This is a genomic window from Ensifer sp. LC163, assembly GCF_001695855.1.
Taxonomy (GTDB): domain Bacteria; phylum Pseudomonadota; class Alphaproteobacteria; order Rhizobiales; family Rhizobiaceae; genus Ensifer.
Map to the genome: position 1 here is coordinate 393,350 of NZ_MBSS01000012.1, position 54,125 is coordinate 447,474.

Annotated in this window: 61 protein-coding genes; 32 read left to right on the forward strand and 29 right to left on the reverse strand. The window is 61.9% G+C overall.

The features are described from left to right. The first annotated feature begins 746 nt into the window (after positions 1-746). Both BC360_RS32370 and BC360_RS11800 read left to right on the forward strand, forming a co-directional pair. Positions 747-887, forward strand: coding sequence for a hypothetical protein (locus tag BC360_RS32370; RefSeq protein ID WP_167590826.1), 141 nt, complete (start codon positions 747-749; stop codon positions 885-887). 331 nt (positions 888-1,218) lie between these two features. Continuing rightward, a complete protein-coding gene (locus BC360_RS11800) occupies positions 1,219-1,554 on the forward strand; it encodes an MmcQ/YjbR family DNA-binding protein (RefSeq protein WP_065782187.1) in 336 nt (111 codons plus the stop codon). 63 nt (positions 1,555-1,617) lie between these two features. Here the strand turns inward: BC360_RS11800 and BC360_RS11805 are convergent, their stop codons facing one another. Together BC360_RS11805 and BC360_RS11810 are read right to left on the reverse strand one after the other, a co-directional pair. Then, complete coding sequence (locus tag BC360_RS11805; protein WP_065795315.1) at positions 1,618-2,127, reverse strand: GNAT family N-acetyltransferase; 510 nt, start codon at positions 2,125-2,127, stop codon at positions 1,618-1,620. Positions 2,128-2,234: 107 nt separating this feature from the next. Next, the gene (locus BC360_RS11810) at positions 2,235-2,702 is read right to left on the reverse strand and encodes a YcgN family cysteine cluster protein (RefSeq protein WP_065782411.1); all 468 of its coding nucleotides are present in this window, start codon (positions 2,700-2,702) and stop codon (positions 2,235-2,237) included. A 265-nt stretch (positions 2,703-2,967) separates the two neighbouring features. Here BC360_RS11810 and BC360_RS11815 point away from each other — a divergent pair, with 265 nt between their 5' ends. The 3 genes from BC360_RS11815 to BC360_RS11825 all read left to right on the forward strand — a co-directional run bounded on the left by BC360_RS11815 (position 2,968) and on the right by BC360_RS11825 (position 6,448). After that, on the forward strand, positions 2,968-5,172 hold the full coding sequence (locus BC360_RS11815) for a transglycosylase domain-containing protein (protein ID WP_083222521.1): 2,205 nt from the start codon (positions 2,968-2,970) through the stop codon (positions 5,170-5,172). Between the two features lie 150 nt (positions 5,173-5,322). Continuing rightward, positions 5,323-5,910, forward strand: coding sequence for a DUF1214 domain-containing protein (locus BC360_RS11820; RefSeq protein ID WP_065782195.1), 588 nt, complete (start codon positions 5,323-5,325; stop codon positions 5,908-5,910). Then, positions 5,903-6,448: a DUF1254 domain-containing protein gene (locus BC360_RS11825; RefSeq protein WP_065795318.1), complete on the forward strand. Its 546-nt coding sequence runs from the start codon at positions 5,903-5,905 to the stop codon at positions 6,446-6,448. The genes BC360_RS11820 and BC360_RS11825 overlap by 8 nt, the downstream gene beginning before the upstream one ends. Before the next feature lie 162 nt (positions 6,449-6,610). On the opposite strand, the gene BC360_RS11830 is transcribed toward BC360_RS11825, so the two are convergent. From BC360_RS11830 to BC360_RS11840, 3 genes are all read right to left on the reverse strand, one after another. Next, the gene (locus tag BC360_RS11830) at positions 6,611-6,784 is read right to left on the reverse strand and encodes a hypothetical protein (protein WP_164474925.1); all 174 of its coding nucleotides are present in this window, start codon (positions 6,782-6,784) and stop codon (positions 6,611-6,613) included. A gap of 313 nt (positions 6,785-7,097) precedes the next feature. Continuing rightward, positions 7,098-7,382 (reverse strand): hypothetical protein, encoded by a 285-nt coding sequence (locus BC360_RS11835; protein ID WP_065795321.1) that lies wholly within the window; start codon positions 7,380-7,382, stop codon positions 7,098-7,100. 157 nt (positions 7,383-7,539) lie between these two features. Further along, positions 7,540-8,226: an SH3 domain-containing protein gene (locus BC360_RS11840; RefSeq protein ID WP_083222522.1), complete on the reverse strand. Its 687-nt coding sequence runs from the start codon at positions 8,224-8,226 to the stop codon at positions 7,540-7,542. A gap of 293 nt (positions 8,227-8,519) precedes the next feature. On the opposite strand from BC360_RS11840, the gene BC360_RS11845 reads away from it, so the two are divergent. Further along, positions 8,520-9,599 carry a DUF2336 domain-containing protein gene (locus BC360_RS11845; protein ID WP_065795577.1) on the forward strand — a complete coding sequence of 360 codons (1,080 nt, stop codon included), beginning with the start codon at positions 8,520-8,522 and terminating at the stop codon, positions 9,597-9,599. Positions 9,600-9,757: 158 nt separating this feature from the next. On the opposite strand, the gene BC360_RS11850 is transcribed toward BC360_RS11845, so the two are convergent. From BC360_RS11850 to BC360_RS11860, 3 genes are all read right to left on the reverse strand, one after another. Then, positions 9,758-10,117: a DUF1491 family protein gene (locus BC360_RS11850; RefSeq protein ID WP_065782200.1), complete on the reverse strand. Its 360-nt coding sequence runs from the start codon at positions 10,115-10,117 to the stop codon at positions 9,758-9,760. A 239-nt stretch (positions 10,118-10,356) separates the two neighbouring features. Continuing rightward, positions 10,357-11,322, reverse strand: coding sequence for a peptidoglycan-binding protein (locus BC360_RS11855; RefSeq protein WP_065795323.1), 966 nt, complete (start codon positions 11,320-11,322; stop codon positions 10,357-10,359). After that, positions 11,294-12,865 carry a sensor histidine kinase gene (locus BC360_RS11860; RefSeq protein WP_065795324.1) on the reverse strand — a complete coding sequence of 524 codons (1,572 nt, stop codon included), beginning with the start codon at positions 12,863-12,865 and terminating at the stop codon, positions 11,294-11,296. The genes BC360_RS11855 and BC360_RS11860 overlap by 29 nt, the downstream gene beginning before the upstream one ends. Positions 12,866-13,501: 636 nt before the next feature. On the opposite strand from BC360_RS11860, the gene BC360_RS11865 reads away from it, so the two are divergent. The 3 genes from BC360_RS11865 (at position 13,502) to BC360_RS11875 (ending at position 15,688) form a co-directional block, all read left to right on the forward strand. Then, on the forward strand, positions 13,502-13,957 hold the full coding sequence (locus BC360_RS11865; protein WP_065782203.1) for a DUF5330 domain-containing protein: 456 nt from the start codon (positions 13,502-13,504) through the stop codon (positions 13,955-13,957). A gap of 207 nt (positions 13,958-14,164) precedes the next feature. Next, the gene (locus BC360_RS11870; protein ID WP_065795325.1) at positions 14,165-14,896 is read left to right on the forward strand and encodes a hypothetical protein; all 732 of its coding nucleotides are present in this window, start codon (positions 14,165-14,167) and stop codon (positions 14,894-14,896) included. Between the two features lie 369 nt (positions 14,897-15,265). Then, positions 15,266-15,688, forward strand: a complete 423-nt coding sequence (locus BC360_RS11875) for a SufE family protein (RefSeq protein WP_065782208.1) — start codon at positions 15,266-15,268, stop codon at positions 15,686-15,688. Between the two features lie 144 nt (positions 15,689-15,832). Here BC360_RS11875 and BC360_RS11880 read toward each other — a convergent pair whose 3' ends face one another. The 8 genes from BC360_RS11880 to BC360_RS11915 all read right to left on the reverse strand — a co-directional run bounded on the left by BC360_RS11880 (position 15,833) and on the right by BC360_RS11915 (position 22,605). Beyond that, positions 15,833-16,264, reverse strand: coding sequence for a MucR family transcriptional regulator (locus BC360_RS11880; RefSeq protein ID WP_065782210.1), 432 nt, complete (start codon positions 16,262-16,264; stop codon positions 15,833-15,835). A 405-nt stretch (positions 16,265-16,669) separates the two neighbouring features. Beyond that, a complete protein-coding gene (gene mnhG / locus BC360_RS11885; RefSeq protein WP_065782415.1) occupies positions 16,670-17,020 on the reverse strand; it encodes a monovalent cation/H(+) antiporter subunit G in 351 nt (116 codons plus the stop codon). Positions 17,021-17,028: 8 nt separating this feature from the next. After that, the gene (locus BC360_RS11890; RefSeq protein WP_065782212.1) at positions 17,029-17,412 is read right to left on the reverse strand and encodes a cation:proton antiporter; all 384 of its coding nucleotides are present in this window, start codon (positions 17,410-17,412) and stop codon (positions 17,029-17,031) included. Next, a complete protein-coding gene (locus BC360_RS11895) occupies positions 17,409-17,882 on the reverse strand; it encodes a Na+/H+ antiporter subunit E (protein ID WP_065782418.1) in 474 nt (157 codons plus the stop codon). Before BC360_RS11895 ends, BC360_RS11890 begins: the two co-directional genes overlap by 4 nt. Next, positions 17,882-19,444 carry a Na+/H+ antiporter subunit D gene (locus tag BC360_RS11900; RefSeq protein ID WP_065795331.1) on the reverse strand — a complete coding sequence of 521 codons (1,563 nt, stop codon included), beginning with the start codon at positions 19,442-19,444 and terminating at the stop codon, positions 17,882-17,884. The genes BC360_RS11895 and BC360_RS11900 overlap by 1 nt, the downstream gene beginning before the upstream one ends. A 7-nt stretch (positions 19,445-19,451) precedes the next feature. Then, entirely contained in the window at positions 19,452-19,829 is a 378-nt protein-coding gene (locus BC360_RS11905) for a Na+/H+ antiporter subunit C (protein ID WP_065782216.1), read from the reverse strand. Further along, on the reverse strand, positions 19,829-20,248 hold the full coding sequence (locus BC360_RS11910; protein ID WP_065795334.1) for a Na(+)/H(+) antiporter subunit B: 420 nt from the start codon (positions 20,246-20,248) through the stop codon (positions 19,829-19,831). The genes BC360_RS11905 and BC360_RS11910 overlap by 1 nt, the downstream gene beginning before the upstream one ends. Continuing rightward, positions 20,245-22,605 carry a putative monovalent cation/H+ antiporter subunit A gene (locus tag BC360_RS11915; RefSeq protein ID WP_065795336.1) on the reverse strand — a complete coding sequence of 787 codons (2,361 nt, stop codon included), beginning with the start codon at positions 22,603-22,605 and terminating at the stop codon, positions 20,245-20,247. Before BC360_RS11915 ends, BC360_RS11910 begins: the two co-directional genes overlap by 4 nt. A 557-nt stretch (positions 22,606-23,162) precedes the next feature. Here BC360_RS11915 and BC360_RS11920 point away from each other — a divergent pair. The 3 genes from BC360_RS11920 (at position 23,163) to BC360_RS11930 (ending at position 25,956) form a co-directional block, all read left to right on the forward strand. Continuing rightward, a complete protein-coding gene (locus tag BC360_RS11920) occupies positions 23,163-24,761 on the forward strand; it encodes an EAL domain-containing protein (protein WP_244512712.1) in 1,599 nt (532 codons plus the stop codon). Positions 24,762-24,909: 148 nt separating this feature from the next. Then, entirely contained in the window at positions 24,910-25,317 is a 408-nt protein-coding gene (msrB, locus tag BC360_RS11925) for a peptide-methionine (R)-S-oxide reductase MsrB (protein ID WP_065782223.1), read from the forward strand. A 114-nt stretch (positions 25,318-25,431) separates the two neighbouring features. Then, a complete protein-coding gene (locus BC360_RS11930) occupies positions 25,432-25,956 on the forward strand; it encodes a hypothetical protein (RefSeq protein ID WP_065795337.1) in 525 nt (174 codons plus the stop codon). A gap of 24 nt (positions 25,957-25,980) precedes the next feature. On the opposite strand, the gene trhA is transcribed toward BC360_RS11930, so the two are convergent. From trhA to BC360_RS11945, 3 genes are all read right to left on the reverse strand, one after another. Beyond that, positions 25,981-26,643, reverse strand: coding sequence for a PAQR family membrane homeostasis protein TrhA (gene trhA / locus BC360_RS11935; protein ID WP_065782226.1), 663 nt, complete (start codon positions 26,641-26,643; stop codon positions 25,981-25,983). 450 nt (positions 26,644-27,093) lie between these two features. Beyond that, the gene (locus tag BC360_RS11940; protein WP_065795338.1) at positions 27,094-27,438 is read right to left on the reverse strand and encodes a TraR/DksA family transcriptional regulator; all 345 of its coding nucleotides are present in this window, start codon (positions 27,436-27,438) and stop codon (positions 27,094-27,096) included. Positions 27,439-27,503: 65 nt separating this feature from the next. Then, positions 27,504-27,926 (reverse strand): universal stress protein, encoded by a 423-nt coding sequence (locus BC360_RS11945; protein WP_053250771.1) that lies wholly within the window; start codon positions 27,924-27,926, stop codon positions 27,504-27,506. 305 nt (positions 27,927-28,231) lie between these two features. On the opposite strand from BC360_RS11945, the gene BC360_RS11950 reads away from it, so the two are divergent. Then, positions 28,232-29,119 carry a VOC family protein gene (locus BC360_RS11950; protein WP_065795339.1) on the forward strand — a complete coding sequence of 296 codons (888 nt, stop codon included), beginning with the start codon at positions 28,232-28,234 and terminating at the stop codon, positions 29,117-29,119. Positions 29,120-29,175: 56 nt separating this feature from the next. On the opposite strand, the gene BC360_RS11955 is transcribed toward BC360_RS11950, so the two are convergent. Beyond that, positions 29,176-29,535, reverse strand: a complete 360-nt coding sequence (locus BC360_RS11955; RefSeq protein ID WP_065795579.1) for a winged helix-turn-helix transcriptional regulator — start codon at positions 29,533-29,535, stop codon at positions 29,176-29,178. 135 nt (positions 29,536-29,670) lie between these two features. On the opposite strand from BC360_RS11955, the gene BC360_RS11960 reads away from it, so the two are divergent. Together BC360_RS11960 and BC360_RS11965 are read left to right on the forward strand one after the other, a co-directional pair. After that, the gene (locus BC360_RS11960; protein ID WP_065782238.1) at positions 29,671-30,510 is read left to right on the forward strand and encodes an SDR family oxidoreductase; all 840 of its coding nucleotides are present in this window, start codon (positions 29,671-29,673) and stop codon (positions 30,508-30,510) included. Between the two features lie 281 nt (positions 30,511-30,791). Continuing rightward, entirely contained in the window at positions 30,792-32,948 is a 2,157-nt protein-coding gene (locus BC360_RS11965) for a right-handed parallel beta-helix repeat-containing protein (RefSeq protein WP_065795340.1), read from the forward strand. On the opposite strand, the gene BC360_RS30730 is transcribed toward BC360_RS11965, so the two are convergent. The 3 genes from BC360_RS30730 to BC360_RS11975 all read right to left on the reverse strand — a co-directional run bounded on the left by BC360_RS30730 (position 32,899) and on the right by BC360_RS11975 (position 34,200). Beyond that, the gene (locus BC360_RS30730) at positions 32,899-33,201 is read right to left on the reverse strand and encodes a hypothetical protein (protein ID WP_208858174.1); all 303 of its coding nucleotides are present in this window, start codon (positions 33,199-33,201) and stop codon (positions 32,899-32,901) included. The two genes, BC360_RS11965 and BC360_RS30730, sit on opposite strands and share 50 nt — an antisense overlap. A 153-nt stretch (positions 33,202-33,354) precedes the next feature. Continuing rightward, positions 33,355-33,732: a hypothetical protein gene (locus BC360_RS11970; RefSeq protein WP_065795341.1), complete on the reverse strand. Its 378-nt coding sequence runs from the start codon at positions 33,730-33,732 to the stop codon at positions 33,355-33,357. Between the two features lie 195 nt (positions 33,733-33,927). After that, positions 33,928-34,200 carry a DUF2798 domain-containing protein gene (locus BC360_RS11975; protein WP_065782422.1) on the reverse strand — a complete coding sequence of 91 codons (273 nt, stop codon included), beginning with the start codon at positions 34,198-34,200 and terminating at the stop codon, positions 33,928-33,930. 138 nt (positions 34,201-34,338) lie between these two features. Here BC360_RS11975 and BC360_RS11980 point away from each other — a divergent pair, with 138 nt between their 5' ends. Further along, positions 34,339-35,271 (forward strand): LysR family transcriptional regulator, encoded by a 933-nt coding sequence (locus BC360_RS11980; RefSeq protein WP_139110004.1) that lies wholly within the window; start codon positions 34,339-34,341, stop codon positions 35,269-35,271. Positions 35,272-35,298: 27 nt separating this feature from the next. On the opposite strand, the gene BC360_RS11985 is transcribed toward BC360_RS11980, so the two are convergent. Then, positions 35,299-35,700, reverse strand: a complete 402-nt coding sequence (locus BC360_RS11985; protein ID WP_065782244.1) for a winged helix-turn-helix transcriptional regulator — start codon at positions 35,698-35,700, stop codon at positions 35,299-35,301. A 136-nt stretch (positions 35,701-35,836) separates the two neighbouring features. Between BC360_RS11985 and gstA the strand changes: the two genes are divergently transcribed. The 5 genes from gstA (at position 35,837) to BC360_RS12010 (ending at position 39,918) form a co-directional block, all read left to right on the forward strand. After that, entirely contained in the window at positions 35,837-36,451 is a 615-nt protein-coding gene (gene gstA, locus BC360_RS11990) for a glutathione transferase GstA (RefSeq protein ID WP_065795342.1), read from the forward strand. Continuing rightward, entirely contained in the window at positions 36,448-36,843 is a 396-nt protein-coding gene (locus tag BC360_RS11995) for a nuclear transport factor 2 family protein (protein WP_065795343.1), read from the forward strand. The genes gstA and BC360_RS11995 overlap by 4 nt, the downstream gene beginning before the upstream one ends. Before the next feature lie 10 nt (positions 36,844-36,853). Beyond that, on the forward strand, positions 36,854-37,066 hold the full coding sequence (locus BC360_RS12000) for a tautomerase family protein (protein WP_065782253.1): 213 nt from the start codon (positions 36,854-36,856) through the stop codon (positions 37,064-37,066). 184 nt (positions 37,067-37,250) lie between these two features. Further along, positions 37,251-39,359, forward strand: coding sequence for a S9 family peptidase (locus BC360_RS12005; protein ID WP_065795344.1), 2,109 nt, complete (start codon positions 37,251-37,253; stop codon positions 39,357-39,359). A gap of 16 nt (positions 39,360-39,375) precedes the next feature. Further along, positions 39,376-39,918, forward strand: coding sequence for a DUF1697 domain-containing protein (locus BC360_RS12010; protein WP_065795345.1), 543 nt, complete (start codon positions 39,376-39,378; stop codon positions 39,916-39,918). Positions 39,919-40,010: 92 nt separating this feature from the next. On the opposite strand, the gene BC360_RS12015 is transcribed toward BC360_RS12010, so the two are convergent. Continuing rightward, positions 40,011-40,628, reverse strand: a complete 618-nt coding sequence (locus BC360_RS12015; RefSeq protein WP_065782263.1) for a TetR/AcrR family transcriptional regulator — start codon at positions 40,626-40,628, stop codon at positions 40,011-40,013. A gap of 239 nt (positions 40,629-40,867) precedes the next feature. Between BC360_RS12015 and BC360_RS12020 the strand changes: the two genes are divergently transcribed. Both BC360_RS12020 and BC360_RS12025 read left to right on the forward strand, forming a co-directional pair. After that, positions 40,868-41,824, forward strand: a complete 957-nt coding sequence (locus BC360_RS12020; RefSeq protein ID WP_065782264.1) for a homocysteine S-methyltransferase family protein — start codon at positions 40,868-40,870, stop codon at positions 41,822-41,824. A 162-nt stretch (positions 41,825-41,986) separates the two neighbouring features. Then, complete coding sequence (locus tag BC360_RS12025; RefSeq protein WP_065795346.1) at positions 41,987-43,492, forward strand: protein adenylyltransferase SelO; 1,506 nt, start codon at positions 41,987-41,989, stop codon at positions 43,490-43,492. Between the two features lie 46 nt (positions 43,493-43,538). Here BC360_RS12025 and BC360_RS12030 read toward each other — a convergent pair whose 3' ends face one another. Beyond that, the gene (locus tag BC360_RS12030) at positions 43,539-44,147 is read right to left on the reverse strand and encodes a TetR/AcrR family transcriptional regulator (protein WP_244512713.1); all 609 of its coding nucleotides are present in this window, start codon (positions 44,145-44,147) and stop codon (positions 43,539-43,541) included. A gap of 142 nt (positions 44,148-44,289) precedes the next feature. Here BC360_RS12030 and BC360_RS12035 point away from each other — a divergent pair, with 142 nt between their 5' ends. From BC360_RS12035 to BC360_RS12070, 8 genes are all read left to right on the forward strand, one after another. Beyond that, on the forward strand, positions 44,290-44,850 hold the full coding sequence (locus tag BC360_RS12035) for a GFA family protein (protein WP_083222545.1): 561 nt from the start codon (positions 44,290-44,292) through the stop codon (positions 44,848-44,850). Further along, a complete protein-coding gene (locus BC360_RS12040; RefSeq protein WP_065782270.1) occupies positions 44,834-45,133 on the forward strand; it encodes a DUF6958 family protein in 300 nt (99 codons plus the stop codon). Before BC360_RS12035 ends, BC360_RS12040 begins: the two co-directional genes overlap by 17 nt. Before the next feature lie 461 nt (positions 45,134-45,594). Continuing rightward, positions 45,595-47,928, forward strand: coding sequence for a glucose/quinate/shikimate family membrane-bound PQQ-dependent dehydrogenase (locus BC360_RS12045; RefSeq protein WP_065795348.1), 2,334 nt, complete (start codon positions 45,595-45,597; stop codon positions 47,926-47,928). Positions 47,929-48,140: 212 nt separating this feature from the next. Then, complete coding sequence (locus BC360_RS12050; protein WP_065795349.1) at positions 48,141-48,605, forward strand: hypothetical protein; 465 nt, start codon at positions 48,141-48,143, stop codon at positions 48,603-48,605. A 56-nt stretch (positions 48,606-48,661) separates the two neighbouring features. Then, a complete protein-coding gene (locus tag BC360_RS12055) occupies positions 48,662-48,844 on the forward strand; it encodes an alpha/beta fold hydrolase (RefSeq protein WP_065795350.1) in 183 nt (60 codons plus the stop codon). 111 nt (positions 48,845-48,955) lie between these two features. After that, positions 48,956-49,369 (forward strand): MerR family transcriptional regulator, encoded by a 414-nt coding sequence (locus BC360_RS12060; RefSeq protein ID WP_065782280.1) that lies wholly within the window; start codon positions 48,956-48,958, stop codon positions 49,367-49,369. 254 nt (positions 49,370-49,623) lie between these two features. Further along, positions 49,624-50,127, forward strand: coding sequence for a GNAT family N-acetyltransferase (locus BC360_RS12065; RefSeq protein WP_065795351.1), 504 nt, complete (start codon positions 49,624-49,626; stop codon positions 50,125-50,127). A 10-nt stretch (positions 50,128-50,137) separates the two neighbouring features. Continuing rightward, the gene (locus tag BC360_RS12070) at positions 50,138-50,719 is read left to right on the forward strand and encodes a DJ-1/PfpI family protein (RefSeq protein WP_065795352.1); all 582 of its coding nucleotides are present in this window, start codon (positions 50,138-50,140) and stop codon (positions 50,717-50,719) included. A 121-nt stretch (positions 50,720-50,840) separates the two neighbouring features. Here BC360_RS12070 and BC360_RS12075 read toward each other — a convergent pair whose 3' ends face one another. The 3 genes from BC360_RS12075 to BC360_RS12085 form a co-directional block, all read right to left on the reverse strand. Next, positions 50,841-51,755 (reverse strand): cytochrome c, encoded by a 915-nt coding sequence (locus BC360_RS12075; protein ID WP_065795353.1) that lies wholly within the window; start codon positions 51,753-51,755, stop codon positions 50,841-50,843. Positions 51,756-51,920: 165 nt separating this feature from the next. Continuing rightward, on the reverse strand, positions 51,921-52,367 hold the full coding sequence (locus BC360_RS12080; protein WP_065782288.1) for a c-type cytochrome: 447 nt from the start codon (positions 52,365-52,367) through the stop codon (positions 51,921-51,923). 207 nt (positions 52,368-52,574) lie between these two features. Beyond that, the gene (locus BC360_RS12085; protein ID WP_065782289.1) at positions 52,575-53,213 is read right to left on the reverse strand and encodes a LysE family translocator; all 639 of its coding nucleotides are present in this window, start codon (positions 53,211-53,213) and stop codon (positions 52,575-52,577) included. 131 nt (positions 53,214-53,344) lie between these two features. Between BC360_RS12085 and BC360_RS12090 the strand changes: the two genes are divergently transcribed. Beyond that, the gene (locus tag BC360_RS12090; protein WP_065795354.1) at positions 53,345-54,040 is read left to right on the forward strand and encodes a helix-turn-helix transcriptional regulator; all 696 of its coding nucleotides are present in this window, start codon (positions 53,345-53,347) and stop codon (positions 54,038-54,040) included. Positions 54,041-54,125 lie beyond the last annotated feature (85 nt).

Genomic DNA, 54,125 nt, shown 5'->3' on the forward strand with positions numbered 1-54,125 from the left:
GCCCGTGCTGAGCGCTGAACCGCGGCAAGCGGAAGCAACGCACATCAAGAAAGCGCGCCGATGTTAGCGGCTATCCATGTCGGTTGTTTTGTCGGTTGTTTTCAACGTCGATCACCAAAAGGCAATCGACCTGGGCTGCGTTGCTTTCGCACGAGCAGCCATTTGTTAAGCCCTTTTTGCTATCGTCCGGTAATCGGTCGAGGCCCTGATTGGCGCAGGCTCCGTCGGCCGTCTTGCGGCAGGACTTGAAGTGGGCTCGAATATCCGAGTCCTTTGAATCCCTTGGCCGCACATCTTCCAAAGTTGAGTCCGGATCTTGCGGGGTTGAGTGGGCACGCTCGGACGAAGAGTCCGATCCGCCATCTAACCACCTGCATTGTTTGGTGCTGCCGCGACCGCTCCAGGAATTCCGGCCGCTTCGAGGGGCCACCTTTGTCTCATCTGACATCCTTACCGCGATCATCGGAACGCCACGCCCGAGAGAACTTGCTCCCTTGCCGGCAGCAATAGCGGTCACTCGCCAGCGCCGCTTGGCCAAAAGAGCGCTTTCCCGACTCACATGGCGTCGAAATTAGCCCGCGGCTCGAAGCCGCTCGAATGCAGCTGTGGATCACCTGAAAATTAATCGATTTAAATATTTTTCAATCGTTTAGATGATTTAAGTCACTGATTTACAAAGCGTTTACGATGTGAAATTGTCCGCCCATCAACTTGTCAGAAATTTGCAACAGGCCCGGGAGGATCGGATGCAGACGCTCGTAAACAACCAGCCAGCATCTCAGCAGTCCAAGGTACCGCAGTCGCTGCTGGACCGTTTCGAAAGCGAATGGCGCGAAATGCGCACTGCCAGTCAGACGACGCCGAAGCCCGTTCAGCCGGCCGAATAGGCCCGCGCTGGCGATAAGCGTAAGCTCGTCGACAATACTATGCCGATCGACCTTGAAGCCGCCCGCGGTCAATGCCGCGAGCGGCTTTCGTTTGTCTCCGCCCCGTGAAGCGCAGCCAGCCCTTACTTTCCGAGGGGCGTTCTCTTTCTCAGTGTGTCATCCGGCCGCATACTGCTGGCGGGCGAGACATTGCCTTCGCTAGCGCCCTCAGTGATTAGAAAGTCGCCGATTTTATCGCCGGGACGCCGTGTCGAACCGACCTTTTCGGCGCCGCCATGTGGCGAATTCGTGCCTTTTGGCCAATCGGAGAAACCGTGCTACTCTTTTTTCCATGCTATCCGACGAGATTGAAAAACTGGCGCTGAGCCTGCCGGGAACGGAAGAAAATGCCCATTTCGGCACGCGGGATTTCCGCGTGGGCAAGCGTATCTTCATGTCCCTGCCCGAGGCAGGACGTGCGGTCTTCAAGTTCACGCCGGACCAGCAGCGCATGCTGCTTGAGATGGAGCCGGGCGTCTGCGCCGCGGTGCCCGGCGGTTGGGGCGACAAGGGCTGGACCTCGCTCTATTTTGTCGAAGCCGACGAAGATCTCATCCGCCAATCGATGGAAACAGCCTGGCGCAACGTCGCCCCTAAGAGCCTGGTGAAGAAGAACGGCCATCACTGACGCGACCTGCGTCGCCGTCTCGAGGGCCGGCTGCAGGTTACCTTCTGCCCGCAGGCAATCGTCTCAGAGAATATAGTCGAAAAGCGTGACGGGCTTGTCGTGGTATTCCGTCTGCGCGAAGGGCCGCATTCCGAGCTTCTCGACGATCCGGATCGACGCCAGATTGGCCGGGCTGACGATAGCGGTCACGCGGCGTCCGGCGTGATGTTCCCGCGCCCAGCCGAATGCCGCTTGCGCCGCCTCGCTGGCATAGCCGCGTCCCTGCACGTCGGGCGCGATCGTCCAGCCGGTTTCCATCGTCCCGGTCAAGGCAGGAGAAATCTCGCGGCGCAGTTCCTGGAAGCCGACCTGCCCGACGAAACGCCCGGACCTTCTCTCTTCGATCACGAAATAGCCGAAACCGAAGAACTGCCAGCCGCCCTCCTGGCGCAAAAACCGCGTCCACATCTGCTCGCCGGAGAAGGGAGCCGGTGCGATATGACGCAGGATGTCGGGATCGGACCACATCTGCTGATAGGGTTCAAAATCCTCAAGCAGCGGTCTGCGGAGAATGAGGCGGTCGGTGCTGATCATCGGAATGCCTGAGAACGTGGAATACCGCCGATCTCTAGCCGCTCTTCGCGACGCCTGCAACGGCGCCGCCTTGCGAAACCGATTCCGCCAGAACGGCTAGCTCCCTGTTAACGTACGCTTTTCTCGCCAACTTCCAGCGGCCAGGTCACGAGGTAATCCTCGTAGTCCTCGATGTCGATGCCGTCTTCTGCAACGGTCCGGCCGCGCACGGAAATGCCGGCGGCGTGCACCGTCTCGGAATCGCCCGACAGCAGCGGATGCCACCAATAGAGGTCTCGGCCCTCCGCCACCAGCCGGTAGCCGCAGGTCGGCGGCAGCCAGGTAATCTCACGCACCGCATCCGGGGTCAGCTGAATGCAATCCGGCACCGTTGCCTGGCGGTTCGGATAGTCCTTGCACCGACAGCTCTCGCCGTCGAGCAGCGTACAGCGGATCGAGGTCCAGGCGATCTCTGCCGTCTCCCAATCCTCAAGCTTGTTGAGGCAACAGAGCCCGCAGCCGTCGCAGAGGCTTTCCCACTCCGCATCGTTCATGTCGTCAAGGCTCTTCGCCTTCCAGAAAGGCATTTCGCCCATCGCCATCACACTTTCGTCAAATCGGTCGCGCTACTGCGCCGCACGTCTTATCAGACGTGCAAGGGTCGCAGTAGCGATTTGAGTTCCTGCATGTTTCGTCCTTTAATCGGCGACGATCAAAGCAAACGTGCAGGAGAGAAATTTCGCAGAAAATTGCCGGTTTTTTAAGGCCACCGGCGCGATATGCAAGTAGAGTGAAATTTGGCGCCATGCAAATATCGCGCGGCGCCGGCATGATGCCAAAAGCCTTCAGGACGCTGAGACCGTGCGGGAACCGAGGAAAGACGATAACCGGCCGAAGAAACGGCACATCTTTCTGAGAATCGATTCCTGGATCGATTCGACAGTCTGGAATGCCGGGTTCAAACTCTCGCAATGGTGGGAAGACGCCACGATTTTCTTCCGCCGTTTCCGCGTCACCGGCTGGAAGAAGGCGGTCTTCGAGGTGCTCGGCGAGGGCATGACCTGGGGTACGGCCGCCGCGGTGCTGATGCTGGCGCTCGCTCTTCCGGCCTTCGAGGAAACCAAGGGCAACTGGCGGGCGCAGAGCGATTTCGCCGTCACCTTCCTTGACCGCTACGGCAATGAAATCGGCCATCGCGGCATCATTCACGAAGATTCCGTGCCGATCGACGAGTTGCCGGATCACCTGATCAAGGCTGTCCTTGCGACGGAAGACCGGCGCTTCTTCGACCATTACGGCATCGATTTTCTCGGGCTTGCCCGCGCGATGACCGAGAACGCGCGCGCCGGCGGCGTCGTCCAGGGTGGCTCGACGCTGACGCAGCAACTCGCCAAGAACCTGTTCCTGTCGAACGAGCGCACCATCGAGCGCAAGATCAAGGAAGCTTTTCTGGCCGTCTGGCTCGAATCCAACCTGTCGAAGAAAGAGATCCTGCGGCTCTACCTCGACCGCGCCTATATGGGCGGCGGCACGTTTGGCGCAGCGGCCGCCGCACAGTTCTATTTCGGCAAGGCGATCACCGACGTCAACCTGGCGGAATCCGCCATGCTCGCGGGCCTCTTCAAGGCGCCGGCGCGCTACGCCCCGCACGTCAACCTGCCGGCCGCCCGCGGCCGCGCCAACGAGGTGCTGACGAACCTGGTCCAGGGCGGGCTGATGACCGAAGGACAGGTGATCGCCGCGCGTCTCAACCCGGCGACGGTCATCGATCGCGCCCAGGTGAAGGCCCCCGACTTCTTCCTCGACTGGGCCTTCGACGAAGTGCAGCGCATCGCCCGACCGTTTGCCCAGCATTCGCTGATCGTGCGCACCACCATCGACATGGGGCTGCAGAACGCGGCCGAAGATTCGGTCGAGTCCAGCCTTCGGCAATATGGCGAGAGCTTCCATGTGAAGCAGGGCGCACTGGTCATGGTCGAAAACGGCGGCCCCGTCAGAGCGATGGTCGGTGGTCGCGACTATGGCGAGAGCCAGTTCAACCGCGCCACGCGGGCGCTGCGCCAGCCGGGGTCCTCCTTCAAGGTCTACACCTATGCGGCGGCCATGGAAAAAGGCATGACGCCGGAGACCGTCGTCGTCGATGCGCCGATCACCTGGCGTGGCTGGTCGCCGCAGAATTATGGCCGCAGCTACGCCGGCCGCATCACCATCCTGACGGCGATCGCCAAATCGATCAACACGATCCCTGTGCGTCTCGCCAAGGACAAGCTCGGCACGGAACTGATCGCGCAGACCGCCAAGAACATGGGCATCGAGACGCCGCTGCGCACCGACAAGACGATGCCGCTCGGCACCTCCGAGGTGACCGTGCTCGACCAGGCAACGGCCTATGCGGTTTTCCCGGCCGGCGGCGTACAATCGCGCCGCCACGGCATCAGCCAGATCCTGAATTACGACGGCGACATCCTCTACGACTTTTCCCGCGATGAGCCTCCGGCCAAGCGCATCCTTTCCGAGCAGGCCAACGCCTCGATGAACTCGATGCTGACGCAGATCCCCGTGATCGGCACCGCACGCAAGGCTGCACTCGACCACGGCATCGTCACCGGCGGCAAGACCGGCACCACCCAGGCCTATCGCGATGCCTGGTTCGTCGGCTTTACCGGCGACTACACGACGGCCGTCTGGTTCGGAAACGACGACTATACCTCGACCGACAATATGACCGGCGGTTCGCTGCCGGCAATGACCTTCAAGCGGCTGATGGATTATGCCGAACAGGGGATCGAGCACCGCCAGATTCCGGGGATAACCAACCCCGTGCCTGCCCCGAGCAAGCAGCCGCAGGTCGCCAATGCCAAGCCGGATGAAAATGCCCTGCCTCCATTGGTGCGGCCACGGTCGCTATCGGCAGACGTCACACGGCTCCTGCGTTCGGTGGGCGAAACTTTCGAACAGGCACCCGCTTTGAAGGCGCCGGACAAGAATGGCGGCAAAGTCGCCGTTCTCGGCGCTGCCGACGCCGGCTCCTCCCAACAGGTTCTCCCGAATGCCGCCAGAAATTGAACAGGCTCGAGACCGCGAATTGAAGGACCGGATCGATGCCGGCCGCGGGGCCAGCGCAATGATCGCCGTTGCGTCGCGCGCCCGTTTGGGCGAGACATGGGCTGCGCTGCGCCCTGCGCCGGTGCTTAACCGTATTCGATAGAGCCGCCCTTGTTCCGAATTCCCCTCCTCGTCGCCCTTACCCTTGCCATTGCCTTCGGCGGCGGCATCGCGTCGGCCGTCTGGGCGCTGAAGGCGACCGTCGGTTTCGGCTCGATCTCGATCGGCCCGTGGGTCGCTTTCCCCGAAGCGCAGACCGAGAATGCCGACCCCTATGCCAAGGCGCACCGCGCCCGCGCCGGCGAACTGCTCTACGGCGGCGCTGAAGGGCTGACGTTTACCGCGCAGACCGACGACAAGGGCGAAAAACTCTCCGCCGCTTGCTCCTACGATGTCTCCGGCCTCACACCGCAGGCTCGTTTCTGGACGCTTTACGCCGCAAACGCCGACGGCCTGCCGTTACGCCCCGGCTCGGACCTGCCCTCGGCGATCAACTCGTGGACAGTGCTGCGCGCCGAAGACAGTTCCTTCACCATCCATGCCTCGCCGATCGCCAAGCCGGACAACTGGCTTGCGTTGCGACACTCCGGGACGTTCCGGCTCGTGCTGACGCTGCTCGATACACCGACGGCAGGCTCCTCCGGCCTCATCGATCTCGCCATGCCGAAGGTGGTCAAGACGGGATGCGGCGATGCGTAGTGTTCTTTTCGCCACCATCCTCGGCCTGGTGGGCGCGGCGATGCTGCATATCATCATCGTTCTGGTGCTGCCGCAGTTTACCGGTCGCGACGCCTATACGCGCGTGCTCGGCCTTCTCGAGATGGACAGCTTCTTCTCTTTGACGAGCACCCCGGGGCCGACAGGGCTCAGCAATGACGATCCTTATCTGCGCACCGCTGTCTGCAGTTTTTCGATTGCAGACGGTCCGGCGCGTTTCCTCGCCAGAGGTGCCGTGCCTTTCTGGTCGCTTGCAGTTTTCGACAGCGCATCGAATGAAGTCTTCAGCATGAACGACCATACGGCCGTCAACGGCGGGCTGGACCTCGTGGTTGCGACGCCGATCCAGCTGGTGGAACTGCGCAAGACGCCGCCGGAAGCTCTGGCACAATCGATCATGGTGGAGATGAAGGAAGAGGATGGCTATGCGGTGCTGCGCGCCATGGCGCCGCTTGACAGCTTCGAGGATCAGGTCCGGAATTTCCTGGCGGAATCAAGCTGCGAGCCGTTCCGTCGTTAGTCACAAGGCGCTTGGCGCAGGATACCCACCCTTCAGCCTTGCCGTTCCTATCTAGATAGTGTGGAGAAGATAAACGCGACCGCACGGACGGAGCGTTGTTGGCACGAGCAAAGCCGTGCTCAGCCGGGCACACGCGGCCGGCACATGGCGGTGCCTACGGGTCTACTGCTTCTTGATCCGACGTCCGTCGGGCGCGGTTGGCTGCGGATCGCGGCCATCAAGACGCTCGTAGCGGATTCCGGTAAACAGAAGCACTTTAGCTCCGCCCGATATGGCCGGAGGCCTGCGTGGTGGCATTTGGACCTTGTGGTCCTGCATTCTGATCACGTCTGCCATGCTCGTCTCCATATCGGCTTGAGACGGATGAACTACCGTACAGATTTCACCCTGCCCGTTCGGGGCCAGCGCATTTTTCCAGGCAATGCCCGGACAGGCGCGCTTTTCTCATCTTCTCCTTCTTCCGGTCGCCCGGACGTTGCTGCTTGCTCAAGTGGTGCAGACCAATCATAGACGGTCCGCCTCGATTGAGCCATAGGCTGGTTAACAGATGGTTAACGCTGCATCTGCACCCTAACCTGTAGGCAGTATGTCCCCCGGAATTGCAAAACACTGTACCCGGGGTAACAGCTTCGGGCGGAACGGGGAAAGGCTAGCGCCTGGACAACAGGCCGAAGAGGAAGGAAACGCCGGCAACCGTCAAAAGCGTCGAAATCGGCTCTTCACGGACACGCTCTCGCACACGCTCCGTCATCAACTCCGCTTCGCTGTGAACAACCGCTTTGGCACCAGTCCCGATCGCCGCCACGCTGTCGGTCAGCCGGGCAATCTCGGCGCGCAACTCAGCAATCTGTGCTTCCAGCTCGACGCGAGCAGCCGATGCTTCCACTTCATTCTCTCCCGCATCACGCACCGCCTGCAGTTTCTTTTCTACCATTGCAACGCTCCTTCTCTTGCCCGGTTTCAACGCACCGCGACGGCAATGGTTCCGAACCTGGGCCGCGAAAATCCGAACGAATACGAAAACGGGCGACCCAAGGGCCGCCCGTCCGAAAGCTGGGGCGAATTGCTCGCCGCTCTTTATCTCACGCGCATTACTCTACGCAGGATGGATCCATCGCCTGGCATCGAATGAATGGGGCCGGGCGAACGCCGCCGCCGTAACCATCTTCGAAATCCTCGCGCACCCGTACGCCGTCTCGATCCCGGCGACGTTCCCAGTCGCGGCGGTCGTCGCCGCCTGCCTGATCGTCCCAGCGCTCGCCGTATCTCCGATCGCGCTCCCAATTCTGGCGATCGCGGTCCCGTTCCCAGTCCCGGCGATCGCGGTCGCGCTGGCGTTCCCAATCCCGGGGCCGGCGATTATCGTCGGCCCAATCCGGTCCACGGCGCCAGCGGTCGCGATCGCGATAGAAGTCTCGGCCACGATAGTTGCGATCCCAATAACGATCGAACTGGAAGACGACCGTCGGGATGCCCAGCGGACGATAATACTGCGGTTCGACAAAGACCCTGTTGCGGCGATAGTCCGCCTGCACATAGCGCCCCGCGACCCAGCCGCGGCCGCCATAGAAGGAAACGTCGCACCAGGGCAGATCGGCAAGGCAGCCGTGGATTTCAACGGATTCGCCGACCGGGATCATCGAGACTGCCGGATAGCGTGTGCTTGGACCGGACCGCATATTGACATTGGCGGTGGCAAATCCCTCTGCAGCCTCGGCAATTGCCGGTGCCAGGAAAAGCGCGCATATGGCCGCCGCGCGCAACACCATTTTCTTCACAGTAAGCATTCTCCCATCGGAAGGCCCCTCTTCACCAGGCCTTCTTACATCGGCGGGCGTCCGGAACCCTTCACCGTCACCGCGATCACTTAAAGCCGCTTGTGGATTTTTTAAGGCTGGATCGGCAGAGCGCACAGCAAGCCGGGCTTTGCGGCCGAAAGCGCACAAAATTATCGGCCGCTTGCGCGCCGCAAGCCTGAATAAAGCCCCAACGTCCATAGTTAACAGTACGCTAACGCTTTTCTTTTATTTTTAGTGACGTGTGCCGTTCCGGATCGCCGGCAATGGCGATCATGTTTTGCGTGCAAGGATTTATCGTGACGGATCGCTTTCGTGAGTTGGAAAGGCCTCAGACGGGCCGCTTGAAGGACGTCGTCCTGATGGCAACCGTCAGCGGTTTCGAAAGCCTGCGGATCCCTCGCAAGTCCGACATGAAGCAATTCGCCGAATTGTTCGAGCCATTGTTCCTCGGCTCCAGCAGCGAAGCGCGCCGTCAGGCCGCCGCCGCCCTGTCGCAGTGCCCGCATGTTCCAGAGCCGGTCGCAGCCTTGATCGGCAGCATGCCGATCTCGATCGCCGCCATTTTCCTGACCCGCTCGCAAGCCCTGTCGGACCGGACGCTTATCGGCATCATTCGCCAGCAGACCGCGGCTCATGCCAGTGCAATCGCCCGCCGTGCGGCCCTGTCGCCGTCCGTGATCGATGCCCTGGTCGAACACCACAACCCCGCCGGCCTTTCCGCCCGACCGGACGTGCGGCAACGACCGGTCACGGAACCTCCAGCTCCGGCCAAGCCGGATGCTGACGCCGAGGCAGCTCGAAACGCGCGCGAAGAAACCTTGCGTGCCGAGATCAAGGCACTTGCCCGCGCCGGCGCGCACGAGGCAGCTGCGGCTGCATCCACCATCATACCGATCACCGCCACGCTGAGCGCCCTCCTGGTGCGCTTTGCCCGCAGCGGCGAGATCATCCTGTTCTCGCGTGCACTGGCGACCGCACTCGATGCCGGCGGGCCCCTGGTCGAGCGCATCCTCCTCGACGTCTCCGGTCAGCAGCTGGCAACGAGCCTGATCGCCCTGTCGATGCCGACCGACGATCTCATCTTCGTGCTGCAATCGCTTTATCCACATCTCGCGGAATGCATCGGCGGCGCCAGCGGCGCAGAAGCCTTGACCGGTGCCATGGACCCGACGTCGAGCCGCGAACGGCTCGACGCATGGCTGCAATCGGAGGCGCGGGACGGCGCGCCCGCCGCGCGGCACCAGACCTATCTTGCGGACGACCATGCCAATGATGCGCGGCAACCGGCCATCCGCAAGGTCGCCAAGACTGCCGGCGGCGCCAAGTCGCAGCGCGTCTTCGGTCGCGGATAGGTCCCGGCAACGACTGAGCCTTGTCCGAGCAGAAGCGAAGACGTCTGACGGCGATGCCGGAGAGTCTGGAAGGTTCGCCGATTGAGTAGATCTGATCGTCCACGCGAGCGTCCAACGGCCTCCACCAGGTGGAGAGTCAAGCAGCTCTCACACATGGTTCAAGAGAGGTTTGCACCATCTTCCGCTACGACGTCGAACAGGTCGGAGTGATCATCCAACTCGATCTCGACGATCCAGCAATCCGGATCGAAACGGATCTCACTGGCGAGTGCGCCATCCACCTCGTCGCCATCGCGATCCTTCAGGCGGATCTCGAATTTGCGACCGGTGTCGGCGCCGTCATCGAAGAAGTTCTGCGGTGCCGGCGCAAAAAGCGTCTCGGTACCCATTCGCGTGCGGTGGCGGATGAAGATCGCGCCGGCGTCCTCCGCTCCCTTGCGCAAGACAGCTGCGTAACCACCGAGCGCGAAGGCCCGGCGCAACAATGCGGAAACGAAGATGTGAGACTTGAGACGCATGGAGAGCCTGTATACGGGCAGAGCCGGGCTTGCAAATCTGCTGCCGTGGTAAAGAACACGTTCTGGTTTTCGCGGTGGTCGCTGCCGGCATTGCGCAGCCGCGGGTCAACATGGCGTGTCAGCGATGCTGCAATGCCTTAACCTGGCTGGACGGCTGCTTAAGTCGATGCGGCTTTGAGGAGTTATCCGGCAGGCAAATCGCCTTTACGACATCGGAGACGAAACCGTGAGAACGTGCCTCAAAGGGCGCCGATCTCCCTGAGTTTTTTCAACACTTTCGCATTGGGCTCGCCGGTCTGCGGCAGGCGATAGTGCTTCTCGAAATGGCGGATGGCCGCGCGCGTCTGGTCTCCCACGACGCCGTCGACGACGATGTCGGCATAGGCGAGATTGCTCAAGCCCTTCTGGATGTTCAAAACCAGCTCACTCGATACCGGGATTTCCGCACGCGGAATGAACATCTTGTCGGTCTCGGCCGAGCGGATAGCGGCGGCAACCGGATCGGCATCGGCAACGGCCCGTTTCGGGTCGGCGTAGGGTCGGCTTGCCGGCATTGCCGCGGCCATCTTCTGGCCGGACGTAGCCCTCAGCGTGCGCAGCAACTCGGCGCTCGCGGTCCCCGTCTCAGTGCGCCCGGCCTGCTTCTCAAACCGCAGGATCGCGGCTGATGTGCGTGGGCCCGAGCGCCCATCCGGCACGCCATCGTAAAGGCCGATGCGGTTTAGTTCCTTCTGGATGTCGGCGACCAACGCCAGAGTGGACGTGACCGGCAGCGAGGCGACACGTTCGGGTGACGGTTTTTCGGCAGGCGCCTCGGACGGTGCGGCTGCGATCACGTCCTCGACGCTTTCCGTGCCCTTGTCGTCCTCGCGCTTGATGACGAAGGTAGTGACGTTGCGCGGTTCGATCTCGGCGCCCTTGGCGGCGGCAATGCGCTCGGCCGTCTCCGGGCTGACAAGCGGCACGCGGGTGCGGAGCAGAGGTGATGGATGCGCGCCGTGCTGATACCACATGGCGTTGGCGGCGACGAACGAGAAGACCACGGCAAAGGCAGCCGAACCGCCGGCGCTCAAGGGATGGCGGGCCACCAGCCGGCCAGCAAGCGCAACACCGCGGCCGGCGAGAGCCAACCCACGCATGGCAAGGCCTGGCGCAGAACGCGCCGCCTTCTTGCGTTCAGGCTGTTTTCGCTTGCGCGGCGCCATATCCCCGTTCCTCGTTCAAACCCGTCCTTTCGAATCGGTCACCATCGGCAACCACCTGCGTGTCGTTATCTCTCAGCCGCGGCGGAAATTCGACGGTGACGGCCGAGCGTGGCTCCTCACGATTGGCCTCGACGATGCCAGACCCGTCGGCAGGCAGCGTAACGGTGATCACCGTGCCCTCGCGCTCGCGGCTGCGGATCGCGATCTCGCCGCCGTGAAGCGCAACAAGGCCCTTGACCAACGAGAGACCGAGACCGGTGCCCTCGTAGCGGCGGGTATAATCGTTCTGGATCTGGACGAAGGGTTGCCCCAGCATCTGCAATTTGTCGGCCGCGATGCCGATGCCGGTGTCGCTGACGGTCAGCTTCAAGAACGGGCCGTCGAGTTCGGCGTCGATCGTGACCATGCCGCCTTGGTCGGTGAACTTGATGGCATTTCCGACAAGGTTGATCAGAACCTGCTGGAGGGCACGCTGGTCGGCATTGATCTCGCCGACGCCGCGGGTCACGCGGCTGGCAAGCTTGACGCCCTTCTCCTGCGCCTGATGCGACAGCATCGCTTCGCAGGCGGCGACGGCTTCCGCCACGCGGAAGGGTTCGGGAACCAGTTCGTAGCGGCCCGCTTCGATCTTGCTCATGTCGAGCATCGTGTTGACGACCGACAGCAGGTGTTCGCCCGACTTGTGGATCAGGCTGACATATTCGCGCTGGCGGTCGTTTTCGAGCCGGCCGAAATACTCGCCGGACAAGACGTCGGAGAAGCCGAGGATGGCGTTGAGCGGCGTGCGCAGTTCATGGCTGACGGCCGCAAGGAAACGGGTCTTGGCATCGTTGGCCGATTCCGCTTCCGCCGTTCTCGCCGCAGCTTCGGCGCGCAGCCGTGCTTCCCGCGAGACATCGCGCGACTGCGCCAGAATCGCCGTCAGACGGCCGTTGCGGTCGAGCAGCGGCGCCAGTTCGCAGCACATATGGACGAACTGTTCGCCTTCCGCCGGCAGCAACTGGCGTTCGATGCGAATATCGACGGTTGCCCGCTCACCGCCCTGGCGCAGCACGTCGATCGCGCTCAGGAACGTGATGCGGTCGGAGACGTGGATCTGCTCGATGAAGCCGCGGCCACCCGGGTCGCGCATCAGGGTCAGGTGCTCCGCCGCGTCGCGGCCGTGAATGGAGAGAACGTTGCCGCGCAGATCGTGCACGGTCACGAGACCGGCGAAAAGGTCGTAGGCGGCCGAAAGATCCGGAAGGTCAGGTGCTGCCGGCTCAGGCGTTTCTGCAACCTGGCTGCCGCGTCCGCGAGCAATGGCAGCAGCAGCGGCCAGCAGCGAGGCGGACGCCCACAGAGCGGTGCCGAGCGGCAATGCGGAGGAAACGGGCATGGCGAGCGCGAGTGCCAGCGGTACTGCCGGAAGCGCGGTCAAGGAGACTGCTGCAACGGTACGCAGACGCTTGAGGTCGCGACGGCCGATGGCGGAGCCGGCCTCGCGGCGAGGCAACCACAGGGCAGCGGCCTCGTCCACGCGGGACGTCCATCTGCCAGCCATGTCACGCAATACGCTCACGCCTTACCCTGCCACATTTGTTGTTCTTGCGAGGCTGTGAGTGACCGGTTTCCGCTTCATGCGGACCGCCATTCGAACTGCCTCGTGACATGTCGGAATCTCGCATCCCCGGCTTAATGAAAGAATAAACGGGAGTGTCCCGGAATGGCGCTAAACGCCTGAAAAATCCCGTTTTGAGGCAATTCGGACGACCTTCATTTCTTGTGGTTAACGGGGCGTAAGCAACGGATTTCCGTGCATTTTCCGCCTCTCGTTAAGGATTTGGGCAAGGCGCCCCGGTGCCGTTGCCCACGCTTTCGGGCTTTGCCGGCGGCCCGCCGCCACGAACCTTAACGGCAAAAGCTAAAATGCGACACAAATGCCCGGCAATTCCTGAAAATCGGGAATTTCATTAAAATTCGAAACAAATGCTGCGGGTTTTTGAAAAGCCGTCTTGTGATTCCCCGCCTAATGTCGGTCTCAACAAAGGGCCGGGCGACGAAAGACGGCGGTCCTCATGGAAACGACGGTGGGCGTGAACGGGTATCAGGGGATACTGCGGCGCTCCAGGATGCCGAAAGCGGAAAAACCGGCTAGAAGACCGGCGGGCGCGGCAGCCGAATACAGGATGGGCAGAACATGTGGTTTCTCATCAAGGCGACATTCTGGTTTTCGATGGTGCTGGTGCTGCTGCCGTTCCTCGATCCATCGAGCGCAGAGAAGCTGGAGCACGGACCGAAGGTCGAGCTCGGCGATACCTTCTCGGCCGCCAATGAGGCTTTCCAGTATATCAGCGCGATCTGCATCCAGAAGCCCGAGGTCTGCGAAAAGGGTGCTGAAACCTTCGTCGCTCTCGGCCACCGGGCCCGTGAAGGCGCTCGCATCGCCTATGAATTCCTTGACACCCAGTTTGCTGAAACCGATGCGATCAAGCCCGACGCCAAGGTGACGACCGGCACTGTCGGCCAGGCGGCCGATGCCGCCACCCAGCTGGTCGCGCCGATCGAACAGACCGCTGCAGAGACCGCTCCGGTGTTCAAGCGCACCCCGGTTCCGGAAAAGCGCCTCGACCCTAAGGCATCTCTCACCCAGTAAACATTTCTTGCCGTTGCAACACGTCCGCTGCCATCGACGGCCAACATTTGACACTGCCTGACTTGCCGCCTTCTTGCGGCCGCCGCGAGGATCCCATCCCCTCGCGGCGTTTTTCTTTTTCGGCCTGCAACCGAGGGGTTGTCCAACAACAGGCTCGCACAAGACATGGCTGTTTAGGTCCCCGCACATTCTGCGGAGGCTGCCCCGATGCAGATATACGGGTTCTTTTCCAACGCCAGCGCGGTGCGTGCGACCACAGTCGGATCGCCGGCCGGCATTGATGCGGCACCGCTGGCGCAAAGAAACGGATCTTCCCTTCTCAATCTCCTGCGCGCAGACGATGAAACCACCGCCAATCGCAAGGCCGTGGCCAAGAAGAAGCTGGACGAACTGAAGGAACAACTGCAGATGCTGCGGTTCTGGGCCTCGGACCCGGAGACGCTTGCACGGCTTGCAAAACAGTTGGCCCAGCAGCTTGGCGCAGCCGCACAGCAATTCTCCGGCGGTGGCTCGGCTGGCATGGAAGGAGGCGGCGACGCCGCGGCCGGTGCAGCGTCTGCAACAGCAACGGCGGCCTCGGCGATGATGCAGGTAAGTGCCGACGAGACGGCAAATGCCGGTGGCAAAGACGGCAAGGACAGCGACACGACCGGGCCATCGTCCTTTGCCGAGCGCGCCTACCGCGAATTCAGCTCCAATAGTTCGGAGGATCACTCCGATGCAAGCACAAGCGCGGAGTTCAAGGCGCTTGCCGAGCAGCTCAAACAACTGCTGAGGAAGGCGGAGCAGGATCTGCGTGCCAAGGGCGCCGCCAGCGACGCGGACGACGCGAGGAAGGCGGGCGCGGCGCTCACCACCTCGATTGCATCTCTCGACGCACCCGGGACAGCCGGCGCGATTGCCGCTGCCATCGCAATCCCCACAAGCGTTTCGATCTGATGCCGCTTGCGCGGCCGAATTGAGCGCTGATGCGACTGGTACCAACCTGCGCTGATATTGACCGCTTGCCTGGGACCGTGTGCGGTCATCCGGGAAGGAGCGGACCTCAGAGCGATGCCTTGGCATCGGTCGAGGATTGCGATGCTGCGGGTGGCCGACAGACGACCCACCCGAAGGGCCGGGCGCAATAGGTCAATATCAGCGCAGGTTGGTTTGAGTGGTGATTCGCAGTTCTCATCCGTGCTACCATCACCTATATGAAAGTCACGACGATCCCGGCACCTTAAACACTGCTGTGGATCGCGGCACAGGCATCGATCTCGGGCGGCGACGGGCGCCGCCGGACGGTGTCGATAATCGGACCGGACCATGACCACGCTTGACCAGATCATCGACGACTTCATCTTCCTCGACGAATGGGAAGATCGCTACCGCTATGTGATCGAACTCGGCAAGGCCCTGCCCGAGATGCCCGATGCCAAGCGCACCAGTGAGAACAAGGTGCAGGGCTGTGCCAGCCAGGTCTGGCTCGCCACCCAGGTGACGGGCGACCCGGAGGATCCGATTTTGGTCTTCGAAGGCGAATCCGACGCACACATCGTGCGCGGACTGGTCGCCATCGCGCTTGCGATCTATTCCGGCAAGCATGCTTCCGAGATCTCCAGGCTCGATGCCATCGATACATTCAGCAAGATCGGGCTGATCGAGCATCTGTCGACACAGCGCGCGAACGGCCTGCGCTCGATGATCCGGCGCATCAAGAACGAAGCCGAGACCCGCCTCGCCGCCTGATACCAACCTGCGCTGATATTGGCCATTTTCCCAAACTGAAAACACAAAGGCCGGGCAAACGCCCGGCCTTTGTGTTCAATGCCTCTCCAACCATCAAGCCAGACCGGTGCCGAGCGCGGTCAAGGCAATGGTCGTCAGGTCGACTTACTTGCCGCGACGCTTGCGGCGCTGGCCGAGGCCCATTTCCTTGGCGAGGCGTGACCGTGCTTCGGCATAGGCGGGCGCAACCATCGGGTAGTCGGTCGGCAGGTCCCACTTCTCGCGATACTCTTCCGGCGACAGGCTGTGATGCGTCATCAGGTGGCGCTTCAGCGACTTGAAGGTACCGCCACATTCGAGGCAGGTGATCTGGTCGTCCTGAACGGACTTGCGCACCGACACGGCCGGCTTCGGCTTTTCAACGGGAACCACGACCGGCGCAGGTGCAGCCGTGTTGTTGAGAGCCGAATGGACGTCGGCGATCAGCGTCGAGAGCTCGGCGGCCGGAACGACATGGTTGCTGACATAAGCGGAAACGATCTCAGCCGTCAGTTCAACCAGAAGTTCATGGCTCGCGCCAAGCGTTGTTTCAGTCATTTCATTCTCCTATCGGAATTCAGCACAAACCCGAAACATGTTTCAGGAAGAGGAATACATGCAAATGCCGCCGGGAAGCCTTCGCTGCCTTGGGACAGACCATCAATCGCGCAGCAAGGACAAATTCTTGCCGCAATATCAAGAGTTGGAATTTTGATCACGAAACCTATTGCCGAGTCGCTGGATCAACCAGCCTCTCAAAGCAACAGCCAATATTCACAACTCAAGCTGGAATTTCAGCTCTAAGTATTTTCCACGACGACACTTTACATTTACTCGATTAACATCGATCTGCGAAAATTCCAAACATAAATTTGGGCGACGGCAGCAACTTTATTTCGCAATTGCTAACGCGGCCGCGATCTATCGCGATGTGCTGAAATACAGAATCAGAAACGTTGCCGTTCAATGCCGGCGCGGCTCTTCCTTTTGCGGAAGCTGATCTATGACCGATTGTTTCGTCAGCCTGTAACCCGCCTGATGAGCGGCCTTTGCCAAGAGATGAGCGGAAATGGGGGCCGTCAGTACGAAGAAAAAGAAACCTGCCAATGCCCGAAACAGTATTGCGATATCGAGCGAGTGCAGTCCCGCGGCCAAAAGCAGCAGGCCCGAACCAACGGTGCCAGCCTTGGAGGCGGCGTGCATACGGGTGTAGAGGTCGGGAAAACGTACGATACCGATCGCCGCCAGCAAGGAAAACATGGCGCCACCGACAAGCAGGACAGCAACACAAAGCGCAATGATGGCCTCGAACATCGGTCCCATCAGCGTCCTCCCTTGCGTTTGTGCCGGGCAGTCTTGGCTTGCTGCGGACGACCCCGCTTCCCGGCAGCGGGCGCTGCCTGCTGCGGGCTCGCCCTCTCCGGTGAGAGACCGCGTGCCAGAACGAAGCGGGCAAAGGCGACGGTTGCGAGGAAGCCGACCAAGCCAAGGGCAATGGCGATATCGATATAAAGATTGAAGCCGGTGCGGATGGCAACGACCGCGATAAGCCCGATGGCAATGGCCACGAGCATATCGAGGCCCAGGACCCGGTCGGGCAGCGTCGGGCCGCGGATGATGCGCCACACGGTCACCAGCAGCGCCGTGGACAGCAGCACGAGTGCAAAGCCGGTGGCGGCCGAAAGAATCTGATCCGGAATCGTCATTCGAAAGCCTCCCGGATGCGGCGTTCGAAGCCATTGGCGATATCGCGCCTGAGGCCCCCTGGGTCCGCACAATCAAGCGCGTGAACGTAGAGGGTCTTGCGGTCCTCCGAGACGTCGACCGAAAGCGTGCCCGGCGTCAGCGTGATCAGGTTGGCAAGCAGCGCAATCTCGAAGTCGCTCTTGACCGTCAGCGGGTAGGAGAAGATCCCCGGCTTCAGTCGCATTTTCGGTTGGACGACCATGAGAGCGACCTTGGTCGCAGAGACTGCCAGCTCTTTGAAGAACAATGCCGTCAGCAGGAGGATCTTCAGCGGCCGAACCGGATAGGCGACAGGCTGCAGTTCGCGCCGGATCAGCCATAGGGATAGCGCGCCCATGGCAAAGCCAAGCAAGAGGTTCGGCACGCTGAGGCTGCCGCTGATTGCGGCCCAGATCGCGGTGAAGATCAGATTGATCCAGAGCAGCTTGATCATCGGGCGGCTCCCGGGAAGACCGAGTTCAGATAGCTCGACGGCTCGGAAAGCCCGGCTGCGGCATTCTGGATCGTTGAAAGCAGCCGCTCGGGATAGAGGCCGATCGTGAGCGTCAGCACAGTCAGCGCCGCCAGCGGCAGAAGAATGGCAGCGGGGATCTGCGCCTCGGCCGTTGCCCCCCGCCCTTCGGCCGCGTCCCGCCAATAGGCAAGCAGGAAGAAACGGCCGGTGGCGATCGTGGTCAGGAAACCGGTGACGAGCAGCGCCGCGGCAAGCCACCAGGCGCCGATGTCGAGCGCGGCCTTGACCAGCATGACCTTGGGCCAGAATCCCGAGAACGGCGGCAGGCCGGACACCGCAAAGGCGAGCATCAGACTAATGGCGGCGAAGCCGACATGGCGGCGATAAAGGCCGGCAAGCGACAACAGCGAGAAGCTGCCGCCAAGCTTCGCTGCGACGCCGGAAGCAAAGTAAAGTGCCGTCATCACAAGCATCGAATGCAGGGCATAGAAGATCGCGCCGCCGATGCCGCCCGGCCCGCCGACGGCGACGCCAGCGAGGATCGAGCCGATACCGGAGATCACGAGATAGCCGAGCATGCGGCGGAAATCCGACTGTGCCAATGCGCCGAAGACGCCAACCAGCATCGTCAGAGCGCCGACAGCCGCCATGACGAAGCTGAGCTCCTCCCGCTCCAGCGGCAACAGCATCACAGTGACGCGGATCAGCGCGTAGATCCCGACCTTGGTCAGCAGCCCTGCAAAGAGCGCCGACACGACAACGCGCGGCGTATGATAGGACGCCGGCAGCCAGAAATTGACGGGGAATGCCGCCGCCTTCATCCCGAAGGCCAGCACGAACAACGCCGTCAGTGTCATCAACGGCGCGGTGCCGCGCAGGCCTTCCGCCTTGCGAGCAATGTCGGCCATGTTGAGCGTGCCGAAGCTCGCATAGAGATAGCCGGTCGCAATCAGGAACAGAGTCGTCGCGACGAGATTGAGGAAACCGTATTTCACCGCGCCGTCGATCTGCTCGCGCTCGGAGCCGAGCACGATCAGGCCGAAGGACGAGATCAGCAGCACCTCGAACCAGACGTAGAGGTTGAAGATGTCGCCGGTCAGAAACGCACCCGAGACGCCGGCCATCAGCAGCATCAGGAAGGGATAGAAACCGTATCGCCGGCCACTGTCATTGATGTCGGCAAGCGAGTAGATGCCGCCGGCAAGCGCAACGATGGAGGCCGCGAGCGCAAAGAGCGCGCCGGTCAGGTCGACGGTGAAAGCGATGCCGAAAGGCGGCAGCCAGCGCCCCATCACCATCGTCATCGGACCGCTAGCGATCACTTGCTGCAGCAGCAGCCCGTCGATCACCACCAGGCCGGCGAGCCCCGCGACCGCGATGAACGGATGCAGGCCGATCGGGCGGCGCAGCATGACGAGCAGCGCCCCGAACGCCAGGCACCAGGCGACCGGTAGGATCACCAGCCAATCGGCAGCCGCAACCGGCTCGATAACGAGGGCTGCGGAAAGATCGGCGGGGGGTGAAGTCGAAACGGCCATGGGTCGGTCAGTATCCAAGCGGCTGAGCCGGCTCTTCTTCCGGCTCGGCGACGCGCATCTCGTCGGTATTGTCGGTCGAAAGATCCTCGTAGGCGCGCCAGGCCAGAACCAGCAGGAAAGCGAAGAAGGAGAAGGAGATGACGATCGCCGTCAGGATGAGGGCCTGCGGCAGCGCATTCGCCGCCCGCCCGGCGAGCGTATCGGCGCCCTCCGGAACAACGGGCGGGACGCCGCGCGTCAGCCGACCGCCGGTGAAGATCAAAAGGTTGACGGCATTACCCAGGATCGCGACGCCTAGCAGAACGCGAATGATGTACTTCGACAGCAGCAGATAGATCGCAACGGTAAAGAAGATGCCGACGAGCAGCGCGAACCACGCCTCCATCATTCACCTCCCCGCTCTTCGAGCGACAGGGCGATCGAGCTGATGGCGCCGACGACGACGAGATAGACGCCACAGTCGAACAGCATCACCGTCGATAGCGGCACCTCTACGCCAAACAGGGATGGATAGACCCAAAGCCCGGTCATGAAGGGCACGCGCGCGGCTACCGAAATCAAGCCGGCGATGGTGGCAGCGAAGAGGCCGGCGCCCGCGATCGCCATCGGATGGAAGTAGATGGCGCGACGCACGGTCTCCACGCCGCAGGCGATACCGTAGATCGCCAGCGCCGACACGGCGATCAGCCCGCCGATGAAGCCGCCACCCGGCTCGTTGTGGCCGCGCAACAGCACGAAGATCGAAAACAGCACCATCAGGCTGGTCAGAAACGGCGCGACGGCACGGAAAATCACCGATCTCATGCGCGATCCTCCGCATCCGGGTCATTGTCGGCAATGCGCCGCAGCGAGCCGGCCCTGAGGCGAACGAGAGACAGGATGGCGAGACCCGTCACCATGACGACGGCAATCTCTCCGAGCGTGTCCGTGCCGCGGAAATCGACGATGATGACGTTGACGACATTGGCGCCATGCGCAACCGTCTTCGAATAGAGATTGAAGAAGTCCGTCAACGAGGCGTCAAAGGGCACGCCGGTAACCTTCAGCAGCATCAGCCCGAAACCGAGGCCGCAGGCGAGCGCAATGGCCACATCAGGCACTTTCTGGATGAGCGGCCGGTGGTCGGAGGGCGAGAGCCTCAACCGCGTCATCACCAGCGCCAGCACCACAACCGACAGGGTCTCGATCATGAACTGGGTGAAGGCGAGATCCGGCGCACCATAGAGCAGGAAGATGACGGCGACGGCAAAGCCCTGAATGCCGAGCGAGACGATCGCAGTCAGCCGGTCGGCCGCGCGCACGACGGCGAAGAGCCCGATGACGGCGATCGCCATGATCGCAAGCTCGTGCAGCGGCACGTTGCCAGCAAAGAACGGCGCACGCGGCAGTTCGCCGTAGTAAAGCGGCGCGCCCAGCAATACGGCGGCGACCAGCACGAATGTCGCCGTCATGTAGACGTCAAGACGACCGGATTGCAGCCGGCGCGTCAGCGCGACGGAAAAGCGGACGAGGCCGCGCATGAACTGATCGAAACCGCGATCCGGCCCCCAGCCGATGTCGGCAAGAATCGTTGCGATGAAGGCGCGCAGACGGGCGAGGTTGAGATAGAAGACGACGCCCAGAACGACGGTCGCAAGAGACAACACCAGCGGCATGCCGATATGCGGAACCACCGAGATTGTGACCTGCCTGCGCTCGCCGGCAATCGCGGTCGCCATCGGCGCCGACACAAGCTCGTGGGTGAGATTGGACAGTAGCGCTGCCGAAAGCCCTTTGACCGCCAAAAGCGCCGGGCCGAGCCAGAGAAGCAGCGGCGCCTCGTGTGCGCACTTCGGCGTTTTTACCGTTGGGCCGATAAAGGGCTTGAGCCCGACGGCGAACGCGACGGCAAACATCAGCGCATTGCCGACGATGGCAAGGGCAGCGAACACCATCGCGCGCCGGTCGAAGCCGGAGAGCGCGTAATAGATCTCTTCCTTGGCGAGGAAGCCAAAGAACGGAGGCAGGCCGCCCATGGAAAGCGCCGAGGCGAGCGCGATCACGAATGTCAGCGGCATGGCGGAACGCAGTCCGCCGAGCTTCGTCACATCGCGCGCGCCGGTCTCGTGGTCGATGATGCCGGCGACCATGAACAGCGCGCCCTTGAACAGCGAATGCGCAACGAGATAAAGCGCCGCCGCCTCGATGGCATGCGGGAAACCGAGGCCGGTCAACATCACAAGGAGACCGAGGGATGCCATGGTGGTGTAGGCGAGCATCAGCTTGAGGTCGGTCTGGCGGCAGGCGAGAACGGCGCCGATCACCAGCGTGGCGCCGCCGAACAGCGGCAGCAAAATCTGCCATTCCGGCGTTCCGCCGAGCACCGGGTTCAGGCGCATCAGCAGATAGACGCCAGCCTTCACCATCGTCGCGGAATGCAGGTAGGCCGAGACGGGTGTCGGCGCCTCCATCGCGTTGGGCAGCCAGAAATGGAAGGGAAACTGGGCGGACTTGGTGAAGGCGCCGCCGAGCACCAGCAGCAGTGCCGCGAGATAGAACGGGCTCTCGCGCATTTCCGGACCAAAGGACGTGAGCAGCGAAAGCTGCGTGACGCCGGTGACGTTCCAGATGATCAGCAGGCCCGCAAGCAGGAAAAGCCCACCTCCCCCGGTGACCACCAGCGCCTGAAGGGCCGCGCGCCGGGCCGCCTCGCGCGAATGGTCGAAGCCGATCAGCAGAAACGAGGTGATCGAGGTCAGCTCCCAGAAAACGAACAGCATCAGGAAGCTGTCGGACACCACGAGCCCGAGCATCGATCCCATGAACATCAGGATGAACGAGAAGAACCGCCCCTGTTGCGGGTGCCCCTTCAAGTAGCCGCCGGAATAGAGCACGATCAGCGTGCCGATACCGGCGATCAGAAGCGCGAAGGTCAGCGACAGGCCATCGATCAGCCAGGAGAAGCTGACATTGAAAGATGGGATCCATTCATAGCCGCCAGTGACGGTTTCGCCGCGAGAGACCTCTGGCCAAAAGCGCATGAAGTGCAGGACGATCGCCGCAGGAAAAAGCGCAAGGATCCAGGCCGCATTGTGCCCCAGGAGTCGGGTCAGGAGCGGCGCGACAAGTGCCGCGACGAAAGGGAGGGCCAAGGCCAGCAATGTCAGGGCCGCAACATCCATCGTCCGGGCGCGCTCCTTTGCGATTTGATTGTCGGATCAAACGAATACCCGACATAAAAGATGGGTGGAGGCGCCTCAAGTGCGAATCGGGTAAAATCGACGTTATGCCCTGTTAACTCCGGCAAATGCCCGGAAGATCTCCGGTTTTCTTGTGAGATTGGCGGTTATGCTTGGCGGCCAGGGCAAATCATCCGATGTGGCATCGCCTTAACATTCACGCCCGCTCGGTGCGGGTCATCGCCGCCGATCAGCCGGCGTACGCGATTAAAGTGTTGTTAGCAACGTGCGGTGCTATCTGTCGCGCAGCACCCGCTGTGTCTGGTATTTCGTTGCGAATGGATGGTATTTCGGGCGTGCGAGATGCGGTAGGGTCGGCTCCCTTCGCCCGAGAATTTGAAAAATCGTCAAGTATTTGAATTTTCAGGAATTGCGACTGTATTTCATGCCTTCTGACGGGCGCGACATGAGATCGTTCGCTACCGCCGTTTGGCTGAGGCACGGAACTGTACAGCGTTTCTCTTGAACCCGCGAGGTCTGGCTTGGAACGGTCTCACATTGTGGCGGTGACCAGTGTACTGGCGGCGCTCGGCGCCATCCTTCCGATCGTCGCCGCGTTCTATCTCTCGTGGTCGGTCGCCACCAGCAGGGAAGAGAGCCGCCTCGCTCGCCTTGCCGAATATGCGATCATGCGCGCCGATATGGCGTTCGGCGAAGCAACGTCGGCGCTCAAGGCTGCGGACGGGTTCAGGTTCACGCCCTGCTCGCAGGAGCATATCGCGGCGATGCGCACTCTTGTCGTCACCACGCGCTCCATCGAGGATATCGGCTACTTTGAGAACGATGAGCTGAAGTGCACCTCCTGGGGCAAGCCGGAAACGACGATCGCCCGCCAACAAGTCGACTTCACCACAGCCAACGGCATCGGCGTGACGGCGCGGGTTCACCCGACGATCAGCAACGGTCGGGCGATGCTGGGATTCCGGTACCGATCCTACAGCGCGCTGACCGATCCGGCTCGGCTCGTCGACGTGCTCGCCTCCCCGGATACGCGCCTTGCGATCGCCAGCGACACCGGCACCCTCGTTGGCGCGTTGAACGACCCGGATGCGTCGCTGATCAAGCGGCTGATAGAGCATCCGCAGACCGGCAGCGATGCGGACAATCTGTTTGCCGCCTCGACCGGATACGGCTGGATTGCCATTGCGACATCGTCACGGGCGTCGCTGCTGGACGATCTCGGCCGCGAACGACTGCTGCTCCTGCCGCTCGGCGCGATTGTCGCTGCATTGATGGTCGGCCTCGTCTTCTGGCTGTCGCGGCGACGCCTGTCGCCGCTCGGCGAACTCTCGATCGCCGTGCAACGCCGCGAATTCATCGTGCACTACCAGCCGCTCATCGAGATGAAGACCGGCATCTGCGTCGGCGCGGAAGCGCTGGTGCGCTGGCGCAGGCCTGACGGCTCGCTGGTCAGGCCTGATACCTTCATCCCGCTTGCAGAAGAAAACGGCCTGATCCAGGCCATTACCGATCAGGTTATCGACGGGGTCATCAAAGATCTTGGGCCCGTCCTTGTCGCCGACCGTTCGCTGCACATCGCCATCAACCTCTCGGCCGACGACATCAAGTCGGGCCGCATCCTGCCTGTCATCCAGGCCGCGCTCGCGAACTCTGGTGTCCTGACCGAGCAGATCTGGCTTGAGGCCACCGAACGCGGCTTCATGGACGTGAAATCCGCCCGGGCAACAATCGAGGAAGCCCGCCGGCTCGGCCATTCCGTGGCGATCGACGATTTCGGCACCGGCTATTCCAGCCTGCAGTATCTCCAGGACCTGCCGCTCGACGCATTGAAGATCGACAAATCCTTTGTCGATACGGTGGGTCTCGTCTCGGCGACGAGCGCCGTTACCCCGCATATCATCGACATCGCCAAATCGCTGAACCTCTACATCGTCGCCGAAGGCATCGAACGACAGGAGCAGGCAGACTATCTGCTGGAGCGCGGCGTGCATTACGGCCAGGGCTGGCTCTATTCCAGGGCCCTGCCCGCGCCTGAGTTCATCGCATTCTACAACGACAGCAAACGCGTTCGCGGTGCCGGCCCGACCGTGATCCGGCGAGACATTCCCGAGGTATCGCCGGCCGTCGGCGGCGATTGAAAACCACACCCCGCATCACGTCGATCGAGCTGCAGTTTCACTGCCGGCCACAGCCCCGGCACACAGCAGCCTCCCGGCGCGCGAGCATGATTTGCGGCACGTCGCCGGCGATCCTATATAGTCGTCGAAAATCACAGGGAGATCTTCGATGAGAGACGCAAGGGCGCCGAAAGTGATCAAGACCGATGCGGAGTGGCGCGCGCAGTTGTCGCCCGAACAATTCCGCATCACCCGCGAACACGGCACCGAGCGCCCCTTCACCGGCCCGTTCCTCGCCAACAAGAAAGCGGGCACCTACGAATGTGTCTGCTGCAGCCGGGCGCTGTTTCGCTCCGATACCAAGTTCGATTCCGGCTGCGGCTGGCCAAGCTATTTCGCGGCGATCGACGCCGAGGCGATCCGCGAGATCGAGGACCGTTCGCATTTCATGGTGCGCACCGAAATCCGTTGCGCCGACTGCGATGCCCATCTCGGACACGTCTTTCCCGACGGCCCGCCGCCGACTGGCCTGCGCTACTGCCTCAACGGCCACGCGATGACGTTTACCGAGGATTGACACAAACAGACGGAAGCATTGGCAGTCCTGGCGCTGTTCCAATAGAAACAGCGATCCGTACACGGATGTGCTATTCATAATGAAGCCGTCGAAGCAAGCCTGGAGGAGGTCCGCGTGCGTCGCATTCTGACTGCATTCGTTCTTCTGCTTTCGGCTGCCTTTCCGGCCGCGGCGGACAATGACTGGCACGCCTACACCGATCCCCGCTTCGGCTATATCCTCGACATTCCGCCCGGTTTCGAACTGCAGGGTGAAGCCGACAATGGCGATGGCGTCAGCTTCCACGCCAATGACAACGGCGCCACGCTCGCCGTTTTCGGCAGCGAGCTCGTCGACGGCGATTTCGAGATCGATGTCAACGACCGCATGGCGAGCGAACGGGAAGACCAATGGCGGATTTCCTATTCGCGCGTGACGGCAGCCTGGGCAAGTTTCTCCGGCGTGCGCGGCGAAGAGGTGTTTTACACGCGGGCGATCGCACTTTGCGACGGCAGTGCCGCCTATTTCCGGCTGCAGTATCGCAAGAGCCGGTTGACCAGCTTCGATGGTGTCATCTCACGGATGGCCGAGGCTCTCAGGCCTTCGGAAGGCTGCCAGCAGACGCCGGTGGCGGCAGCGCCCGTCGCGGCGCCGAACTGAACAATCGGCGTTTTCGCTTGCAGATCAGGAAATCGCCTGGCCGCTCAGGCAGTTGAGCACGGCCGAATAATGCACGGCGGCGCCGGTGACGACGAAGGCATGCCAAATGGCATTCTGGAAGCGAAGCCTCTCCCAGACATGGAAGATCACGCCGGCGGAATAGATGATGCCGCCGATGAGGATCAGCACCAGCGTTGTCGTCGACAACGCCGACAATAGCGGCCCCACCGCAAGCACGCCGCTCCAGCCCATGGCGAGGTAGAGCAGGATCGCCAGCCGGTCGAAGCGACCGGGGAAAAGACACTTGATCACCACACCGAGGGCGGCAATCGCCCAGATGCCGATCAGCATCGCAAACAGGAACGGATCCTCCCAGCCGCGCTGGAGGAAGGGCGTATAGGTGGCGGCGATCAGCACGAAAATGGAAGAGTGGTCGAAGCGGCGCAGAAACCATTTTGTCCGCGAAACCGGATAGAGATTGTAGAGAAACGAAATCGACAAGGTCGCCAGCAGTCCGGCGCCGTAGATCGCGGCGGCGGCAAGCTGGCCGGTCGTGCCAAAAAGCATCGCGTAGAAGATCAGAGCAGTCACGCCGACGAGTGCAGCCGCAAGGCCGACACCATGCACGATCCCATCGGCGATCAGTTCCGATCGATCGTAGTTCCATTTGACGCCGGCGAACTCCACACTTCCCCACTTCCGACCTTCATCGCCCCCAGGCACCGGCCGTTTTCTTATGAAGTCCTATCCTGCCACAGCGAGCTGCCACAGCAAAGTGCTCGGCGATGGCGAAAGCATCAACTTTTGCAACGCATTACAACAGAGCCATGACGTGTTTGCGAAGACCGACATCCCTGGTCTGCGGCCTGCAGAGCAACCACATTGGCGACGGAAACGGGCAAACGACGCGCACGGGGAGGACATCGATGACAACGCTGCGCACGCCGGAGCCGGAACAGGCCGAAATCCTGACGGAGCTTTGCCTACGGTCAAAGGCCGTCTGGGGTTATGGCGAGCTTTGCGCGTCTAAATAGACGCGCGGCGCTGTAGCTGGCTGAAAGCCGCAACGAGGACATGCATCGCAAGCAATCCGTGCCTCGGGGACGTCTGATGCCCCCCTCACGGCGGACAACATCTTCACTTCGCGCCGGCCGCGACCTCGGCGGCGCATTCCTGACAGAGCGGCGCATGGGGCACGGCATCGAGCCGTTCTGGGGAAATCGACAGGCCGCAGCGGACGCAAGTTCCGAAGGTGCCGGCCGCGATGCGATCGAGCGCCGCGTCGATTGCGCGGATTTCCTCCTGGCCGGCAAGGCCGAGGCCCTCCAGCACTTCGTCGTTCTCCCGTTCGGTTACCCGATCCGGCACATCGGCATTCATTGGCTGATCGAGGTCATGCTCGATCTTCACCAGTCGGCCGTAGAGTTCGTGTTTGCGGCTGCTCAGCCGTTCATGAAAGTCGTCAAGCGCAAGCTTGTCCATAGGAAGACTCCTTGAAGTCGTGGCACTTCAGGCGCGCCACGCTCCTGTTCTTGATTGTTGGCGGCTCACCGGTCGACGAGAACGGCACAGGGGCAATGGCTGACGACCCGGCTGGCGGTCGACCCGATGAAATAGTCGATCAAGCCCGGCCGATGCGAGGCAATGATGACCAGGTCGGCGTTTTCTTCCCTAGCGAGCGCATTGATCGTGCCGGCGGCGCCGCCGGTACGGATCTCGATGCGTCCCTTGATCCCGTGCTTGGCCTTCATCGCTTCCAGCGTCTTCAATGCATGCCTGCGCGATTCCTCGACCATTTCCAGCGGGAAATCGACGATCATGTAGCCTTGGGCATAGGCGTTCAGATCCTCGACGACATTGAGCAGGACTATCTCGCCCCCTTCATCGATCAGCTTTTCGGCGATGCCGAGCACGGACTCACCATGCTCCAGTTGATCCATGGCAATAGGGACGATGATCTTCTTGTACATACTGCACTCCTTTGCGTTGCCTACCCGGATCGCCGGCGCCGAAACGCGGGGAAATCCCTCGCCTTCGAGACTGAGCCCAGACGACTCTTCCGGCATTGATTGAAATCAAATCGAAAGCGCCGCGACTGCATTGCCCTGTACAATTGAGCTAGGGCGACAACGGCCACTGTCAACGCTCATCGAACACAACATCAAGCGACTGGCGGTCTTTCGTGAACGCCGACTTCGGCCCATATTCAGGGGACAGTTTCAACGAAACTGAGGCCCGACAAGGCCAGTGGTTTCGGCGCCGAAGGAGGCAACAGATGACGTCCACCCAGAGCACGCCGCTTATCGACATTGCTGCCGATCACGCATTGGCCATGCCGGCGCATGTCGATCATTCGCATCTGGTGGTGGAGGATCTACCGACGGTGTCGCAGTGGTATCAGCGCATCATGGGACTGAAGCCGCTTGAAACGAGCACCAGCGGCGTGACGCTGGGTGTCGGCGGCCGCCCGCTGTTGACGCTGACCACGGCCGGCAACGCGGCCAGAGCGCCACGAAACGCACCCGGTCTCTTCCATACGGCCTTCCTCGTTCCGAACCGCCAGGAACTCGGACGTTGGCTCGCCCATGCCGCCCACAACGATGTCCGCCTGCAAGGCGCATCCGACCATCTCGTCAGCGAAGCGATCTATCTCGCTGACCCGGAAGGAAACGGCATCGAGGTCTATCGTGACCGGCCGCGGAACGAATGGAACTTCAAGCCGGACGGCACGGTCGGCATGGATACGCTGCCGCTCAACCTGCAGGCGCTTTATGACGAGGCGCCGAAGGACGACTGGAATGGCCTTGCCGACGGTACGGGCATCGGCCACATCCATCTGCAGGTGTCCGATATCCCCGAGGCAGACGCCTTCTTCCGGGACATACTGGGGCTCGGGTTGATGGCGCGGTATCCGGGCGCGAGCTTCTTCGGCTCGGGCAAGTATCACCACCATGTCGCCGCCAACATCTGGAACTCGCGCGGCGCGCCCAAACGTCAGGCCAATATGACCGGCCTCTCCGATTACACGATCCAGTTCAAGGATTCTGCAGAGCTTGCGAAAGCGGTTGGCAAGCTCGACGGGATGGGCATCCTGGTGAACCGAAACGGCACGACATACAGCCTCGTCGACCCCTGGGGGATCGGCCTCAGGCTTGCAGCCTGACGCCCTGCTGCTCACGCCCCTCCCGTATCACCCGCAGGCCAAACGCCGCGTCGCGCTCAGTCCGCGGCGCGGTCGTATTTCTGCTGGGCGGCCAGCACCGTCTCGATATTGTCTTCGGCCCAGCGGCGCAAAGCGTCGACGGTGGCGGTCAGCGTTCGCCCGAGCGGTGTGATCGCATATTCGACCGTCACCGGAACCGTGGCAAAAACCTTGCGGCTGACCAGCCCATCACGTTCCAGCTTCTTCAACACCTGCGACAGCACTTTTTGCGAGATGCCATCGATCTCGCGTTTCAACTGGTTGAACCGCACGGGTTTGTCATCGAGGCGGCCAAGCACCAGAACCGCCCATTTATCAGCCAGGCGATCCAGAACCATTCGCGTCGGACAAGTCTGGATATAGACGTCGTATTCCATCGGGCGCATGCTCCAACTGGCGGTTTCCAGGAGGAAACCATGTCACCGGAAAGTGCCTCCTTTACAGCATTTCCCGGCACTTATATCTAGTTTCCGTTATTAACATGGTTTCATATCGATACCAAGGAGACGGATATGGCAGGCAAGATTCTGGTACTCGCAGCAAACGGTACCGTCGGTCGCAAGGTCATCGGCGCATTGGTCGCGAAGGGAGAACGCGTCAAGGCCGCGACGCGCAAGGCAACGCCGATCGCAGGCGCCGAGGCCGTCGCCTTCGACTATCGCGACAGCTCGACCTATGGCTACGCGCTCGACGGCGTCGATCGGATGTTCGTGCTGACCCCGGGCGGACACCTCGATCCGGTCGGGCTGCTGACGCCGATCATCACGGCCGCGGCGGCGCGCGGCGTCAAGATCGTGCTGATGACCGTCATCGGCGTCGATGCCGACGACAGCATTCCCTATCGCCAGGTCGAACTGCTGGTCGAAAAGACCGGCGTACCGTTCGTCATCCTCAGGCCGAACTGGTTCTCCGACAATTTTCAGAACTACTGGATCGAAGGCATTCGCCATGGCGCGATCGCGGTCCCGGCGGCAGACGGCAAGACGAGCTTTATCGACACGCGTGACATCGCCGAAAGCGCGGCTGCCGCACTGACCAGCAATGCATTCAACAACCGTGCCTTCAACCTGACTGGCCCCGAGGCGCTCAGCTACGGCGAAGCGGCGGCGATCCTGTCGCGCGTCATCGGCAAGCCGATCACCTACACGCCAATCGATGACGAGACCTTTGTTGGAATCCTGACCGGTGCCGGCGTGCCCGAAAACTATGCGCGCTTCCTTGCCTCGATTTTCCATCCGGTGCGTGAGGGCTGGACGGCGGCACCGACCGGCGACGTCAAGACGCTGACCGGCCACGAACCCCGCAGCCTCGAAACCTACGCCCGGGACAATGCCGCAACGCTTGCCTCCTGACCGCACGTATCAGGCCTGAACTCAAACCCTCGCCTGTTCGACCGACGGGCGGGGCTTTTCGAATTCACGGCCGAACCCCTGCCAGATGAATGGCTGTGTCAGCGCAGATGCGTTCTCCGATTACCGCCAGGATTGTGAACTCAGTAGCACTGATGCACCCTGCGGCATCACGCCGCTGGAAAAATATGGGATAATCGATCAATAAACTTGAGTAAAACAGTCGTATAATTTAACCGCATCGCCAAGGGCGCCCAACGCCCGGTGAATGCGGAGTTAATAACATGAAATATAAGACTATTTTAGCGCTTGCGCTCGCAAGCGGCACCACTCTTTCGTCCCCGGCCCTGGCGGTGGACTTCAGGCCGCAAGCCGAAATCGAAGGCGGTTTCTTCAGCGGCGGCTCGGCTGCCAGTGGCGGCTTTTTCCTGCCTTTCGTGCTCGACTCCGGCAATGCCATTTTCATCGATACACGCGGAACGATAGAAAACGATAAGGTCCGACAGGGCTCGATCGGCGCCGGCTACCGCTTCCGCGCCAACGACCAATGGGTCATCGGCGCCTATGGCTATTACGACTACCTGAAGAGCGAGTACGCCAACCCGTTCGGCCAGGTGTCCTTCGGCCTCGAAGCGCTCAGCGGCGATCTCGAAATGCGCAGCAATCTCTATCTGCCGCTCTCCGGCGCCAAGACGCTGAGCGCGTTCAATGCCGCCTATGTTCGCGACCATGTGCTCGTTTTCCAGGAAGGCAAGGAGCGCGGTCGACGCGGCCTCGACGCTGAAATCGGCGGACGTCTTCCGGTCTTCGACGAAGGATCCGACGTCCAGCTGAAAGTCTTCGGCGGCAGCTACTGGTATGGCGGCAAGAACCTCGGCGACATGTTCGGCGCCAAGCTGCGGGCGGAACTGACCTTCGCGGATCTGCCAGGGCTTTCCGCGGGTTCGACCGTCTCGCTCGGCGTTACCGGCACCTACGACAATGAGGACAAGCTCAAAGGCGCCGTCATGGCGCGCCTGCGTATTCCGTTCGGCGCGACGGCTAAGGCAAGCGATGCCTTCGACCCGATGGTTCAACGTGTCGAGCGCTCAGCCAAGATCCGCACGCACGCCGGCGCGACCGGCGATGTCGAGGCGGCGCAGTTCGTTTACGACGGCTTCACGCCTGGCAAAGTGATCAACGTATCGGCCGCAAACGGCAACGCCGCGACCATCAACCAAATGCTTGCTGATGCGGGTGCGGGCGCGCTCATTCTTGTGGACGGCAATCTCGGCCTTGAGCAGTCGCTGAGCCTTGGCTTCAGACAGACGCTGCTTGGCGGTGGCGGCATGCTTGCAGTGCGTGGCGCAAGCAGTGGCGCGACTGCCAACTTCGTCAACAGCGGCACCGCGACGACGTTGACCGGTTTCGACCCCGCTCAGGACGTTGTCACCATGGCATCCCTCAGCACTGTCTCTTCCCTTGCCATTCGCGGCGGCCGCGCGGGGATCGGCAGCACCGAAACCGAGGGCCTGTGGATCGACAATGTCGATATCGCAAGGACCAGCCACGACGGCATCCGCCTGACGCGCGTGGTTGGCGCTGAGATTGAAGACACCCGCATCCACGATCTCTCCATTTGCGAGAACAACACGCAATGCGAGTTCACGGTGTATAAGCCCAACGAGGCGCCTTACGCCGCCATCAGCGCGCTTGGAACCAGCAGCCTGACGATCCGCAACACGGATATTGACAAGGTAACCTACGGCATCTTCAGCGGCAGCGAGATCGACGAAAGCGATTGGCCACCGGTCATCGCCAACGAGGCGAGCAGAATCCACCTCGACAACGTCACGGTCAGCAATTCGAGGCGCGAGGGACTGCTGATGGTTGCCGCGAACAATGTGCTGATCGAAAACTTCACGATCGACAACTCGAGACAAGACCGCGACATGGATCTTGTCGTGCTCCAGGGCACGTCCAATGTCGAGATCAACAACATGACTCTGAAGGGCGGCATCAACGGCCTGATGATGGTCTCGGCGTCCACCTTGCCAACCAAGACCACGGACATTGTCGTCAATGGCCTGAATATCGATGGCACGCGGAATGCGGGCATCTTCCTCAATCCCGTCTCCGATATTACCTTCAACGGCGTGAACATCACGAATGCCGGCAGCTACGGCGCGTTCATCTACGGTAGCGATTACGAGTTCCTGGGCGGGCCCGTCAGCGATATCAAGTTCAACGGCGTGAAGATCGACGAGGCAGCCAAGGCCGGGCTCTATTTCATGGGGCCGTCGATCGATGTGAAAGGCGATATTACGACAACCAACACGCCGAAGGATTGCATCGCCGACGCCGGTTGGACTGCTGGCTCACTGACACAATCGCCAGGTTCGGTGCTGACCCTCAACGGCAAGCAGCTCGACCAGTCGAATTTCGCCGCGCGCTGCCGCTAACAGCGCTGCCACGCCCCCCTTTCGCCGGGGCGTGGCTCTTTTTTCTGTCCTGCGAGGCGTCGAAGCCGTTGACGTCAAGGCCGGCTTCAAGCAGCGGGATCAGCGCTCGACCGTTGCCAACGGCCGGTTCCAGTATCGGTCCGAGACATCCGCTCAAGCACTCGCGATAATATTCGACATCGCCAAAGGACTTCCAAATATATTTGTCTAAATTATAAACAAGAGAGGCAATCTTGCCGTAGGTATTGTTCATCACGCATTCGTCCATACTCGGAATAAAGCGAAACGCCTATCTTATACAGCAGTATGCTCCGACGAGGTGTCGTTCAATTGCCACGCCGATCGCTTTTGTCATGCGACGGGGTTCGCGCATCGCACCGTCCGCCAGACACGTGTAGGAGAGCGCTCAGAAGCGTGCAGGCCGAATGAACTTGCCGTAGACCCAGCCTTCCTGCCACCGGCCGTTCTGCTGCGGATCGTGCCAGATCTGGCACCATGTGGCGCGCACGGCATTGCTCTGCCGTTGCGCCGACCAGCGGGCTATCCGCTGGAGGTCGACGCCGTTCATGCAACGGCCGGTCATCTGCAGCCTGGTGCCGTTGGGATAGCCGGCTCGAATGGCCGACGAAGACGATGGCCAGGCACGCGCATTGAGCACATCGTTCCAGGCTACACCGGCAACCTCCCAGGCGACGAAGGTGCTGGCGGATGCGCCTTCCACCTTCGAGGAAAGCCCGACAGCTACCATCGCCAGCGAAATCAGTACGCTTCGAAAACCGATCATCACGAACCCCTCCCAGGAACCACGATCTCAGCATATTAGCACAAGGCTGAATTGTGGCTGAACGGGTACTTCACCTGGGGCAAGCAGGAAAGGATGCCTCTCATGCCCTTCCAACCCCAATCCCTCGCAAACCAGCGAAGAGACCTGAATTCCGATACAACGGCCGCCCCGGCAACCCGGGACGGACCGGCTGGCTCAGCCGGGCATGCGGCAGACGGCGCCGACGAGCTTCAGCACGAAGGGGCGGATCGACAGCACGCAAAGAAAAGCGACCGGCATCGCCAGCGCATAGGTCCTGAGCACACGGGCGGGGTAGCCGGCGTCGACGCCGGTGTTGACGCCGACAATGACACAGCACATCAGGAACGCCATGATTGCCGACATGAAGAAGGCAAAGGCAATCGGCACCGCACGCGGCGGCAGCTTGCGGCTGCGCGCGATCCGTGGCGGGGGTATCGTATCCTCCATGATGAAGATCTCCATAACTTGCCCGCAGGGACCGTCCCAGCGGCATGACCGGCACTATACGGATGACGTCGCGCGCCGGTAGGCCATTGCAGCCTTGCTCAGAGTTAGGCAAAACTATCGAATCAATGTGATAGTTCGATGGATATCATTATGGATACATTGCGCGGCATCGAGAGTTTCGTCAGGAGCGTCGAGGAAGGCAGTATCGCGGCGGCGGCGCGCAAACTCGGCATCACGCCGGCCTCTGCGAGCCAGAATATCGCCCGGCTGGAGCGGGCCCTCGGGACACGATTGCTTAGCCGAACGACGCGGCAATTGGGCCTGACGGAAAGCGGCCGGGTCTATTTCGACCGCGTGCGCAGCGTGGTCCACGATCTCGAACTCGCGGCCGTTGCGGTCGCATCGCTGAGCCCTGAGCCACGGGGATCACTGAAGATCGCATCCTCCGTCGCCTTCGGCCGCCATGTCGTGGCGCCGCTGGTGCCATCCTTTGCCGAGCGACATCCGGAGGTCTCGATCGAACTCGTCGTAACCGATCGGGAGATCGATCACATCGGCGAAGGCATCGATATCAGCGTGCGCTTCGGCCTGCAGCTGGAGCCGGGGCTGATTGCCCGCAAGCTTGCCTCGGTGCCTATGATCATCTGCGCAGCGCCATCCTATATCGAACGGCGCGGCCGGCCCAAGCAGCCGGAAGACCTGATCCAACATCATTGCCTCGTCTACCGCTACGCCGGGCACGGACGGATCTTTCGCTGGGCTTTCGTGCGCGACGGCCTGCGCTTCGAGCCGGAACTGAAGGCTACGATCGTCAGCAACGACATCGACACGCTTGCCGAGATGGCGATCGCTGGCGCCGGCATTACGCGGCTCGGTGCATTTATCGCGACTGATTTGATCGAGCGTGGGTTGCTTGTGCCGCTGTTCGGCGGCGCACCATGCGAAGGCATCGCCAACACCGACCACGAGCCCTTCGACTTCTATGCCTGCTTCGTCGACCGACAGGCGGAAACGCCGAAGGTCCGCGCCTTCATCGAGCATGCGGTGCAGTCGCTCAAGGGCCGATGGTAGCCGTCACAATCGGCCCTCGGCCCGCCGTCAGGCGAGCGATGGCTGCGCCGCATTCCCTACGGCAGCTTCCTCTGCGAGCTTCGCTTCGCGGCGAAGCTTGAGCTTGTGACCAACCTCGACGATCGCATGGATTGCCGGGACGAACTCCTGGCCGAGGTCGCTCAACCGGTATTCGACCGATGGCGGTGACGTCGGCACGATCCGGCGTTCGATCGCTCCCTTCTCCTCCATCTCCTTCAGGCGCGTGCTCAACACCTTCGCCGAAATGCCGGGGATGTCGATCTTGAGCTCGCTGAAGCGGCGCGGACCGCCGCTCAGATACCAGATGATGTTGGGTGCCCAGGCGCCACCGAGCATCACCATGCACTCCCCGACCGGGCAGGTCGGCGGCAATGCGGCAGCCTTATTCTTTCGAATTTTCAAGCTCATGGGCAAAATTCTCCAGTTACCCCAGGGAAACCGGAAACGTCGGTAACATAAAGTTATCTCATATACAAAAGTTATCGCTTCAGTTTAGGTTCCGCCGTCTTCGACAGGAGACTTCCATTACAAAGGGAATTTGGCCATGAAGCTTTATTATGCCCCCGGCGCCTGCTCGCTCTCGCCCCATATCAGCCTGCGCGAAGCCGGCGTCGAGTTCGAGATCGTCAAGGTCGACACCGCAACGCACCTCACCGCAAGCGGCGCCGATTTCAAGGCGATCAACCCCAAGGGTTATGTGCCGGCGCTGGTGCTGGAAACCGGCGATGTCGTCACCGAAGGTGCTGCCGTCGTCCAATATATTGCCGACCGCTTTCCGAATGCCGGACTGGCGCCCGCGAACGGCACGCTGGAGCGCACGCGCCTGCAGGAGCAGTTGAACTTCATCGCCTCCGAACTGCACAAGGCGTTCTCACCGCTGTTCAGCAAGACCGCAAGCGTGGACGCCAAGGATGCCGCCGCAGCACAGGTTGGCAAACGCCTCGGCAACGTCGAAACGCTGCTATCCGACGGGCGCGCCCATGTGCTCGGAGACGCCTTCTCCGTTGCCGACGCCTATCTCTTCACCGTCGTCAACTGGACCAGCGTCACGGGAATTTCGCTTGCTCCCTGGCCCCACTTGACGGCCTATATGCAGCGGGTCGGGCAGCGCCCGTCCGTGCAGGCAGCCATGAAGGCAGAAGGGCTGATCGCGGCATGAGCGGCACCCACAACGATCCGCGCTTTGCCGCCGTCACCGATGTGCTCGGCCGCTACTTCGACGGGCTCTACCACAGCGACACGACGATCCTGCGCGAAGTCTTTCATCCGAAAGCCCATTACGCCACGGCGACCGAGGGAGAGCTGCTCGAACTCGACATGAACAGGCATTTTCCGATCGTCGACAAGCGCCCCTCGCCGGCAAGCCGCGGCGAACAGCGCACCGACAGGATCGTCTCGATCGAATTTGCCGGGCCGGTGACAGCCCTCGCCAAGGTACAATGCGCCATCGGCGAGAAGGCGTTTACCGATTTCCTGTCGCTGATCTTCGTCGACGCACGCTGGCAGATCATCGCCAAGGTCTTTCACTACGATATCCGACAACCAGGCTAAGGAGCCAGCAATGCCCTATGTGAACATCAAGATCACCCGCGAAGGCGCAACCCGCGAACAGAAGGCCGCCCTCATCAAGGGCGTCACCGACCTGCTCGTCACCGTTCTCGACAAGAACCCGGCCACCACCTTCGTCGTTATCGACGAGGTGGCCTTCGAAGACTGGGGCGTCGGCGGCCTGCCGGTCGAGGAATACCGCAAGCAGCTGAAGGCGAAGGGGTAGTCACAGCCCGACGACCTTCGTCGGTCGAGCGAACGATCGAACATTTTGCCCGGTCGCCCTGCTCTGCCTTCTCCCCGCCGTTGGGGAGAAGGTCCCGCCTGATGGCGAAGACCTTTCCGCTTGATCGTCGCAGCCGGGCTCTCTATCTCATTGTCTCCCGCCGCATAAATCCCGGAGACATGCCTTGTCCGTTTTCAAGAACCTGCCCGAAGCTCCCGTTGCCGCGAAAAAGCCGGTGACCGACACGCGCCACGGCATCACCCGCACCGACGACTACGCCTGGCTGCGGGCCGACAATTGGCAGGCTATGTTCAAGGATCCTTCGATCCTCGACCCCGAAATCCGCAAGCATCTCGAGGCCGAGAACGCCTATATGAATGCGGCGATGGACGACACCAAGGCGCTGCAGAAGACGCTGTTTGCCGAGATGCGCGGCCGCATCAAGGAAGACGACAGCTCGGTGCCGGTCAAGGACGGACCCTTTGCCTATGGCAGCCTCTACGTCACCGGAGGCGAGCAGCCCCGTTATTTCCGGATCCCACGCGACGCCGACAGCAAGGACGAGACGATCCGGCACGTCCTGCTCGACGGCGACAAGGAAGGCGAAGGCAAATCCTATTTCCGCCTTGCGGGCCTCGACCACTCGAGCGATCACAGCCGGGGCCTGTGGGGCTATGACGACAAGGGATCGGAATATTTCACACTGAAGGTTCGCGATCTCTCGACCGGCGAAGATCTGGCCGACGTGATCGAGAACACCGGCGGCGGCGGCGCCTGGGCGCCGGATGGCAAGAGCTTCTTCTACACCGTACTCGACGACAATCACCGTCCGTCGAAGATCTTTCACCACGTGCTCGGCACGCCCCAGGCCGACGACCGGCTGGTCTACGAGGAGAAGGACCCGGGCTTCTTCATGTCGGTCGGCGGCTCGCTCATCGACGACTTCATCTACATCGACATCCACGACCACGAGACCAGCGAGTACCGGCTGCTCTCGACCAAGGAGCTAACGGCCGAACCGAAGCTCGTCGCCGGGCGCGTCATCGGCCTCGAATATGAGATGACCGAAGGCGGCGATGTCTTCTACATCCTCACCAATGCCGACGGCGCCAAGGATTTCAAGATCATGGAAGCGCCGGTGGAAGCACCGGGCAAGGAGAACTGGCGTGAGGTCGTGCCGCATAAGCCGGGCACGCTGATCCTCAGCCACATGGCCTATGCCCGCCATCTCGTCTGGCTGCAGCGCCGCGAAGGCCTGCCGGAAATCGTCATCCGCGACCGCAAGACCGGCGAGGAACATGCGATCGCCTTTGCCGAGGAGGCCTATGCACTTGGGCTCTCCGGCGCTGCCGAGTATGAAACCGACATCATTCGCTTCTCCTATTCCTCGATGACGACGCCGTCGCAGCTTTTCGACTACGACATGGCGACGCGCGAGCGCACGCTGCTGAAGACGCAGGAAGTGCCGTCCGGGCACAATCCCGACGACTATGTCACCCGCCGCATCTTCGCGCCGTCCTGGGACGGCACCAAGGTGCCGGTGACCCTGCTTTATCGCAAAGATACACCGCTCGACGGCTCGGCACCGTGCCTGCTCTATGGCTACGGCGCCTATGGCATCACCATTCCTGCCGGCTTCAACACCAACTGCCTGTCGCTCGCCGACCGCGGCTTCGTCTATGCCATCGCCCATATCCGCGGCGGCAAGGACCGGGGTTTCTCCTGGTACGAAGACGGCAAGATGGCCAAGAAGACCAACACCTTCAAGGACTTCATCGCCGCCGTTGACTATCTGAATCAGGAAAAGTTCACGTCCTACGCAAACATCGTCGCCGAAGGCGGATCGGCCGGCGGCATGCTGATGGGCGCAATCGCCAACATGGCGCCGGAAAAATTCACCGGCATCATCGCCGCGGTCCCCTTCGTCGACGTGCTCAACACCATGCTCGACGACACGCTGCCGCTGACGCCGCCGGAATGGCCGGAATGGGGCAACCCGATCGACAGCCGCGAGTTCTACGACATCATCGCCGGCTACTCGCCCTACGACAATATCGAGGCAAAATCCTACCCGGCGATCCTGGCGCTCGGTGGCCTGACCGACCCGCGCGTCACCTATTGGGAACCGGCGAAATGGGTCGCCCGCCTGCGCGAAAAGACCACCGGCAACGAGCCGATCCTGATGAAGACCAATATGGACGCCGGTCACGGCGGCGCCTCCGGTCGCTTCCAGCGCCTGGAGGAGATCGCCTTCGAATATGCCTTCGCCATCAAGGTCGCCGGCAGGATGTAAGATCGGGAGAAGCACCATGCCCATTCACGTTGCTCTGCTTCGCGCCATCAATGTCGGCGGGGCCGGCATGCTGGCGATGGCCGACCTCAGGGCGATCTGCGAAGGGCTCGGCTTTAGCGACGTGAAGACCTATATCCAGAGCGGCAACGTGCTGTTCCGCTCCGACCTGCCGGCGCCGGAAGCGGCGGCAAAACTCGACGCGGCCCTTGGCGAGAAACTCGGCAAGGCGCCCGGGGTTATGATCCGGGACGCCAGGCAATTGCAGGCAATTGCCGAGAATGCCCCCTTCCCCGATGCCAAGAGCAATCTGCTGCATGTGGTCTTCTTGCCGGATGCGGCGCCGGCGGATGCGCTCGACAGGCTCGTCGCGCCCGACGGCGAAGAAGTGCAGGTCGCCGGGCACGAGATCTATGTGCACTATCCTGATGGCTCCGGGCGATCGAAGCTGAAGCTGCCGGCGCTGAAACCGGGGACCGCGCGCAACCTCAACACCGTGCGCAAGCTCGCCGAACTGGCGCAGGCGATGGAAGAAGGTTACAGCGCCGCGCGTCGAACATGACGCGCAAAGGACGCTGTAGCACTTTAGAAGTGGTGCATAATTTTCTCCTTCAATCGAAACCGATTTAGGGAATTATGCAGTAAGACTGACGCTCACGCGGCTGAGGGCTGGAACAGCAGCCGGACAAAGGTTCGGAAGACCAGCAACTGTTCAGGCAGGTTCTTCGGCTCCTTCAGCGCCTTTGACAGGATGATGCCACCCTCGATCACCGTCGAGACCATGTCGGCAAGTTGGTCGACGTCCAGCGGCTCGCGTGGCCGGTAGACCCGCATGATGTCGCGAAACATCGCGCCGAAACGCCGTCGCCACATCAGCGCCGCCTGTCGGTTGATCTCCTGGATATCGCGATCAAAGGCACGCTCGTGGCTACAGACCACCGCGACCAGGCAGCCGGGATGGCCGTTGGGAAGATCGGAGAGCAGTTCCGACAGGAGTTTGAGGCCGAGCAGAAACGCCTGGAGCGGATCATCCGCAAGCTCGCGCGCCCGGCTGAAGATCTCGTCATAGATCCGCTCGTCGTTCTCGACGTAGCGTTCGAGCAGCGCCTTTGCCAGCTCGTTCTTGTCGCGAAAATGGTAGAAGAAACCGCTTTTGGTGATGCCGGTCTCGGCGATCAGTTCATCGATCGAGGTTCCGCCGAATCCTTTCGCCAGCACCGAGATTTCGGCCGCGTCTAGGATTTTGGCGCGCGTTTCCTCACCCTTTCGCATTAGCCGTTTCCCTACCGTTGGTACAGTTTCCGCCTATGACCTGACGACCAGCGAGCGATGCCGCGGCAAAACGCAACCAGCAACCTTATGATTTTACTGAGATATTTATGTGTATTAGCAATAGTATACCGCAAGTCGTCTAGTTTAGAAGATGATAAAAAGGCAGAAATTCAGCCATCCTTGCGGGAATGGGAGCGCTCCGCCGGGATCCAACGAGACCAAAACGGCTGGAGACCGACATGGCCAAATACCGACGCAGCCTGCCGCTCATGAAGGGTGGAACCTTTCTCAGCGACGGCGGCCTGGAAACGACGCTGATTTTTCACGAAGGCGTCGAGCTTCCGCACTTTGCCTCCTTCGTCCTCTTGTCGACGTCCGAAGGGCGGCGGCGGCTTTTGAACTACTACACGCGCTACCTCGATATCGCGCAGCACCACGGCACCGGCTTCGTTCTCGACTCGGCGACGTGGCGTGCAAGCGCCGACTGGGGCGTCAAGCTTGGCTATGATGCCCGGGCCCTGGCCGAACTGAACCAGGACGCCGTCTATCTGCTGACGGAACTGCGCGCCGAATACGAGCGGCCGCAGGCACCGATCGTGCTTAGCGGCGCGATCGGGCCGCGTGGCGACGGCTATAGGGCGAGCCGCATGAGCCCCGACGAAGCCGAGGACTATCATGCCGCGCAGGTCGCTGCCTTTGCCGTCAGCGACGCCGATATGATCTGCGCCTATACGATCACCAATATCGACGAGGCGATCGGCATCGCCCGCTCGGCGCAAAGCCACGGCATGCCCTGCGCCATCTCGTTTACGGTGGAGACCGATGGGCGATTGCCGAACGGCCGCACGCTCAAGGACGCGATCGAGATCGTCGATGCGGCAACCGGCCGGTTTCCGCAATACTACATGATCAACTGCGCCCATCCGGACCATTTCGAGGCCAGCCTCGATACCGGCAGCGCCTGGGTCCACAGGATCGGCGGCATCCGCGCCAATGCCTCGATCAAAAGCCACAGCGAACTCGACGAGAGCGAGACGCTCGATGCCGGCGATCCGGCGGACCTCGGGCAGCGGTATCGGATGCTGACGCATCGTTTGCCGCGACTGCGCGTCCTCGGTGGCTGCTGCGGCACCGACCATCGCCATATCGCGGCAATTTGCGAGGCCTGCCTTTCGCCAACGGCACTTAGCGCCTGAGACGAAGACGGCACTCGCCCTCCCGGCCCTCCCGCGAAAGACCTCTCGCGGGAGGGCGCCGCCTCGCCGGCTAACCCTCGCGAAACGAGCACAGCTCATGTAGACTTGGCTCGAAAGGGCGGTGGCCGGAATGTCCCGGCGGGAGCCGCTGACCACAGAACCATGAACTACGTGCCTCCTTCGCCGACCGCCGAAACCGACGCCTTTCGCTTCGACAACAGTTTTGCGCGGTTGCCGCAGCAGTTCTTCGCCCGTGTCGACCCGACACCGGTCGCCGAGCCCTGGCTGATCAAGCTCAACCGACCGCTTGCCGAAGAACTCGGCCTCGACCTCGACAGTCTCGAGCGCGACGGTGCGCAGATCTTTTCCGGCAACAGCGTGCCTGCCGGGGCCGCGCCGCTCGCCATGGCCTATGCCGGCCACCAGTTCGGCACCTTCGTGCCGCAGCTCGGTGACGGCCGTGCGATCCTTCTGGGCGAAGTCATCGACCGGAACGGGCAGCGGCGCGACATTCAACTGAAGGGACCAGGACAGACGCCCTTCTCGCGCCGCGGCGACGGACGGGCCGCCCTCGGGCCGGTGCTGCGCGAATACATCGTCAGCGAAGCGATGTTTGCGCTCGGCATCCCGACGACGCGGGCGCTTGCGGCTGTCGTAACCGGCCAGCCGGTCTATCGCGAGCAGATCCTGCCCGGTGCCATCTTTACTCGTGTGGCGGCAAGCCACATCCGCGTCGGCACCTTCCAGTTCTTTGCAGCGCGCGGCGATATGGCTTCGGTCCAGGCGCTGGCCGACTATGCGATCAGTCGCCACTATCCGGAGGTCAGGAATGACGAGCGCCCCTATCTCGCCTTCTTCAAGGCGGTGGTGGCGCGACAGGCGGCATTGATCGCTCGTTGGCTGCATATCGGCTTCATCCACGGCGTCATGAACACCGACAACATGACGATCTCCGGTGAGACGATCGACTTCGGCCCTTGCGCCTTCATGGACGCCTATGATCCGAGGAAGGTGTTTTCCTCGATCGATCAGTTCGGGCGCTACGCCTATGCCAGCCAGCCGGCAATCGGCCAGTGGAACCTCACCCGCCTTGCCGAGACGCTGGTGCCGCTCTTTGATCCGGTGGCAGGAACGGCGGTCGATCTCGCCAACGAAGTGCTCGGCGAGTACGGCGCGATCTTCCAGCGGCACTGGCTTGATGGCATGCGCCGCAAAATCGGGCTCGTCGGCGAGGAGGAAGGCGACCTTGATCTCGTCCAGGCGCTGCTGACGGCGATGCATCGGGGTGATGCCGATTTCACCCTCACCTTCCGCAGGCTTTGCGAGTGTGCTGCCGATCCGGCCGCGGATGCCGCCTTGATTTCCCTGTTCGCCGATCCGGCCGGCGTCACGTCCTGGCTCGCGGACTGGCGAAAGCGTCTGGAGCAGGAACCGGGAACGGCAGGCGAACGCGCCGTGGCGATGAGGGCGGTGAACCCGGCCTATATCCCGCGCAACCACCGTATCGAACAGGCGATTGTAGCGGCGACGGAAGAGGCAGACTTCTCGTTGTTCGAAGCGCTCGTCGATGTGACGTCAAAGCCCTACGAGGACCAGCCGCGTTTTGCCGCCTATGCCGATCCGCCGCAGCCGGACGAAGAAGTGCAACAAACCTTTTGCGGTACGTGAGGGCAAACCGACAAGCGCTTCGCGCCTGCGGGTCGATAGGCCTTGCCTATCGCTTTCGGCCATAGGCCGAGAGGAATATCCGCACGCTTTCCTTGGTATGCGCGCGAAGAGCGTCGGCATTGGGAATTGCCTGATCGCCGAGCAACATGGCGTCGTTGACGGGCTCGCCCATCACCAACCAGTTGAAGAAGGATGCGGCTGCGCGCAGATCCTCCGCCTCGACATCGCCGCTCTCGCGGTAGTGGGCAAGGGCTTTCCTGAGCCTGTCGATCGAACGACGCGGGCCCTTCGCATGCAGTCTCTTGCCCAGTTCCGGAAAACGTTCAGCCTCGCCGATCACCAGGCGCCGCAGCTGCATCAGCCGCGGCGTCATGACGATCGCGAGCTGCTGCTCGGCGAAATCCAGCAGAAAATCCTCGATCGGGCGTCCATCGAAGGGATCGGCGACCTGCTCCTCCAGTTCGTCGCCGGCCACGCCCGTCATGCCGGTGACGATACCGAGGAACAGCGCCTCCTTGGTTCCGAAATGGGCATAGACGGTCTGCTTCGACACGTCGGCCATCGCCGCCACCTCATCCATGTTCGTCGCGAGGAAACCGCGCTGCAGGAACAGTTCGGTGGCGGCAGCCAGGATGGACTGGCGCTTTCTCGTCATTCGCGTCCCGACGGCGTTCGTCATTCTCAACCACGACCTCTCATGTGAGCGCGCGATAGCACAAGTTCCGGAGTAGCACGACCACATTGACAAATCAAACTGGACGGTACAGTCTGATTACGCGTGAATGGCGGAGATGGCGGTGACCGGGAGCGAAAGCAGGACGTTGAACGCGCGCTGCACCTGCGGGCAGGTGCAACTGCGAGCCACCGGCAGACCGATCGTGGCGGCCGCCTGCTATTGCGCGAGTTGCCGGAAAGCAGGCGGACTGTTCGAGGCGCTGCCCGGCGCTGCGCCGGTGCTCAACAGCGACGGGTCCACGGATTTCGTTCTCTTCCGCAAAGATCGGATAGACTGTGTGCGTGGTGCCGATCAGCTTCGCGAACATCGGCTGACGCCCACGTCGAAAACCCGCCGCGTTGTCGCGATCTGCTGCAATGCGCCGATGTTTCTCGAGTTCACCGGTGGCCATTGGCTGACGCTCTACCGGCAGCGTCTCGACCAGGAAGCCCGGCCACCTCTGGAGATGCGGGTGATGACGCGGGACCGACGGGCGGGTGTCAGCGTCAAGGACGACCTGCCGAGCTACTCCGGACATTCCGGAAAGTTCATGCTGAAGCTCATCGGCGCCTGGGCGGCAATGGCTTTCCGGACCCCGAAAATCGACTATGTGAAAGGTGAGCTTGATGGCCACGGAACGTGAAAAGATCGAGATCGAAAACATCGTTTCTCCCGGGCACGTCACGCGTGTCGACAAGATCAAGTATGATGCAATGAAGGACGCGCTACTCACCGCCCTATCCCGTGAGCCGACCGCCCTCACGGTCGCGGAAGCAAAACAGAAGCTGCTGCCATTGCTGCCGGACGACCTCTTTCCAGACGGTGCAAAGGCCGGGTGGTGGCTGAAGGCCGTCCAGCTCGATCTCGAGGCCAAGGGCGTGCTGCGCCGCGAAAACACCAAACCCTTGCGCCTTCGGCTCGCTTAAAGCGCGTCGCGATCTCTAGGATTCGCTTGCGGCGCTTTAAGCACTTGTTTTTACGCATGTCGTTATCGCAAAACCGCGGCACACTTTTGCGCGACATGCTTTAGTCAACCGCACGCCGGTTCTTTCGGACCACGTCGGGAGCCCGCGACAGCGGCGGGCTGCTGCGCGGCCGTCATGCAACAAGAGCAGCAAAGCGTCGTGCGATGTCTCGGCGTGCAACTTCATTGCGGCCACCTTAATTTCTTGCGCTGCGGAATCATGGCTATTGAAAGGCAGAACCGGCGCGTTAGGTGCTAAGGGGCAGGCGGTCGTACGACTTGCCCAAGCCCGATCTGACGGCCGCGGCATTCCTCGCGACCGCCGACCCCGAAACCGATTTTTTCCCGCGCGGCTTTTCGTCCTGGCCGCCCCAATGAAAAAGCCGTGCCGCGGCGCCGTTCATCAATTCGGGAGTTCCCACCATGCTCATTCTGACGGCCATCGTCTTCGCGCTCATCGGTCTTGTGCTCGGCGGCGGCGGAGCCAAGCTCCTAGTGCTTGGCGGCAGTCCCTATTATCTCATTGCCGGTATCGGCTTCCTGCTGACGGCGATCCTCCTCTTCATGCGCAAGGCGGCGGCCATCTGGCTTTATGCCCTGGTGATCCTCGGCTCGCTCGCCTGGGCAGTCTGGGAGGTCGGCTTCGACTGGTGGCAACTCGGGCCCCGTGGCGGCATCATCGTGTTGCTCGGCCTGTGGCTGATGTTGCCGGCGGTCCGGCGTCCGCTCGGGTTTGAGAGCCCGACGGGCGAACGCTATGCCGCCGGCGCCTGGCCGCTGGCGCTGGCCGTACTCGTTTCGATCGGCATTGCCGGATACGCGATGACCCAGGACCCCCACGACATCCGCGGTGACCTGCCGAGCGACGTGGTCGCCACCAATCCACCGCTCGGCGGCAATATGCCTCCCGGCGAATGGCATCAATACGGGCGCACCCCCTTTGGCCAGCGCTATGCGCCGCTCGATCAGATCACCCCGGAAAATGTCGCCAGCCTCAAGGTCGCCTGGCAATATCAGACAGGCGACATCAAACGCCCCGACGACGTGGGCGAGACCACTTATCAGGTAACGCCGATCAAGGTGAAGGACACGCTCTTTGCCTGCACGCCGCACAACTGGGCGATCGCGCTCGACGCTGCGACCGGCGAGGAGAAATGGAAATATGACAGCAACTCCGGCATGAACCCGGACCGGCAGCACCAGACCTGCCGGGGCGTCACCTATTGGGCCGATCCGGCGGCAGCCGCCGGCAGCGTCTGCGCCGAACGGGTCTACCTGCCGACATCGGACGCGCGGCTGATCGCACTCGACGCGGCAACAGGTTCGGTCTGCACCAGCTTTGCCGACAACGGCGTGCTGCAGCTCGAAAAAGGCATGAAGTACAATCCGGCCGGCTATTACTATTCGACCTCGCCGCCGGTTGCCGTTGCCGGAAAGGTGATCATCGGCGGCGCGGTCAACGACAACTATTCCACCCAGGAACAATCCGGCGTCATCCGCGCCTTCGACATCAACACCGGTGCCCTGCTCTGGAACTGGGACAGCGGCAATCCCGACGTGACGACGCCGATTGCCGAGGGTCAGACCTACATCACCAACTCGCCCAACAGCTGGTCGGTGTTCAGCTATGACGAGGGACTTGGCCTCGTCTATATCCCCATGGGCAACCAGGTGCCGGACCAACTCGGCATGGGGCGCAGCGAACATGTGGAGAAGTACTCCTCCTCGATCGTCGCGCTCGACATCAATTCCGGTGCGGTGCGCTGGGTACGCCAGACCGTGCATCATGATCTCTGGGACATGGACGTGCCGGCACAGCCGGCGCTGCTCGACATCACGAAGGAAGACGGCACCGTCGTGCCGGCGCTCGTCGGTCCGACGAAACAGGGCGATATCTACGTGCTCGATCGCAGGAGCGGCGAGCCGATCATCCCGATCGAGGAAGTCGCGGCCCCGAAGGGCGCGATCCCGGAGGACTTTACCGCACCGACCCAGCCGGTCTCCGGCCTGACGTTCATGCCAGCGCCCCTTCAGGAGCGGAACATGTGGGGCGTGACCATGTTCGATCAGCTCGCCTGCCGTATCGAGCTTCGTTCGCTGAAATACGAAGGCCGCTATACACCGCCGTCGCTTGAAGGAACGCTCGTCTACCCCGGCAATTTCGGCACGTTCAACTGGGGCTCGGTCGCGGTCGACCCGGAACGGCAGGTGATGTTCGGCATGCCGACCTACCTCGCCTTCACCTCGCGCCTCGTTCCGCGCGACCAGATCCCGCCGAAGGGCCAGGGCGAAAAGGGATCCGAGCAAGGCCTCAACCGCAATGACGGCGCCCCCTACGGCGTCTTCATGGGCCCGTTCCTAGGCCCGCTGAAGGTCCCCTGCCAGGCGCCGCCATGGGGTTATGTCGCCGGGGCCGATCTCAGAACCGGCAAGATCGTCTACAAGCACAAAAACGGCACCGTCGAGGACATGACGCCTTTGCCGCTACCCTTCAAGGTCGGCGTTCCCGGCATCGGCGGACCGATGATCACCAAGGGCGGCGTCGCCTTCCTCGGGGCGGCGGTCGACGACTATCTGCGCGCCTACGACGTGACGACGGGCGAACAGCTCTGGGAGGCGCGCCTTCCGGCCGGCGGCCAGTCGACGCCGATGAGCTACACGGTGGGCGAGAAGCAATATGTGCTGATTGTCGCGGGCGGCCATGGCTCGGTCGGCACCAAGCCCGGAGACTACGTCATCGCCTATACCCTGCCTTAATACGCGAGAGCGCATCCCTAATTCTCGCTACGGCATAATTCCTTAAATCGGAATCGATTTAAGGGCAAAATTATGCAGCAACTCAAAGTGTTACAGCGGCCTTTGCGCGTCTAAATAGACGCGCAAAGGCCGCTGTAGTGGGTTGCATCGACAAGCCCCACACAAGCCACCGGAAGCAGCCTCCCCCGGACAGAAGATTCCGGGGGATTCCCATGAAAATCGACAACAGCGTCTCGAACTACTACTTCTCGCAGCGCCGCGCCCAGTCGGGAACCGTCGCCCCGCTCGAAGAGAATGGCGGCGGTGACGCGCGTCCGCGGCTTTCGCCGACCATCGCGCCGGCATCCACGTCGGCCTCGCTGTCGAGCGCCTTCTGGATCAGTGCGACCAGAGAAGAGGAAGCCAAGCCGTCGATCGGAACCGGGCAAGAGACGGCCTCCGGAGACTCGGTCAGCGACGAGTTCCTGAAACGCGCCAAGATGAGCCTGGCGGAACAGATCCGCGCACAAATTCTGGAAGCGCACGGCATCACCGAAGACGAACTCAAGGCGATGGATCCGAAGCAGCGCGAGGCGATCGAGGAAGAAATCCGCAAGGCGGTCGAACGCGCGACGGGCATCGACCAGCAGCGCAATGATACCGCATCCGATATCGCCGACGGAAGCGCCGCAGCCTAAAGCAGCATCGCCTGCAATCCTCGATTTCCCCTGAAATCGGGCTCGACCGGCTCGCCATGCCGGTGCTGCTGGCACTCGGACAATCCGATTACCTCGTTGCGCCGGCCGAAACTTGGGACGCCTATCGCAAGGGTTTTCCGGATCTGACCGTTCGCATGTTCGAGAAAAGCGGCCACACACCGCAACTGGAGGAAAGCTATCTCTTCGACGAGACGCTGCTTTCCTTCCTCGCACGGTAACCGGTGGAGCCAAGGGAAGGCCCGATCGGGCCCTTCCTCGCAGCCTCACATTGACGGTTTCCGGAAAGCGATTATCTAATGCTCCAGAAGCTATAGGTTTGGAGCATAGGCATGTATTCCATCGGCGATCTCTCCCGCCGCACGGGCGTAAAAATTCCGACGATCCGCTATTACGAGCAGATGGGGCTGATTGCCGCTCCTGAACGCTCGGAAGGCAACCAGCGGCGCTACGAGAAGCCCGAACTCGAACGTCTCGCCTTCATCCGCCATGCGCGCGATCTGGGACTTTCGATCGAATCGATCCGCGATCTGCTGGCACTGAGCCGGCATCCGGAGCGCCCCTGCGGCGAAGCGGACCGCATCGCCAAGGAACATCTGATCACCGTACGCGAAAAAATCGCCCAGCTGCAAAAGCTGGAGCGCGAACTTGAGCGCATCGTCGCCTGCAACGGCGACCACACGATCGGCGACTGCTACGTCATCCGTGCGCTTGCAGACCATTCGATGTGCGGCGGCGACCATTGAGCGCTGCGGCGGCAGACTGGAGCCGACTTCGAACAGAGGTCGCCACCCCTGCCCCCAGCCCTGCGCAAAATCCCGGTTGACAAAAATTCGGAAACGGACAATCTACGCACATGATCAAGAACGCACCCATCTGCCGCGCGTATTTTTGGCTGTTCCCATAGGAGCGGCCTGCTGATCATATTCAACAAGGCCGCCATCAGGCGGCTTTTGTTTTTCACGGCACCTGATGGCGAAAGAACCATGAGGAGCCGACAATGCTACAGACCGCCATCCCCCCTCTCCATCCGCTGCCATCGACGCGCCCGCCGATGGTGACGATCCGCTGCGCCAAGCAGCGTGACCTTCCCGAGCTGCGCGAAATGATCGCCGAACTCGCCGCCCATCACGGCGACGCTGCCCCGATCACCCCCGAGCAGCTCGAGCGCGACCTCTTCGGCCGGAGCCCCTGGATCACGGCGCTTGTCGCCGAGGCCGGCAACCGGCTGATCGGATACGCGATCCTCGTCCCGGCCTACCGGGCAGCGGAAGGCGCCCGCGGCATGGAATTGCACCACCTCTTCGTGCGTCCCGACAACCGCGGCACCGGCATCGGCCGACACCTCGTCGCCAAGGCCCGCGAACAGGCAAAAATGGCCGGTTGCGATTACCTCTCGGTCAGCGCCGCGACCGGCAATTTCAAGGCGCACGACTTCTACGAATCCGAGCGTTTCGTACCTCGCCCCGTGACGGGCATGCGCTATATGCAGAAACTTGGCTGAGGATGAGGCGATGCGGCTTGCAATCGTGCTTCACGAAGGGTTTGCGGATTGGGAATGCGCGCTGTTGATGGCGGCGGCGCGCACTCACCTCGGCGTCGATATCGACGTCGCCACCTTGGACGGCGCGCCGGTGACGTCGATGGGCGGCCTCGACGTCTCCGCGCATCTGTCGATCGACGCGCTCGACCCTGCGGGCTTCGACGGCCTGGTGATCTGTGGCGGTGCGATCTGGGGAACCGCCGACGCCCCCAACCTCTCCGCCACGATCCGTTCCTTTCATCGGCAGGAACGGCTGGTCGCCGCAATCTGCGGCGGCGTCGATGCACTGGCATCGAGCGGAATTCTCGACGCCACCGATCACACCGGAAACAGTGCGGACAGCCTTGCGTCGCTCGCTGGCTATCGCGGCCACGGCCATTATCGCGATCAGCCGCAGGCTCTTAGCCGCGACCACATTGTCACGGCCGCCGGCACGGCACCGGTCACCTTTGCGGTCGAGATCTTTCGCGCCCTCGGCCTCGGCTCGCCTGAACTCGACGGCTATGCCGCGCTCTATGGCCGCGAGCATGCGGCCGTCACGACGGCCGCATGAGCAAACCACTGCATAATTCCTTAAATCGGAATCGATTTAAGGACAAAATTATGCAGCGACTCAAAGTGTTACAGCGACCTTTGCGCGTCCAAATAGACGCGCGGCGCTGTAAAGCGCATCGTCAGAGCGTGGGAATGGCCTTGAGATAGGCGGCAATCGCCTCGCGATCGGCAGCGGTCAGCTTCGCCATGTTCTTCTGAACCTCGACCATGGAGCCACCGACGGAATCGAATTCCGGGGTGAAACCGGTTTCGAGATAGGAGGCAATGTCGGAAGCGCTCCAGCCGCCGATGCTCTTCGAGCCGGATGTGATATTGGGGATGCGCCCCTCGCCTTCCGGGTTTGGTGCGCCTGCCAGCCATTGGCCTGGCTCGAAGCCGCCAAGGGCGTTTCGCGGCGTATGGCACTCGCCGCAATGGCCGGGCCCTTCGACCAGATATTGTCCGCGCGTCAGTTTCGGATCAGCGGCATCGATGGCAACGCGCGGCGTGTCGGTGAGGAACAGCAGCTTCCAGCCGCCGAGCGCCAATCGCATACTGTAGGGGAACGGCAACTCGTGGCCCGGCGCGACATCGCTCGCCTTCGGCAGCGTCTTCATGTAGCCCCAGAGGTCGTTGACGTCCTTTGGCGCCATCCTGATGTAGGAGGCGTAGGGGAAGGACGGGTAGAGATGCTCGCCGTTTCGGCCGACGCCCCGCGTCATGGCGTTGCCGAACTCCGCGAGCGTCCACGCACCGATGCCGGCCGTTTCATCAGGCGAGATGTTGGGCGCGTGGAAAGTGCCAAACGGGCTTTTCAGTGGCGGCCCGCCGGCAAGAACGAGCCGGGCGTCGCCCTCGCTGCCGCGCTTCGCATGACAACTGACGCAGCCGCCGGCCCAGAAGATCTTCTCGCCATTGACGAGATCCGGTTCGCCCAAGCCTTCCCAATGATCGGCCGGCCAGGGCGCCGGCTTGGTCAGCCACCAAAAGGCCGCACCGCCGACAAGGCCCACAAACACCAGACCCGAGACAAGCTTTCTAATCCGTCGGCCCATCAAGCTGCCTTTCAACTGCGCAACCTTAACCCGAGAGCTTCGCTCACACTCAAAATAACGCGGCAAACCGCGACGAGTGTGACGTCCCTGCCGTCACAACAACAGCCTCAATGCGCCGGCGAAAGCCGGCGCATTGAGGCAATTCTCTGGGAAGTAGACCTATTGTCAGTTCTTCTTCAGGCGATACGTCTCATGACAGCTGCCGCAGTCCTTGCCGAGTATGCCCATGGCAGCGCCGACACCGGCCTGATCGGCCGGAAGCTGGGCGAGCACGGCGTCGGTATCAGAACCAAGCTTCGCAGCCTTGGCTTTGAAATCGTCCATGTTCTCCCAGATCTTCGGGCTTGCTTCCGTCTCCGAACCGGTTTCGGAGCCGGTGGGGAAATGGTCCGGGAATACCTTGACCGTCTCGGAGATGGTTGTCAGCGACACCTTGACGATCTCGGCGTCATAGGGCTTTTCGCCCTTGGCAATACCACCGAGCGCACCAGCAGCCTGACCAACCTTCTTCATCAGAGCCTGACGAACCGCCTGCGGTTCATCAGCAGCAGTCACGGCTGTAACGCCAAGCCCAGCGAGGGCGGCGGCAAGCATAAGAGCGCGTATCTTCATCGTGATCTCCCGGTCATTCGAATCCGCCTCTGCGGCCTTCGTGTTGAATGCGCCGGCATGATGTCATTTTAGCTAGTCGACGGAAGTAACATTTTTTTGATGTCCTTGCCACAACAGCACAATTTGGCGCGGCTGAGCGATTCTCGACCACCTCGGCCCGCACGTTCCTATAACATGATTGCAGTAATCATGTTTATACTCTGAGACCTATCTCGCGCCGGCCCAGCCCTGCCAGACGGTGAGGGCTGCTACCAGCACCAGGACGATGCCGGCAATGCGGCCGATCAGAACGGTCGCACCCGGGCTGCCGACGAGAAAATCGCGACCGCGACCGGCGGCCAGCGCCAAACCGCCATAGACGGCGAGCTGGGTAGTGGCGATCATCAACGCCATGATCACCGCCTGCGACCATACCGGCCCGAATTGCGGCTTCAGAAACTGCGGATAGACCGCCAGCATGAAGAGATAGGCCTTGGGGTTCATCAGGCTGGTGAGAGCGCCCTGGCGAAAGCTCGCCCAACGCGAGAGCCGCCCGGTGCCGTCGATACCGCCGATGGTGATCGAACTGCGGATAAGGGAATAGCCAATCCAGGCGATATAGGCGGCACCGCCGACGAGCAGGACGTTGAAGAGCTGCGGCACCAGATGAAGGATGACGCTGACCCCGAGCGCCGCATAGAGAGTATGCAGCACGCCGCCAGCCATGATGCCGGCCGTCGCCGACAGGCCGGAGGCTCGACCTCCGGTCAGCGAGTTCGCCAGCACGAAGATCATATCCATCCCCGGCACGATGATGATGCCGAAGAGAAGGGTGAAGAAAAGCCAGAGATTTTCCGAGTAGCTCATGTCAGTTGTCCGAGGTCCGTTCGATCGTTGCCTGAGCGGATTGCTTATTTTTCAATCCGTTGCTGGATGTTATAAGCGCCTGCAACTGACAGGGTCTTGTCAGGAGCGTTTGAAGCAGCGGAGTTTTTTCGATGCGCAAGGCCTCGCGGCTGTTCGAGATCATCCAGATCCTCCGGCTCGCCCGGAAACCGGTGACGGCGGCCGATATGGCCGAAACGCTGGAGGTGACGCCGCGCTCGATCTACCGCGATATCGCTGCCCTTCAGGCCATGCGCGTGCCGATCGAAGGCGGCCGCGGCATCGGATACATTCTCCGCCCGGGCTTCGACCTGCCGCCGCTGATGTTCTCGATCGAGGAAACCGAGGCGATCGTGCTGGCGCTGGCGCTGCTTGCGCGCACCGGAGACGAGGAGCTGAAGGCAGCGGCCGGCCGCGTCAACCAGAAGATCACCGGCGCCGTGCCCCAACCGCTGCGGCTCGCCTTTCGCAGCCAAGCGCTGCACGCCTGGGGAACCGTGGCCCCCTCGCCCGCCGGCGTCGATCTGGCGCTGGTGCGCCGGGCAATCCGGGACGAACGCAAGCTCGGCATCGACTATCGCGACGAACTCGGCCGCGCCACCGAGCGGATGATCCGGCCGATCGCGCTGATCTATTACTCCGAAACCGCCAACATCGTCGCCTGGTGCGAACTGCGCCAGGCGATCCGCAACTTTCGCGCCGATCGGGTCGAACACTGCGAAGCGACCGACGACTTTTTCCCGGGCGAAGGGGAAGGTCTGAGGGACCTCTGGATCAGCGGATGGCGGACGCAGCCAGGCGGGGCGTGACCGCTGTCAGTTGGAGTGTGCGGTCTGTCTCTCGCCCATAGCCGCGGATTTCCATTCTGCCCGCATGGACCTCGACGATCGCATA

Excerpts from the sequence above, each read along its gene's own strand:
- BC360_RS32370 (WP_167590826.1), top strand. The coding sequence starts at position 747 with ATGCAGACGCTCGTAAACAACCAGCCAGCATCTCAGCAGTCCAAGGTA.
- BC360_RS11800 (WP_065782187.1), top strand. The coding sequence starts at position 1,219 with ATGCTATCCGACGAGATTGAAAAACTGGCGCTGAGCCTGCCGGGAACG.
- BC360_RS11805 (WP_065795315.1), bottom strand. The coding sequence starts at position 2,127 with ATGATCAGCACCGACCGCCTCATTCTCCGCAGACCGCTGCTTGAGGAT.
- BC360_RS11810 (WP_065782411.1), bottom strand. The coding sequence starts at position 2,702 with ATGGGCGAAATGCCTTTCTGGAAGGCGAAGAGCCTTGACGACATGAAC.
- BC360_RS11825 (WP_065795318.1), top strand. The coding sequence starts at position 5,903 with ATGCGTAGTGTTCTTTTCGCCACCATCCTCGGCCTGGTGGGCGCGGCG.
- BC360_RS11830 (WP_164474925.1), bottom strand. The coding sequence starts at position 6,784 with ATGGCAGACGTGATCAGAATGCAGGACCACAAGGTCCAAATGCCACCA.
- BC360_RS11835 (WP_065795321.1), bottom strand. The coding sequence starts at position 7,382 with ATGGTAGAAAAGAAACTGCAGGCGGTGCGTGATGCGGGAGAGAATGAA.
- BC360_RS11845 (WP_065795577.1), top strand. The coding sequence starts at position 8,520 with ATGTTTTGCGTGCAAGGATTTATCGTGACGGATCGCTTTCGTGAGTTG.
- BC360_RS11850 (WP_065782200.1), bottom strand. The coding sequence starts at position 10,117 with ATGCGTCTCAAGTCTCACATCTTCGTTTCCGCATTGTTGCGCCGGGCC.
- BC360_RS11855 (WP_065795323.1), bottom strand. The coding sequence starts at position 11,322 with ATGGCGCCGCGCAAGCGAAAACAGCCTGAACGCAAGAAGGCGGCGCGT.
- BC360_RS11860 (WP_065795324.1), bottom strand. The coding sequence starts at position 12,865 with ATGGCTGGCAGATGGACGTCCCGCGTGGACGAGGCCGCTGCCCTGTGG.
- BC360_RS11865 (WP_065782203.1), top strand. The coding sequence starts at position 13,502 with ATGTGGTTTCTCATCAAGGCGACATTCTGGTTTTCGATGGTGCTGGTG.
- BC360_RS11870 (WP_065795325.1), top strand. The coding sequence starts at position 14,165 with ATGCAGATATACGGGTTCTTTTCCAACGCCAGCGCGGTGCGTGCGACC.
- BC360_RS11875 (WP_065782208.1), top strand. The coding sequence starts at position 15,266 with ATGACCACGCTTGACCAGATCATCGACGACTTCATCTTCCTCGACGAA.
- BC360_RS11880 (WP_065782210.1), bottom strand. The coding sequence starts at position 16,264 with ATGACTGAAACAACGCTTGGCGCGAGCCATGAACTTCTGGTTGAACTG.
- mnhG (WP_065782415.1), bottom strand. The coding sequence starts at position 17,020 with ATGTTCGAGGCCATCATTGCGCTTTGTGTTGCTGTCCTGCTTGTCGGT.
- BC360_RS11890 (WP_065782212.1), bottom strand. The coding sequence starts at position 17,412 with ATGACGATTCCGGATCAGATTCTTTCGGCCGCCACCGGCTTTGCACTC.
- BC360_RS11900 (WP_065795331.1), bottom strand. The coding sequence starts at position 19,444 with ATGGCCGTTTCGACTTCACCCCCCGCCGATCTTTCCGCAGCCCTCGTT.
- BC360_RS11905 (WP_065782216.1), bottom strand. The coding sequence starts at position 19,829 with ATGGAGGCGTGGTTCGCGCTGCTCGTCGGCATCTTCTTTACCGTTGCG.
- BC360_RS11910 (WP_065795334.1), bottom strand. The coding sequence starts at position 20,248 with ATGAGATCGGTGATTTTCCGTGCCGTCGCGCCGTTTCTGACCAGCCTG.
- BC360_RS11915 (WP_065795336.1), bottom strand. The coding sequence starts at position 22,605 with ATGGATGTTGCGGCCCTGACATTGCTGGCCTTGGCCCTCCCTTTCGTC.
- msrB (WP_065782223.1), top strand. The coding sequence starts at position 24,910 with ATGAGAGACGCAAGGGCGCCGAAAGTGATCAAGACCGATGCGGAGTGG.
- BC360_RS11940 (WP_065795338.1), bottom strand. The coding sequence starts at position 27,438 with ATGGACAAGCTTGCGCTTGACGACTTTCATGAACGGCTGAGCAGCCGC.
- BC360_RS11945 (WP_053250771.1), bottom strand. The coding sequence starts at position 27,926 with ATGTACAAGAAGATCATCGTCCCTATTGCCATGGATCAACTGGAGCAT.
- BC360_RS11950 (WP_065795339.1), top strand. The coding sequence starts at position 28,232 with ATGACGTCCACCCAGAGCACGCCGCTTATCGACATTGCTGCCGATCAC.
- BC360_RS11955 (WP_065795579.1), bottom strand. The coding sequence starts at position 29,535 with ATGGAATACGACGTCTATATCCAGACTTGTCCGACGCGAATGGTTCTG.
- BC360_RS11960 (WP_065782238.1), top strand. The coding sequence starts at position 29,671 with ATGGCAGGCAAGATTCTGGTACTCGCAGCAAACGGTACCGTCGGTCGC.
- BC360_RS11965 (WP_065795340.1), top strand. The coding sequence starts at position 30,792 with ATGAAATATAAGACTATTTTAGCGCTTGCGCTCGCAAGCGGCACCACT.
- BC360_RS30730 (WP_208858174.1), bottom strand. The coding sequence starts at position 33,201 with ATGAACAATACCTACGGCAAGATTGCCTCTCTTGTTTATAATTTAGAC.
- BC360_RS11970 (WP_065795341.1), bottom strand. The coding sequence starts at position 33,732 with ATGATCGGTTTTCGAAGCGTACTGATTTCGCTGGCGATGGTAGCTGTC.
- BC360_RS11975 (WP_065782422.1), bottom strand. The coding sequence starts at position 34,200 with ATGGAGGATACGATACCCCCGCCACGGATCGCGCGCAGCCGCAAGCTG.
- BC360_RS11980 (WP_139110004.1), top strand. The coding sequence starts at position 34,339 with ATGGATATCATTATGGATACATTGCGCGGCATCGAGAGTTTCGTCAGG.
- BC360_RS11985 (WP_065782244.1), bottom strand. The coding sequence starts at position 35,700 with ATGAGCTTGAAAATTCGAAAGAATAAGGCTGCCGCATTGCCGCCGACC.
- gstA (WP_065795342.1), top strand. The coding sequence starts at position 35,837 with ATGAAGCTTTATTATGCCCCCGGCGCCTGCTCGCTCTCGCCCCATATC.
- BC360_RS11995 (WP_065795343.1), top strand. The coding sequence starts at position 36,448 with ATGAGCGGCACCCACAACGATCCGCGCTTTGCCGCCGTCACCGATGTG.
- BC360_RS12000 (WP_065782253.1), top strand. The coding sequence starts at position 36,854 with ATGCCCTATGTGAACATCAAGATCACCCGCGAAGGCGCAACCCGCGAA.
- BC360_RS12010 (WP_065795345.1), top strand. The coding sequence starts at position 39,376 with ATGCCCATTCACGTTGCTCTGCTTCGCGCCATCAATGTCGGCGGGGCC.
- BC360_RS12015 (WP_065782263.1), bottom strand. The coding sequence starts at position 40,628 with ATGCGAAAGGGTGAGGAAACGCGCGCCAAAATCCTAGACGCGGCCGAA.
- BC360_RS12020 (WP_065782264.1), top strand. The coding sequence starts at position 40,868 with ATGGCCAAATACCGACGCAGCCTGCCGCTCATGAAGGGTGGAACCTTT.
- BC360_RS12025 (WP_065795346.1), top strand. The coding sequence starts at position 41,987 with ATGAACTACGTGCCTCCTTCGCCGACCGCCGAAACCGACGCCTTTCGC.
- BC360_RS12030 (WP_244512713.1), bottom strand. The coding sequence starts at position 44,147 with ATGACGAGAAAGCGCCAGTCCATCCTGGCTGCCGCCACCGAACTGTTC.
- BC360_RS12040 (WP_065782270.1), top strand. The coding sequence starts at position 44,834 with ATGGCCACGGAACGTGAAAAGATCGAGATCGAAAACATCGTTTCTCCC.
- BC360_RS12045 (WP_065795348.1), top strand. The coding sequence starts at position 45,595 with ATGCTCATTCTGACGGCCATCGTCTTCGCGCTCATCGGTCTTGTGCTC.
- BC360_RS12050 (WP_065795349.1), top strand. The coding sequence starts at position 48,141 with ATGAAAATCGACAACAGCGTCTCGAACTACTACTTCTCGCAGCGCCGC.
- BC360_RS12055 (WP_065795350.1), top strand. The coding sequence starts at position 48,662 with ATGCCGGTGCTGCTGGCACTCGGACAATCCGATTACCTCGTTGCGCCG.
- BC360_RS12060 (WP_065782280.1), top strand. The coding sequence starts at position 48,956 with ATGTATTCCATCGGCGATCTCTCCCGCCGCACGGGCGTAAAAATTCCG.
- BC360_RS12065 (WP_065795351.1), top strand. The coding sequence starts at position 49,624 with ATGCTACAGACCGCCATCCCCCCTCTCCATCCGCTGCCATCGACGCGC.
- BC360_RS12070 (WP_065795352.1), top strand. The coding sequence starts at position 50,138 with ATGCGGCTTGCAATCGTGCTTCACGAAGGGTTTGCGGATTGGGAATGC.
- BC360_RS12075 (WP_065795353.1), bottom strand. The coding sequence starts at position 51,755 with ATGGGCCGACGGATTAGAAAGCTTGTCTCGGGTCTGGTGTTTGTGGGC.
- BC360_RS12080 (WP_065782288.1), bottom strand. The coding sequence starts at position 52,367 with ATGAAGATACGCGCTCTTATGCTTGCCGCCGCCCTCGCTGGGCTTGGC.
- BC360_RS12085 (WP_065782289.1), bottom strand. The coding sequence starts at position 53,213 with ATGAGCTACTCGGAAAATCTCTGGCTTTTCTTCACCCTTCTCTTCGGC.
- BC360_RS12090 (WP_065795354.1), top strand. The coding sequence starts at position 53,345 with ATGCGCAAGGCCTCGCGGCTGTTCGAGATCATCCAGATCCTCCGGCTC.